The sequence below is a fragment of the Acinetobacter sp. 226-1 genome (genome assembly GCF_030329325.1).
Taxonomy (GTDB): Bacteria; Pseudomonadota; Gammaproteobacteria; order Pseudomonadales; family Moraxellaceae; genus Acinetobacter; species Acinetobacter sichuanensis.
Genome location: NZ_JACANU010000001.1, coordinates 263,381 through 315,722, shown reverse-complemented (window position 1 = coordinate 315,722; position 52,342 = coordinate 263,381). Strand labels below are relative to the sequence as shown.

Sequence of the window (52,342 nt, the reverse complement as noted above, 5' to 3'; positions counted from 1 at the left end):
TTAGAAACTTGGTAAACAACGGTTGAACCTGCTTCTTGTCCTGTTAAAGTTAAATCAAAGTTACGGTCTTGGCTGACAAAGTCATCCGCTTTAGCACCTGTATCTTCATAAGCAGCTAGGCTAATTACCCCTGCTTTTGGTGCAGTTGTATCTTCATCTGAAATGACAGTAACTTTTTGGATACTCGTTGTACTAACATTGCCTGCAACATCACTGACCACCGCTCTAAACTGATAACTCCCATCAGTTAAATTGCTTTGCTTCGCATCCGTATTTACCCATGTTTTACCGCCATCGTTGGAAACTTGGTAAATAATGGTTGAGCCTGCTTCTTGTCCAGTCAAAGTTAAGTCAAAGTTACGATCTTGACTAACGAAGTCATCCGTTGTCACACCTGTATCTTCATACGCAGCTAGGCTAATTACTCCTGCTTTTGGTGCTGTTGTATCGACTACTATCGTTTGTACTGCTGTTGTTGCGGTGTTACCTGCGGCATCACTCACCACTGCTCTAAACTGATAACTCCCATCAGTTAAATTGCTTTGCTTCGCATCCGTATTTGCCCATGTTTTACCACCATCTTTAGAAACTTGGTAAATAACGGTTGAGCCTGCTTCTTGTCCAGTCAAAGTTAAGTCAAAGTTACGATCTTGACTAACGAAGTCATCCGTTTTCACACCTGTATCTTCATACGCAGTTAGGCTAATTACTCCTGCTTTTGGTGCTGTTGTATCGACTACTATCGTTTGTACTGCTGTTGTTGCGGTGTTACCTGCGGCATCACTCACCACTGCTCTAAACTGATAACTCCCATCAGTTAAATTGCTTTGCTTCGCATCTGTATTTACCCATGTTTTACCACCATCTTTGGAAACTTGGTAAATAACAGTTGAGCCTGCTTCTTGCCCTGTTAAAGTTAAATCAAAATCCTTATCTTGACTAACGAAGTCAGTTGCTTTTATACCAGTATCGTGATAATCATTGAGACCAAAAGCCCCAGTTTTAGGTGGAGTAATATCTTTTTCATCATTTGATTTACTACTTCCACCACCACTACTCAAAGCAGCAATAACACCACCTAAACCAGCTGCACCTGCTATCGCCATTCCCCAAGTTGGAATACTAAAAGCACTTCCTGTACTCGTTACTGATGCTAAATCACTTAAAGAACTTAAGGCTAAATAATTAGTTTCTAAGCCTGTTGCTGTTTCTGCAACCTGCATATTCCACAATAAATCCCCTTGCTGTAATGCAAGCTGTGGATTTGGTTGTAAAAAAAAGTCTTGGATAACAATTTGGCTACCATCTTTTAAATGAATAACTAAATTTTGTCCGTCACGTGTCGTATTTGAAATTTGATCAGGTGAAATACCTAATTTAGTAATGGCATTATTTTGACTTAATTTTGTTGTAATCACATTTCCCTGCTGAGAAACTGCAAGGTTTTGCTCAATGCTTTGTCCATTTGCAATATTTACAGACTTGATATCAACCATTTTACTGCCCCTGAATAAATTAATTTTAAATATATTTTTGAAAATATTAGGTTAAACAACATATTAAAAAATGAGTTTTAATGACTGATTAGAAAATCTTTCGTCATCACATTCATTTAGACTTTGCATAAAGTCTGACTAAATCACTTGAAAATAAAAACAAATAAAGTACGGATCATTCACATACTTTATTTAATTTCACTTTGCCCATTAAATGATTGTATTCAGTCAATTAAAACTTGATATTCCCTATTTAGGGATGTTTTTTTATTTGTCTAAATGCTTATTTCTCTTAGAAAGTGAACCACTACACATAAAAAATGCAAAACTTAAGAAATCACACAATCCTACAACCATCAAAAAAAATGTCTAAACTTTCATCTTTATTTTTTTCTTGGTTTAATTTAAAAAAAAATACAAGATAAATATCTTATATTTTAATTATAAAATTAAAGCTTCTCAAAGCTCATTTTTTCTAAAAACTCATAAATAAAAGTGCTATAATACTGCGTTTATAAAATTCTCTTGGGTGACCCGATTTTGTGGTGCCTATTTCAAAATAGTTAGGACTAGCAATGACTGATAATGCAACGATCTTGCAGAATGTACCAGTAGGCAAAAAAGTGGGTATCGCTTTCTCTGGTGGTCTAGATACTTCAGCAGCTTTATTGTGGATGAAACAAAAAGGCGCAGAACCTTATGCATATACTGCAAACTTGGGTCAACCTGATGAAGATGACTATGATGCAATTCCACGTAAAGCAGAAGCTTATGGCGCAGTAAAAGCACGCTTGGTTGACTGCCGCTTACAACTTGCATTAGAAGGTATTGCTGCAATTCAATGTGGTGCATTCCATATCAGCACTGGTGGTGTTCCTTACTTCAACACAACCCCATTGGGTCGTGCAGTAACAGGTACAATGCTTGTAACTGCCATGAAAGAAGATGATGTGAACATCTGGGGTGACGGCTCAACATATAAAGGGAACGATATTGAACGTTTCTATCGTTATGGTTTGTTGACTAACCCTGCTCTTAAAATTTACAAACCTTGGTTAGACCAAACATTTATCGATGAGCTCGGTGGTCGTGCGGAAATGTCACAATTCCTCATCGACAATGGTTTTGACTATAAAATGTCAAAAGAAAAAGCATATTCAACAGATTCAAACATGTTGGGTGCTACTCATGAAGCGAAAGATCTTGAATACCTAAACGCTGGTATCAAAATCGTTGATCCAATCATGGGCGTTGCATTCTGGAAAGATGACGTAAAAATCGAAGCTGAAGAAGTATCTGTAACTTTCGAAGAAGGTTTCCCTGTTGCATTAAACGGCAAACGTATCGAAGATCCAGTCGAATTCATTCTTGAAGCAAACCGTATCGGTGGTCGTCATGGTTTAGGTATGTCTGACCAAATCGAAAACCGTATCATCGAAGCAAAATCTCGTGGTATCTACGAAGCTCCTGGTATGGCACTGCTTCACATCGCTTATGAGCGTTTAGTGACTGGTATTCACAACGAAGATACGATTGAACAATACCGTATTAACGGTTTACGTTTAGGTCGTTTGTTGTACCAAGGTCGTTGGTTCGATTCTCAATCTTTAATGCTACGTGAAACTGCACAACGTTGGGTGGCTAAAGCGATTACAGGTACGGTGACTTTAGAACTTCGTCGTGGTAATGATTACACGATTATGAACACTGAGTCTGAAAACCTCACTTATGAAGCTGAGCGTTTAACGATGGAAAAAGGTGATTCTGTATTTACTCCTATGGATCGTATTGGTCAGTTAACTATGCGTAACCTTGACATCACAGATACTCGTGCAAAATTAGGTATCTATACAGGTGCAGGTTTACTTGCAGTCGGTACAGGTTCTGCTGTTCCTCAGTTAAAAGACAAAAACAAATAATTTTTATTTGATATAAAAAAACCGCTCAAATTTGAGCGGTTTTTTTATCGTACACTTTTTTACTTTATGAAAAATGTTGCTTTATTCAGAATGACTTTCATGAATGGTTTGTTGCTCTTGCTGTTGTTTTTTTAATTCAATTCGGGCTGCTTGTTCCTGACGGATACGGTCATATTCTTTTTGATTTTCTGCATCATTCTTAATAGCGACAAATGCGATCACTATGAGTAATACTGGAATAATGATGCCTAAACTCAAAAGCATAAACAGCTTTTTCTTACTTTTTGGGACTGTTGAGTGCGTCTGAGTCATTCGCTACATTTCCTATATAAAATAGATGTATAAAATAAGTCAGCTACTATAACAAAAAAAATCTATTTAAGCTTGAGCGAAATACAAGAACAGAATTATCCAAAACAGTGCAAATATCGTTCATTCATGCACTTCATTTCATCAGTATCAGAGCAATATGCAGTGCTTTACGATTAAACCTCGATGCTTCAACTTTAAAAATAGATATGGCACTCATTTTGCTTAACAGTATTACATTTTAAAAAAATCGTAATATTGGGGCGACACGTTATGGCTTATGTTGCTAGTGAACTCAGTGCAAGCAAAAAACTATATTTAGGTTTTTGTTCTTTTTTGATTCCTATTTTATTGTGGTGTGCAGTTAGTTATTTACCTTTTATTTGGCATCCTCAAGTTCAGATTACAAACTCAGGAAATGCGACTTTTCTACAAGTAGGTAGCCGAGTAGACAAAGCTATTTTCTATAGTGAAGCCCAAAATGCAGTCAATCATGACCAAGCACCACCTCAAGGAAAATTAGTCAATCCTATTTATTTACCTGCACCACATGAAGTTGCGCTTGCTTTAGTAACTGCCTTTACTACAGCACCAGTACAAGCAGATGCACCTTGGTTTCATCAAAGCTTGTGGCATAGTATTAAAATTGTCTTTACTGCATTTTTTATTTCATCGCTTATTGGCATTCCATTGGGGATTTTATGTGGATTTTCTAAAACAATTTCCCAACTAACCGAACCTTTTGTCGAATTTTTTCGTTATCTACCTGCACCTGCTTTTGGGGCTTTGGCTGTGGCTATTTTAGGAATCAATGATGCACCTAAAATTGCCATTATTGTCATCGGTACACTTTTTCAACAAATTTTGATTATTGCCAATACCACACGTTTAGTTGATAAAAGTTTAATTGAAGCAGGTTTCACACTGGGTACGAACCCATTCAAAAGCTTATTTAATGTCGTAATTCCTGCTGCCCTACCTGATATCTATCGTGATTTACGCGTATTACTTGGTTGGGCTTGGACTTATTTAATCGTGTCAGAACTGATTGGTACGACCTCAGGCATTACATGGTTTATTACTCAACAAGCACGTTATCAAAATTTTGACAATGTTTATGCCGCCATTCTCATTATTGGGGTGATTGGTCTACTGTGCGATGTTGTACTCATGAAGTTAGGGCAACGTCTATTTAAATGGAAATTAGGAGCAAAATAATGAATCATCATCCTCAATACGCGACTGATTTTGATGCAAATGCTTATTTTAATGCAATTTATCAACGTCCTATCATTTTAGAAGCCAAAAAACTCAGCCAAATCTTTAAATATCAGCAACAGGAACGAACGGTATTAAAGCAAATTGATTTAAAAATTCATAAAAGAGAGTTCATTTGTATCATTGGTCCATCTGGTTGTGGAAAATCAACCTTGAGCCGAATAGTTGCAGGACTTGACCCCTATAGTAGTGGTGAAATTTTAGTGGATGGTACAAAAATTCATGGTCCTAGCCCCGAACGCGGTATGGTATTTCAAGGTTATACCTTGTTCCCATGGAAAACTGTCAAAGAAAATGTCATGTTTGGACCACTTATGAAAGGTTCGAGCAATCCTGTTGCCGAAGCTGCTGCACGAGAATGGATTAATATCATTGGCTTAGAAAAATATGAAAACCAATATCCACACCAACTTTCTGGAGGAATGAAGCAACGTGTCGCCATCGCACGAGCATTAGTCAATGAACCTAAAATTTTACTGATGGATGAGCCTTTTGGTGCACTTGATCCACATACACGCCAAAAAATGCAAAAACACCTTATGGACTTATGGCAAAACATTGATATTACAATTATTTTTGTAACACATGATATGGATGAAGCTATTTTATTAGCAGATCGTATTGTTGCATTAAAAGCCAATCCAGGTGAAATCAAAGAAATTATTGAAGTGAATTTACCACGTCCTCGTCATCCAGAATTAATGACAACAACTGAGTTTAAAAATTTACGTAAACGCGTAGACTTTCTGGTACATGCCCAAGAAGATGAAATTGATCCAGCTCTAGAAGATTTACCTAAAATTCCACGTATGACTCAGGTCAGTACACATAAATAAATTGCGTTAAATATTCAGTAGAACACCCCATGCAGGTTGTTTATCGACCTGCTTTTTTTCACAAACATCATAATCATTTGGAATAGATTACAAATTTCATGCATTGAAAGTACTTATTTTTTATTACTATTCCTCACTATAAATAAAGAAAAGATTAAAATATGAAGGTACAAAAACATGTCTAAAATCCAATTTTTAAAATATAGCCTTATCATTTATCTATTAGACATTTCTGTCTCTTTTGCTGCTATCGATACGGAACTTGAGCACGTCATCCAAACGGTGAGCTACGCTTTTAACGTCCAAGATGTTCAAACGATTCGACAATATATTCACCCACAATATGGTTATATTTATTGGAATAAAATTGGGGTACCAATCAATCAAAGTTTTTATACGCGTTCAGAATTTTCATTTCCTCAATACGAAGCGAATGGCTCAAATATGTGGTTTTATCAAGCACCTAAAGCCAATCAAAAACTGATCAAAAGCACACAGCTGCCCACAATGGACTGTACCTCTTGGAATAAATCAGGTTTATTTTATACCACAAATAACCATAAGCCATTTTCAGGGTTAAGTAAGAATAATCAAGATATTATTGAAATGTCTCAGCAAGAACTCAATCTAGAACTTAAAAAAATCTTACCCTTTGAAAAACAATTAGTTGAGTTACAGTATGTAGGCAAGAGTAAAGATATTGGTGATGATATGCATCTATTTTTCAGCAAAATTAATGGAAAATGGTATTTTTCTGCACTTGATAACGCAGGAAATTGTGATGCTTAAAAGTTAAAATTCTTTAGGTAAATATCATGCTGAGCTATATTTTTTTGATGATTTTGGCTTATTTTATAATCATGTGGTTATTTGCACTGATTTATGCCAATGAGAATAATTTTCCAACTACATTTTTGGGCAATACACTCTCTCCAATCAAGCAATTTTGTTTAGGGATTTTTTATTTTCCATTTCAACAATTAAAACGCATCATCAAAGCAATTATAAAATTTCTTATTGAAGTTCTCTTTGAAATGATTTTCATGGGAATTCTACAGTTGATTTGGTTTCTCATTCGAGGATTCTTTATGCTTATTTTTAGAATTTTTGATGCCTAAAGATGACTGCTTATTTAAATCTAACTTGAGCAAAGATTACATCAGAACAAAACCATCATGTTTAAAATCGCTATTCCTATTTTTCTATTATTATTGGCAAACACCATACGTGCTGAAATCAAAACGTTTCAGCCACAATTCCCTCAATTCTCAAATAATGAAAAAGCGAGAAAAATCAATAATCAACAATACTTTTTAGGGCATGCAACATTTCAAAACAATGTCAGTATTCCCTTTTATGGTGTCACCGCACTGAATCCTGTCGATGATGGTTATATTGCTCGAATTAAAAAATGTGATGCTCAGTCTTGTCATTTTAATTTTAACTTAGACGAAAATTTAGCTAAGCGACTCAAGCTTCTAAGTTTACCTGAACTTGGTGTCGTTCTTGTTCCTCGACATTGGCAAGACATCCAAACAGATGCTGGAGCAAATGGAACAGGTTCAAGTTTGCTCATGAGTCCAGATCATCAAGAAGCCATTACACTTTATGATTCTTCAGTTTGTGCAGGTTGTGGTTATCCTTCAGCAAGTTTATATTTCCCACAATTGCTTAAACAAAGTATTGAATATGAATATGGTGGTATGCAAGACTCTCATAAAAAGTTAACTTTGGTTTATCCCAATAAAAATACTGCATTTTTTAGTTATCAAATTGCAAAGCAAAAGACTAAAACGCATGGTGTCGCAAAATATAGCAATGATGGTGATTTTAATTTTCGCAATATTCATGTGACATTGAATCCAAATAACCAGCAATTAATGCGTCCGATTTTAAATTTTTATCATGCTACACATTAACAACTTGAAATCCCTTTAAAAATAAGTGAATAAAATTTAAGCTTCATTGACTCAATATCACTTTTTAATCTTATAAAAATGGCAAAATCATGTACTTTATTTGCAATTGATTGCTTACCAAATAGCATAGAATGGCATTTTGATAATCCTCAAATTGAGGCTTGGGCTGAATGGTTCTCTCATATTCCGCTATTATTTTCATATTTAATGGGAGATCTTGAGCATTTACCTGAGAAAGTTGCCAGCAATACCTATGTAGATACACAAAGTCTATCTACGTTGATTACGCCAATTTCTCAAGTCAAGCAACGCTGGAATTTTTTAAATTTACACTTTCAACAAGATATTCAAAATTTCCCTCTCGATATTGCTGAAAAATGGCAACATATTGATCAGACCATTCAAACGACACATAAAACATGGTTAATGTTGGACTGTACCCTGTTTAACGATGCTACTTTTGGCTCAAAGAAATTTTTAAAACAATTAGAGCAAATTTCGGAGCTGTCTAAACAGTTTAATTTAAATAATATTTTTGAGTTTAAACACTCAACTGCCAATCAAATCATACAACGCCCACAATTTGAGTTAGGTTGGTGGGATCGAAAATGTATTGCACGCATTTGGGATATTCAGGCTGACTTTGAAGATTTTTGGTGGAATGAAGATTTTTCTAAACAATGGGCACTCACTGAAACTCGCTTTTTCCAAGATGCGATTGATGCCTTTACCGTTTACCCTAAAAATAAAAAACTATCCTCTAGAAAGCTTACAGTAGATCATGCTTTTTCAGCCCTAGTTACGCCCTATGGTCGTGAAATTTTACCACTGAGTTTAGAAATTGAGATGGCATTTGTGCAAGGAGGGTTTATTGTTGCATCTAAAGCTGTAAAAGATTTATTACATCCGAGCGCTCTTTATGACTTGAATGGTAATGAAATTCTGCCATTTTCCAAAGGCTTCAATAACATTGAAGTTTATAGCAATGCATTAATCAGTCACAGTATTTTGAAAGAAGATGGAGAAATTATTCAACAATTACTACATTTCCCAAGCTTAAGCTTACTACAAGATAATCTTAAATTTATTGATTATGGTCGTTATGAAGATGGATTTATTCGTGCAGAAGGTTGTGATCAAAAACTCAATGTTTATACACCACAAGGCGATTTGGTTTTCCAACTGGATCATGCCATTTTAGGGAAAATCAACGCTAAGCATGGTCTAGCAACATTACGTCAATTTAAATCTGATGATCAGCGTGAAAATTATGGTGTGATCAATAAACATGGCGAAATGATCATTCCTTGTAAATATCAAAATATTGAACGTGGCTTTCAAGACTCGCCGCCTAAAATTTTTAAAGGTGGAAAAATTGTCGCCATTGACCATGATCTAAAAATTAATATTTTCAATAAAAAAGGGACATTGCTCATTCATAGCAACTACTATTCCCTGCCTTATTTGCATGTACAACACGATAAAATTTTATGTTTTGATGGTTTAAATAACGAAGCGCAATGTGGCTATTTTGATATTCATAGCTTTGAGTTTATTGTCACCGAAGAAATGACTCGCGCAGATTATTTTGCTGCCCTGCATGATGCATTACTAGGTCGCAGTACCGAGGCACAATTTGAAATTAAAATAAATGAATGGCTTGAGCAAGTGACAGCAAGCGCATGGTTGCATGACATATCATTGTTACTTTGTGAGCAAGACCAAGAACAAGCAACTGAACTGATTCATTCAACGAATGCTTTTATTATCGAAGAATTTGAAATCGCTCAAGAGGATGTTTTAGTCTATTGTGAAAGTCAAAATATCTATACCTTATATTGGCAATATTTAAACGTTGCGGCTCCAAAACTTTATCATTTTGATTATAAAGATACTGAAAGTTTATATCATTTGGCTGATTTTGATGAGTTTACTGGTTGGCAATGGTCGCGTATTGATGGTGATGAATCTATGCAAGATGGCATAGAGTCTTTGGCACATTATCTCAAACCACATCATAAAAGCCTGCTTTATATCAATACAGATCATGACAGTATTTGTTTTGCAGTCTTAGAAAATATTGAAGTCGAAAGCTTTGCTGCTCTGTTGCAAAATGCCTTAATTCATTGCTATGTTATTGATGCTTAGATAAAAAAAGAGAGCTTTTTGGGATGCTCTCTTTTTTGTTATGAAATCATTATTTTTCGTCTAAAACAGATTCAAAGGCTTTTAAACGCTTATGAATAGATAATAGTTCTATAATCGTTGGCCAAGATTTTATTAGATATTGAAATGACTTTATTACCTGACCGAAAACATTTAATGTTTGCATCATAATACCAAGCGTAATGGTTCCTGCTGCTATTGATGGTGCTAAAATAAAAACGCCAAATAAATTATCTAGTTGTAAATACCAAATACGAACTAAGTTAAAATATGCATAATGAAAGTAAAGTCGAAAATAGTTTAAACGGACTTTAGAAAAAAGCTCTTTTAATGTTAGCGGATCTGCACGATTTAGGTGATCTTCACCATAAACTAATTCTTTACGATAAGCTGCTTCGACTTTTTGATTATTAAACTCTAATCCAGGCAATTTAGCACCTACAACTATAAGCACAAATGTACCTAAAATAGCCCATCCTAAAGCTGCGATAACTAAAGCATGAGGAATTTCACCAATAATTGGGAGTTCTTTAACATGTGATGATAGCTGCAATAGGATTGGTAAAAATGCAATTAGCGTCATAATTGCTTCTATCAAAGTAACTCCAAGATCCTCAGTTGTTTTAGCAAAACGCATAGTATCTTCTTGAATACGTTGTGAAGCACCTTCCACATGGCGTAATTTATCCCAATGTGCTGTATAATATTCATTCATTGCAGTACGCCAACGGAAAATATAATGGCTAACAAAAAATAAATTAAAAACAGCTATAGTCACATAAATCATCGCAATATAAATAAATGTTAGCATTTCAAAATATAGTTGGTTTAAATCACCACCTCCACTAGAAACCATTTTCTGAATTAAATTGTAAAATGGGTTGTACCAAGCATTAATGACAACATCAACTTGCACCCCAAACCAAACATTAAACAAAATAAAAGCTGAGCCCCATACTGACCACGCTTGCCATTTATTATTCGATTTCCATTTCCAAAATGCCACAAATAGTGCAGTTGAAACAAAAAACCAGAGGTAAAACCAAAGAAACTGTGCTGACCAAAAACGTGTCACATTAATGGGTAACTCTGTTGTCGCATAAGCTTGAGGAAAACCAATGAACTCTCCCCAAGATTTACCACCGCTATACCACAGCACTAAGTTAATGATGAACCAAATCAGCAATGAACCAAAAAACCATTTTGGATTTGGAAAAAAAGATTTAAACATTGATGCTTGATATCCTTAATATTTTTTCTAAGTGACCTGATATTAATCCTAAAAGCTTAATTAAGAATAAGAAATCACAATAATTTTTATGTATTTTAGTAACTTGTCATTATATTTTTTTATTGCTTGGCTCTAACAAAATAGAAATTTGCTTATTTTATAAAATTTACGACTAAAGATGTGTCGATCTGCCTTAATTCTGTCAATCGGCTATGTTATGTTTCAATAGATAATTTTAACAAATGGATGAAAGAGGGCTAAATAATGTCTAAACAAATTTTAATGCTCGTTGGCGATTATGCTGAAGATTATGAAACAATGGTACCCTTCCAATTTTTAGTTGGCTTAGGCTATACAGTACATGCGGTTTGTCCTGACAAAAAGTCAGGTGATCACATTGCTACCGCAATTCATGACTTTGAGGGTGAACAAACCTACAGTGAAAAGCGTGGGCATAATTTTGCGATCAATTATAATTTTTCCGAGGTCAATACAGCAAATTATGTCGGCTTAGTGATTCCTGGTGGACGTGCCCCAGAATATCTACGTATGAATGAAAGAATCCTTGAAATTGTACGTGAATTTGATACTGCACAAAAACCAATTGCTGCGGTTTGTCATGGTGCTCAAATTCTTGCTGCGGCTGATATTCTTCAAGGTCGCTTATGCTCTGCTTACCCTGCTTGTGCTGCTGAAGTCAAACTTGCAGGCGGTCAATATGCGGAGATTGCTGTAACAGAAGCTGTAACGGATGGGCATTTAATCACCGCACCTGCATGGCCTGCACACCCTGCATGGATGGCACAATTCATTCAAGCTTTAGGTGCAACAGTTCATTTATAAGCTTTTAAATTCATGTAAAAATACACTGTTTTTATTTCATTATATCAAGACAGGTATTTTTACATTTTAGTATAAAATTCAATCAAAACATTCATTTATTCCACTTAAACGCTCAGTTTAAACTCATAAAAAATACAATAAATATGTCATAATTTATATGATATTTACTGCGAAATAATGAGTTAGGATTAAAGATGGAGATTGTTGAATTAATTCAACCTGTAACTTTAACGAAAGATCAATTACAACCCATTACGATAGAAGCGGGTATTTTATTAAAAGTGCTGATGGTCAATCCATCTTCTTACTTGGTAGCAGATGAATCTGGTTTTTCGTTTTTACTCCAGTTTAGTAATGAAAATATACAGTGGAAAAAACTTTAATATGCATGCAAAAATGGCTCTGATTTAAAACAGATCATCCATATTATTGTGATGTTTCACGTCATCTAAATCACAGATGAAAGCTTAAGTCGAGTTTCAATATACCATTCACCGCGCTGTAAACGGTCTGTATAAACTTTAGGAAGCATGATATTAAATCGCTGACTTTCCACATAAATATCATATTCACAAATTGTGCGTTGAGTCTGATCTTTTAAAGACCAAATTAACCATGTATTTGGCTCAAATGTATGTTCTACTTGCACATTCCATCTCGCTTCAATACGACCAATATGAAAATTTTCATCATATTCATTTATGTTTAATGGAAAATCTAAAGCTGTAGCATCATAACCTTGACTATCATGGATCAAAATACTTTGTGCGGCTGTAGGCCAAATACAATATCGTAGATAGTGCTGATCCATTACCCGTTCAATCAGATGTCGATCCCGAGCTAAAAATTGGTGTATATCTTGCTCAATATCAGGGAAAATACCTGAACAACCTGCAAACATTCCTGCTAATAATAACTCTACATGATCATAAGAATCATGCATACAGTGAAAATAACAATCTGAGTCAATCCATGCGTGAACCGCCGCACGCTCTTTATAAGATAAAAATGAGTCAGCATCACGAACTAAAAAACGTTTTACTTGTGGATCATGCATGACAAAAAAGCGCCAATATAAACCTGAAAGCTGTCTTTGCTGTTCATTCACATACATGATCTGTGCGCCTAATGCTTTTAATCGTTCTACAATTTTGCGCGGTACACTTTCATCAATATAAAAACGACATGTCCATTCAGGAAAAATTTCCTTTGCAAATTGAGTATTTAATACTGCCCCTTCACAATAACGTGGTAAATCACCATATAAAGAATAACTAATAATATTTTCAGAGGGTGCTTGTGGGTTAAATTTAGGAGGTGCAGTCTGAGGAAGGCTTAATTTTTTTTCATGTTGCACTGCATCTTTTTTTGCTTGATTCGCTAAACGCCCATAATGTTTTTGTTGTTTTCTGTCATTTAAAAAATAACATACTTCACTCATTGCATCATAAGTATTAATTTCTACAGCATGAGGATGATATTGTATCGCTTGTTGCAAATAATCATATGCAACCTGATAATTTTCTAAACGCATTTCTGTGATCGCTAAATCACAGAGCACATTTTGATGTGAAGGAACGACTTGAATCAGCTCTAAAAGTTGTTGATTAGCACTTAAATAATCACGATTTTTAAATGCCGTTTGAATATGCTGCGCTTTACTTGCTAAAAATTGATTAATTTGTTCTAAAGTCATTTCGTTATTTAACATATTACCACTTTTCACTTGATTCAATTTTTTCATATAAAAATAACTTTACAATACAAAGCTCTAACCACTATAGATTATATCTAATAAGCATAATCGTGTTTATATAATGCAAGTACTTGATACTGCTGACCATCAAACTTTAGGATCATTTTTTTGTTGTGATGACAAATAGCAGAGAGAAATCCACATATTATTTTTAAAATAATATTCATGTAAATCTCTCCTGCCCTGTTTTTATCAATGAACTTATTTCACTTTCATTTTCCGAATCATTTTATATAAAATTTTTGGTGAAATACGTGATACCAATACACCCAGTTTTTCTTTTCGTCCTCCAACTACAATAAACTCTTCCCCTTTTTGTAAAGCTTCTATCGTTTGTTGTGCAAACTCATCTGCATCTAAACCATTTTCAATGGCTTCATCCTGATGACCTTGGGGCTTACCTTCACCATTCAATGCATTAAAAGATACATTGGTTTTAACAAAACCTGGAAAAATCACTGAAACATTCACACCGTCTTTGGCAACTTCAGCACGTAAACTATTTGCCCACATATGGATCGCGGCTTTTGCTGCCGAATATGACGCACGATATTGTGTACCAAGCAAACCTGCAATACTTGATACATAGGCAATTCGACCTGATTTCTGTTTTAAGAATGTAGGCAATACGGTTTTCGTTAAAAAAACTTGTGAAAAATAGTCGATTTCCATAATGGTACGTTCTGTTTGCATAGTCGTATCTGCAATCAACGCACGTTGACTGAGACCTGCATTATTAATCAACCAATCAATTCGACCTTTTTCTTTGAGCACTTGTTCATAAGCATGACGAACTTGTGATTCATTGGTGATGTCCATTGCAACCGAAATATGACGATCTGGATTGAGCAAGCTGACACGAACATTTTCCAACTCGTCTAAACGGCGTGCACTCAGTACCACTTGCGCACCTTGTAAAGCACACTCTTTTGCCAAAGCCTTACCTAAACCTGATGAAGCTCCCGTAATCCAAACAACCTTCATGTCCATGAACTATCTTCCTAAATAATTGATTTTAAATATGCCATGAAAAATATTTCATGCAAAGTACCCAGAAATTAACTACGCACTAAAAAATGATTAAAATGTTTTGCATAATGCTGTGCTTTTTCTGCATCACCTGCTTTATAGTCATCTCCTACCTTTTCTAGGCGTTTATAACCTGTACTGGTAATCATATTAATGACACCATTTAAAGTTTTATCGACCACAAAATTAAATTTTAATAAGGTTTTTGGATCTCGAATAAACTCAGAAATACCCAAATCAATGATTTTAACTAAATTTTTTAAGGTGGCTGGTAATGCTTGAATATTCCCCTCTAAAACCTGCTGAATATTTTGACTCGCTTGCTCACCTAAATGACGGTCTAACACATAGTACATATAAATTTGTTCAGGATTAGATGGGTCAAATTTTTGTAAAATATGATTTGCCACGGGCTTTAAACGATCATTCCCAAAAAAGGAAATCGACCAAGGCATATATTTTCGTAATGCGCTTTCAATTTGCTCAAAAATCTGTTCGGCTTCTTTTAAACTTTTTTGTCCTTTGGCATCTAAGTCTTTTCCTCGTTTTTCTTCGATCAAACGTCCAAAAACCTGATCTAAAACCTGACAAGACATATCTGTAAAAATCGTGCCTAATTGTTTAGATAGATTTTCTTTATCCCCCTGATTTAAACGTTCAGTGACATTTTGCAGTGCTTGATAAGTTGAAGTGTCAATTGCTAAGTTAATTTTATAAGTCATACAAATCAGCCTTTTTGTTAATATTATGGGTCAATCAATGGTGACAAAATATTAGCAAAGCTTATCATTATATGCATTGTCTTTTCTTGATTCTTTTTACATTTTAAAAATATATTAAGCCACTGATTCATTTATTTTTTTAAAATATTTATTGCAATACTGACCAACCTTTTATCTTATTTTTTGACTTTAATGAATGTTGTGATGATTCTATTCATCAATAAAACTTTCTTGCTCAAACTTTGATACTCGCTCAGTGAAGCTTACTCCCCAACCAGCACGTTCTATACACTTGATGAGAATCCCCCACTTAGGAAATTTATTTGCTACAATGAATCTAATTTTTCACTCACTTTTGATCTGTTTTTACTATGACTGATTCAGCGCAAAATATTGCTACAACCTACGATCCGACCGAGATCGAGAAAAAATGGTACAAGACTTGGGAAGAGAATGGTTATTTCCAACCTTCTCGTAAAGGCGACTCATTCTGTATCATGATTCCGCCACCAAATGTCACAGGCAACTTGCACATGGGTCATGGTTTTAACAATGCCATCATGGATGCCTTGACACGTTATAACCGCATGTCTGGTAAAAATACCTTATGGCAACCGGGTACAGACCATGCCGGTATTGCAACGCAAATGGTGGTTGAACGTCAACTTGGCGCTCAAGACATTAGCCGTCATGACTTAGGTCGTGAAAAGTTCATTGAAAAAGTTTGGGAATGGAAAGAACAATCTGGCGGTAATATTACTCGTCAAATTCGTCGTCTGGGTTCATCAGTAGACTGGTCACGTGAACGCTTCACTATGGATGAAGGTTTATCTAATGCAGTCAAAGAAGTTTTCGTAAAACTACACGAAGACGGCTTGATCTACCGTGGTAAACGTTTGGTGAACTGGGATCCAAAACTACAAACTGCGCTTTCTGACTTAGAAGTTGAGTCTGATAAAGAAGAACAAGGTTCACTGTGGCACTTCAAATATTTCTTTGAAGATAAATCACTACGCACACACGATGGTAAAGATTACATCGTGGTGGCGACCACTCGTCCTGAAACATTACTTGGTGATACAGCAGTTGCTGTTGCACCTGATGATGAGCGTTATGCACACCTTGTGGGTAAAAACATTATCCTCCCTATTACAGGTCGTGCTGTTGCGATTGTTAAAGATGAATATGTCGATAAAGAGTTTGGTACAGGCTGTGTAAAAATCACCCCTGCACATGACTTCAATGACTATGAAGTGGGTAAGCGTAACGGACTCGCGATCATCAACATTTTCAACAAAAATGCTGAAGTATTGGCTGAGTTTGAATATATCGCCAAAGCGGGCGAACAAATTTCTAAAACCATTGCTGCGCCTGCGGAATATGTAGGTTTAGAACGTTTTGCTGCACGTAAAAAATTGGTTGAACAAGCTGAAGCCGAAGGTTGGTTAGATCAAATTCAACCTTATACGCTGAAACCACCTCGCGGTGACCGTTCAGGCGTGATCGTTGAGCCACTTTTGACAGACCAATGGTATGTGAAAATCGCACCACTTGCTGAGCCTGCGATTAAAGCGGTTAAAGACGGTGACATTAAGTTCGTGCCTGAGCAATACAGCAACATGTATATGGCTTGGATGAATAACATTCAAGACTGGTGTATTTCACGTCAATTGTGGTGGGGTCACCGTATCCCTGCTTGGTACGACGCTGAAGGCAATATCTATGTCGGTCGTAATGAAGAAGAAGTTCGTGCAAAACACAATCTTCCTGCTGATCTTGCACTGAGCCAAGATGAAGATGTACTTGATACATGGTTCTCTTCTGCGCTTTGGACATTCTCAACTTTAGGTTGGACAGGCGATGCTGAGAAAGATAAAGAAAACTATTTCTTAAATACTTTCCACCCGACTGATGTATTGGTGACAGGTTTTGACATCATCTTCTTCTGGGTTGCACGTATGATTATGTTTACGTTGCACTTCATGAAAAATGAAGATGGTACGCCACAAGTTCCGTTTAAAACGGTGTATGTGCATGGTCTGGTTCGTGATGGCGAAGGTCAGAAAATGTCGAAGTCTAAGGGTAACGTCCTTGACCCACTCGATTTGATTGACGGTGTTGATCTTGAAACTTTGGTACAAAAACGTACTACAGGTTTGATGAACCCGAAAACTGCGCCAAAAATTGAAAAAGCCACTCGTAAAGAATTCCCTGAAGGCATTCAAGCTTATGGTACAGATGCGGTTCGTTTCACTTTCTGTGCATTGGCAAATACAGGTCGTGATATCAAGTTCGATATGAAACGTGTTGAAGGTTACCGTAACTTTGCCAACAAAATTTGGAATGCAACCCGTTTCGTTCTGATGAATGTTGAAGGTCAAACCATTGGTCAAGAAGTTCGTCAAGATCTTTGGGAACTGCCTGAACAATGGATCGTAAGCCGTCTACAAAAAGCGGAACAAGCGGTTCAGCAAGCCTTTGCTACTTATCGTTTAGACTTGGCTGCACAAGCGATTTACGAGTTCATTTGGAATGAATACTGTGACTGGTATGTTGAGCTGACTAAACCTGTTCTGAATGATGAAAATGTGCCTGAAGAGCGTAAAGCGGAAGTTCGTCGTGTTCTTCTTGCCGTGATGGAAGCATCTTTACGTCTTGCTCACCCAATCATGCCGTTCTTGACTGAAGAAATTTGGCAGACGCTTGCACCAATGATTGGTCTGCAAGGCGAAAGCATCATGTTGGCACAATACCCTGTTGCCGATGAAGCGAAGATCAATGAACAAGCTGAAGCAGATATGCAATGGCTTCAAGGTTTGATTGGTGCTGTTCGTAACATCCGTGGTGAGATGGGCTTAGGTAATGCACGTTTGTTACCTGTACTTCTACAAAATACCACGGATGCTGAAAAAGCGCAGATTGCTCGTATTGAACCGTTGTTTAAAGCTTTGGCGAAAGTTGAAAGCATTACTTTCCTTGCGGATGCTGAGCAACCGCCATTGTCATCGTCTTCTGTCATTGGTCATGTATCTGTATTCGTTCCGATGAAAGGTTTGATTGACCCGAAAGCGGAACTTGGTCGTCTACAAAAAGACTTGGACAAGGTTCAAAAGCAACATGACCAAATTGCCACTAAACTTGGCAATGAAGGTTTTGTGGCGAAAGCACCTGCTGCTGTGGTTGAAGGTGAAAAAGTTAAACTTGCTGAGTTTGCAGATCAGTTAGCGAAGATTAAAGCGAATATGGAGCAAATTGCGGCGCTTTAATTTATTGCTAAATATTTAAAAAATAAGCTAAAATCCCTTCATAATTGAGGGGATTTTTTATGCGCTTTAAACCTAAAAAAAATAGATTAGTGCATTCAGGTGGAATAAATTGGAAATTAATCAAAGAAATTAATAATGGAGGAAATGGGCGAATTTGGACTGCATCCCAAGAATCAAATCCCTCTGAAGTATGTGTATTCAAATTTATCCCCCCTGCAACAGAAAGCAACAGTATTAATCCAACCAGATTAAAAAGAGAGTTTGAGGTCCATACTACTCTCTATAAATCTCAAGAAAAATATAGTGTATTGCCCATTTTTGATTATTCATTAAATGAAAATGATTACTCTTGGGTACGATTACCTTTAGCAAAAACATTCGATGAAGGTATTTCTGAAACAGCATTTTTACAAAAAATTCAGCTTCTTATTAAACTATGTCACGACATTCTATGCTTGCATACTAATAATTACTGCCATCGTGATATAAAGCCTAATAATCTTTTATTTCTAGATAATGTATTATATTTAGCCGATTTCGGTTTAGTGACAGACCCACAGGAAACTACAGGGATTACTCCTCATGGAACACGTATGGGGAACTACCAAACGATTGCCCCTGAAATGCGAAAAACAGGTAAAAACTTAGAAACAGAAGATTATAAAAAATCCGATATCTATTCTCTTGGCGTAACAATTTGGATGATTTTAACTCAAGATAAACATGGATTTGATGGTGAATACTCTATTTCTCAAAGAGAAAAGTTAGAACAAATTTTATCTAAAGAAAAAATTATTCTGACTGATATTCACACTATTATAGAAAGATGTACTAAAACCAACCCATCAGAACGAATAACTTTAGAAGAAATCACTCATATACTAAGTCAAGTCGAAGAATCACTGAAAAACTACTCCAAATACATAGATGGTAAATGGGAAGATGTATGCAACAAATTAAATCCTTATCAGGCTTCTAAAATTGAGCTTACAGATATACATGCTATATATAATTTTCTAAATATATTTTACAGCTTCGAACCTGATTTGCATCATGCATTTTTCCCGAATGGTGGTGGACTTGATATTCATGGTATTGAACTTATTGACGTAAAAGGACAAAAATTTATTATTATCAATATGAGTGGTTTTAAAACATGGATTAAGCCTAAAAGGTTAGTTTATCGAAATTTCTCAGCAGATATTAGAAATAACTATATATATTTAGAAACTGAAATAATACCCAACATTGAATATTACTCTCAGTCTGAAACTACTGAATACACAGTGATCAATAATGATTTCATTACTGATGCCAAGCATTGGGAGTATAATTTATTCGAAGAACAACCTCTGCCAGACTCATCATCAAGAATAACCGTTGTTCATAGAGGTAGTTTCTTATTTGTGAAAGATGACTGCCTTTATGGAAGACATAAATCCACGTATGATGGTCGTCATAGTAAAAAATTTTCCTGCTTTGAAGAATTTGATAATTATTTTTGTAAATATTTCTTGAATTATCGAAAAATCCCTCAAGCTAATACACTACCTTTCGAATTTAAATATGAAAGATTGAATATTTCCCCTAAAGTCGATCTTTTATACCTAACTATACAAGAAATTCGCACTATTATCAGTGGAGTAAAATTTGATGAATCAGATGATGAGTTTGGAATAATTGGAAGTTCTGATATTTTGGAACTTATGTTAAGACGAAAAGATTTAGAAAAAGAAAATCAAATATTTTTAGAAACTTATAGTATTGAAAACATCAGAGAGTTTTGGTGCCTATATAATTTAGGTAAACAATATGGATGGAAAATTGAAATGAGCGCTCAATTTTATCAACAATTTCATGAAAATTATTCCTCATATAATTGGAATAAGTTAACAGATAAAATTTCATCAAGAAGCACGAGTGCACTCATTGATTTTATTAACAGAGCATTAAGAAACCTTAAGCACACTGAGTTTTTGGATGATTTAAACACCCATACCATTTCAGAATAAATTTATTTCATACTACCCTCACCCCAACCCTCTCCCATAGGGAGAGGGAGCGTTATTTGATTTAAGACCTGCATGAGTTTCGCACTGGAGTTCCCTCTCCTTCTAGGAGATGAGCAGCACTGCTGCGCAAGGGAGAGGTGCTTTTTAATTCAGTACATATTGACCATAAATGCTCTAAAACCACATCCGTCCGACTCAACACATCATCGTTCCAATACCTTACAACTTTAAAACCCAAAGCCTCTAAAAACTTTGTCCGTTCCACATCATATTCTTTACCATCATCCGTATTGTGTTGGCTTCCATCCAACTCAACGACTAAACCAATTTCATGACAGTAAAAATCTACAATATAGCGTTTAATTACATGCTGACGGCGGAACTTCAAATTCATAAATTGCTTATTACGTAAAAGTTGCCACATTAAATGCTCTGCCTCGGTGGCATTTGTTCGCATGGTTCTGGCGAATTCAAGTAGTTGTGGGTCTATTTTCATTTTTAGATTTAAAATAATTTTTATTCAGATATAAAAAATGCCAGTCAATTTTTCAACTGACTGGCATTGCTATGAACGTTTAAAACTTATGCAGTTTCAACAGTTACATAACGACGGCCAAATTGACCTTTTACTTCGAACTTGATTACGCCATCAGCAGTAGCAAATAAAGTATGGTCACGACCCATACCTACGTTTGCACCAGCGTGGAACTCTGTACCACGTTGACGAACGATAATGTTACCAGCAGTCACAGCTTGACCACCGTACATTTTAACACCTAACATTTTAGGGTTTGAATCACGACCATTTCGTGTCGAACCACCGGCTTTTTTGTGAGCCATGTCTATTACTCCTCGTGATTAGCCTGCAATACTAGTAATTTTCAACTCGGTAAACCATTGACGGTGACCTTGTTGTTTACGGTAATGTTTACGACGACGCATTTTAACAATACGGATTTTGTCGTGACGACCATGACCAACCACTTCTGCAGTTACTTTTGCGCCAGCAACAACTGGAGCACCGATTTGAATGCTTTCGCCATTCACAACCATTAATACATCATCAAATGTAATAGTTGCGCCAGTTTCAGCTTTCAACAATTCAACTTTAAGGGTTTCACCCTCAACAACACGGTGCTGTTTACCACCGCTTTGGATTACTGCGTACATAATGTACTCCAACTTGCCCGTGTCGTCGTGCCGAAAAAGGAATATTCCGATCTTAAAACGAACGCCACTGGGGGTTATACAAGGGCAAAGATTTTAAGTGATAATGAATTAAACAACAAGCCATTTTAGTTAAATATTCTATTTGTTTATTCTTTATTCAGATATTTTATACAGTATTTTTTATTAATATTTGAAATAACTCTATTTTTTCTATTTTTACATAAATTAAAATAGATTTTTCAGTTAAATTCGCTACTATGTAGCTCAAAAGAATGACTTACAGAACAGCTCTAATTCCGTCAGTTTTTGGACAAATTAAGAACATATCATTAAGATTCAGTACGATGACTGTTTTCATAAGCAACATTCATTGATGTTAATTGTTACACTAGCAACTTAAAAATGCATTTGTATGAGGCTTCCTTCACATGACCATTGACTTTAAGCAAGATATTCTCGCGCCTGTTGCCACTGACTTTGCTGCAATGGATCAGTTTATTAATGAAGGGATTACGTCTAAAGTCGCACTCGTGATGGCTGTAAGTAAACATGTTGTTGAAGCTGGCGGTAAACGTATGCGCCCAATCATGTGCTTACTTGCAGCAAAGGCTTGCGGTGCAACAGATATGGAATCGTATCGTAAACTTGCTGCCATTATTGAAATGTTACATACAGCAACGTTGGTTCATGATGATGTTGTAGATGAATCTGGTTTACGCCGTGGTCGCCCGACTGCTAATGCAACATGGAATAACCAAACTGCGGTATTAGTGGGTGATTTCCTGATTTCTCGTGCCTTTGACCTTTTGGTTGACCTTGATAATATGGTTTTACTGAAAGATTTTTCTACAGGAACATGTGAAATCGCAGAAGGTGAAGTTTTACAACTTCAAGCACAGCATCAACCTGAAACCACAGAACAAACCTATCTTGATATTATTCATGGTAAGACTTCTCGCCTCTTTGAACTTGCAACCGAAGGTGCTGCAATTTTAGCGGGTAAACCTGAGTACCGTGAACCATTACGTTTATTTGCAGGTCATTTTGGTAATGCATTCCAGATTATTGACGATATTTTAGATTACACCTCTGATGCAGAAACATTAGGTAAAAATATCGGTGATGATTTGATGGAAGGTAAACCAACTTTGCCTTTAATCTCAGCTTTAAGAAATACAACAGGCGATGATCATGAAATTATTCGTAAAAGCATCGCAACAGGTGGTACTTCTGACTTAACACGTGTGATTGAAGTGGTTCACAGTTCAGGGGCTTTAGAATATTGCAGCCAACGCGCTACCGAAGAAACTCAAGCCGCAATACGTGCTTTAGAACATTTGCCTGACAGTATTTATCGCCAAGCCTTGTTCAATTTGGCACAACTTGCTTTACATAGAATTCAATAAACTTAAGCTACATTTTTGCCTATGCATATAAAATTCAATGATATCTTTCTAAAAATGCAGGAACAGTTTGAGTCTGCTCAAGCTATTCCTGACGAATCTCTCCTTATTGAGTTGGTCAATCGTATTCGACCAGCCCATAGTCAAAATGCTGAACTTACACAGCAACATGTACAAGCTTTTATTCAAGCCTTACTCATTACGCCTACTGCTGCTTTAAATGTTCAGGGCTATTTACTTAAAATTATTAATCAACATAAACAAGCAAGTTTATATGCAGATAGTGGCATTTTGTCACTTGATGGCTTTTGGAGTCAGCTTTCACAGCGTTTGGGTGCTTACTTCTTACCTTTATTGAAAGATGAAACAGATTTACGTGATTTGGTGGGCAATGTATTTCATCAACGTACAGATAAATACTGGCTCGAACATATTAAAGACGCGCAATGGAATCAGCTTTTCCATATTTTGACACAAGGTCATTTTCTAAAAGCTGAACTCAATGTCAAACGTGAATTGATCACAGCCATTACAGTATTGTCTTATCGAATCAGTGGGATTGGCTTATATCCTGAATTTATTAACGCTTATCCTGAACTCAGCGAATATGAATCACCTTTCTTAGTTCAAAACCGTGAAATTATTGAATTTATTGAGGCTTATAAAAAACAGCATCGAGATATCAATGAAATCGCGGTGCTTGCTCCGCCAGATGCTGACCAAGCTCTTGTCATGATTGAACAATGTCGTGATGTCGTACTTAAAATTCGTCGTGCAACCAAACGTATTGGTGTCAGTTTAAGTTTGACGTATTTATTATCTTTACTTGAGCAATGTCTTGATCGAGTAGAAATTTTACTCAATTTAATTGTTGAAGAAGATAAAGTACGTGCTGTTTCTTGCGGTGATTTGATCATTGATCTTGTGCATGCTCACTACAATGAAGCCAGTGTTCGACATTTGCTCAAAACCAATAGTGAGTTGATTGCGCTACAAGTCACAGAAAATGCCAGTAAAACGGGGGAGCATTATGTAAGTACCGATAAAAAAGGCTTTTTCGGTATGTATAAAGCGGCTGCGGGTGCAGGCGTTATTATTGCTACAATGGCAACGTTAAAGATATTAACAGCGCGTTTAACACTTGCCCCACTCATGCAAGCTTTTTTATTCAGCATGAATTATTCATTAGGTTTTATGTTTATTCATGTCTTGCATTTTACTGTTGCAACCAAACAACCTGCAATGACAGCAGCAGCACTTGCTTCAACGGTACAACATCGAAAAGGCTCTAAAACAGCGCAGATTGCAGAACTCGCTGCCTTAATTATCAATATTATTCGCACCCAGTTTATTGCGATCTTGGGCAATATTTCTATCGCGATTCCTACGGCAGCCTTGATTACTTATTTTTGGCAAATAGCGATGCATGAACCGTTACTCTCGCATGCCAAAGCCAATGTCGTTTTGCATAGTTTAAATCCTTTTACATCTTTGGCTGTGCCACATGCTGCAATCGCGGGTGTTTGTTTATTTTTATCTGGCTTAATCGCAGGCTATTTTGACAATATGGCAGTCTATCGTAAGGTCAGTCCACGCTTGAAAGTACATGTCAAATTGAAAAATTTAATGGGTCAAAACAGGCTAAATAAATTTGCAGACTATATGGAGCGAAATTTAGGTGCTTTAGCAGGTAATTTTCTGTTTGGTATTATGCTAGGTAGCATGGGAACCATTGGTTTTATATTAGGTTTACCTTTAGATATTCGCCATATCGCTTTTGCATCAGCCAACTTTATTCAAGGCTTAATGTGTGTCAATGGCTCACCTGATATTGGATTGATCGTCATTTCATTTTTAGGTGTTTTATTGATTGGTATGACGAACTTATTTGTCAGTTTTAGCCTGACGATTATTGTCGCACTCAAAGCAAGACAAGTTCGTTTTGAACAATGGAAACCTTTGGCAAAATTGGTATTTACTCATTTTTTTACAAGACCACTCGACTTTTTTTGGCCTCCAAAACAACCTTTGCAAGTAGAGGAACATTCCTCTTTAACGCATAAGAATGGTCATTAGTTAAATTGTTATCATTTTGTGCAAATGATTACAACTTGAAAAAAAAGAACTTACTATAAATTACTCATTTATAGTGACTTGAAAAAAAGTGTACTGGCTAGTACACTTCAGCACATTAATTAATCTCAACCATGTGATTAACCAAAGCAAGGTCATCTCATATGCCTTATATCTTTTTCTTCATTATTGGCTGTATTGGATTAAGTATAAGTTGTATTGGACTCAATATTTTGTATATACAACAACTTGATAGTTCTTCTATCATCTGGATGAGTTTACATCGTTCTGATTTTTTAAATCATATCGCTGTAAGTTTGTCTTATTTAGGTGGTTTACCTGCCATGTTGTTGGTTTGTGGGATATGGTGCTTACAACAAGCCTATGTCAAAAAATATGCAAATGTTGTGTTGATTAGTTTTAGCCTTTTAGGTGCTTCCGCTGTAGGTTGGATATTAAAATATTCTATTCAGCGTCCACGCCCTGAGGCTGCTTATCAAATGGTGCAAACCTATGGTGCATCATTTCCAAGTGCTCATAGCATATATGCCGCTGTACTTGCTTGTTTAGTCATTTTTATATTTTATCGGCATGCTAAAGCAAAAATTTTAATCATATTTGCTAGTTTGTGGTGCCTAAGTATGGGATTTTCGAGGGTATATGTAGGTGCTCATTTTCCAACTGATGTACTTGCGGGTTGGAGTATCGGGTTTATCTGGGTTTCTTTGATCTGGCTTTTGCTTTCGAAACAAATATTAAGTATGAACAAATTATTTTTAGATAAGAATCTAAACGAGGTGGAATAATGATGTCGGCAAAGCTTTGGGCGCCTGCTCTTACTGCTTGTGCTCTAGCAACAAGTCTTGCACTTGTGGGTTGTAGCAAAGATCCAAAAGATGCACAACAAGGTAGCGCTGCTGCTCAAAAAATGCCACCGACAGAAGTTGGTGTCATTGTTGCTCAACCACAAAGCGTTGAACAAACTGTAGAGCTCTCTGGGCGTACAGCAGCATACCAAATTTCTGAAGTTCGTCCACAAGCGAGTGGTGTAATTTTAAAACGTCTATTCTCAGAAGGTAGTTTTGTCCGTGAGGGTCAACCACTTTATGAGATTGATTCACGTATCAATCGTGCATCTGTTGAAAGTGCTCGTGCAAATTTAACACGTCAACAAGCAAATTTAGGGCGCCAAGAAGCAACCATCGCTCGTCAACAAGCCAATTTAGGCGTGTTACGTGTGAAAGAAGGTCGTTATCGTCAATTGGTTAGCTCAAATGCGATTTCTAAACAAGAATATGACGATGCTGTTGCACAAGTAAAATTAGCAGAAGCTGATCTAGCAGCAAGTAAAGCTGATTTTGCTGGTACACAAGCAGATATCAATGCAACACAAGCTGAACTGCGTAGTGCTGAAGTCAATCTTGGCTATTCTACTGTTCGTTCGCCTATTTCAGGTCAATCTGGACGTTCTAGTGTGACTGCTGGTGCTTTAGTGACTGCGAGTCAAGCAAATGCTCTCGTCACGATTCAACAGCTTGATCCAATTTATGTAGATATTAATCAATCAAGTGCTGAACTACTTCGTTTACGTCAACAACTTGCTCAAGGCAGTATTGACCGTAGTAATAATACGAAAGTTCGCTTAAAGCTTGAAGATGGCAGTATCTACCCTGTTGAAGGAAATCTTGCATTTTCTGATGCGAGTGTAAACCCTGATACAGGTTCTGTGACATTACGTGCTGTGTTCTCAAATCCAAATCACTTATTACTTCCTGGTATGTTTGCTAATGCGCAAATCGTACAAGGTGTGATTCCAAATGCCTATTTGATCCCTCAAGCTGCGATTACACGTACGCCTACAGGTCAAGCTATGGCTATGCTTGTCAATGCAAAAGGTCAAGTTGAATCTCGTCCTGTAACGACTTCTGGAATACAAGGTCAAAACTGGATTGTGACAGAAGGATTAAGCACAGGCGATAAAGTGATTGTTGATGGTATTGCTAAAGTCAAAGCTGAACAACAAGTTGTTGCTAAGCCTTATCAACCTCAAGCTGCTGCACCACAAGGAGCAAATCCTAAAGCGGGTCAACCAAAAGCAGATGAAAAAGCACAACCAGCTCAGCAAAATAATACAACTGAACAAAAAGCTACTTCAGCATAAGGGGTAGACTCAATGGCTCAATTTTTTATTCATCGCCCAATCTTTGCATGGGTGATTGCGTTAGTCATTATGTTGGCGGGTGTTCTCACGCTAACAAAAATGCCGATTGCGCAATACCCAACGATTGCGCCACCAACAGTCACAATTTCTGCGACTTATCCTGGTGCATCTGCTGCAACTGTTGAAAATACAGTGACACAGATCATTGAACAACAAATGAATGGTTTGGATGGTTTACGTTACATCTCATCTAATAGTGCGGGTAATGGTCAAGCCTCTATTTCTTTAAACTTTGAACAAGGTGTCGATCCTGATATCGCGCAAGTTCAAGTACAAAATAAATTGCAATCTGCAACTGCACTCTTACCTGAAGATGTACAACGTCAAGGTGTACGAGTAACGAAGTCTGGTGCAAGTTTCTTACAAGTTTTAGCGTTCTACTCTGAGTCAGATAGTCTGTCAGCAAACGATATTAAAGACTATGTAAACTCAAATATTTCTGAACCTTTAAGCCGCGTTGCGGGTGTAGGTGAAGTTCAAGTATTTGGTGGCTCTTATGCGATGCGTATTTGGCTTGATCCTGCAAAATTGACAAGTTTAGGCATTACACCGAGTGATGTTGCGGGAGCAATCCGTGCACAAAACTCACAAGTTGCTGTGGGTCAATTAGGTGGTGCGCCATCAATTCAAGGGCAAGTTCTCAATGCCACAGTCAACGCACAAAGCATGCTTACAACACCTGAGCAGTTCAAGAATATTTTCTTGAAAAATACGGCTGATGGTGCTCAAGTACGTTTAGGTGATGTTGCACGTGTTGAACTCGGTGCTGATAACTATCAATTTGACTCTAAGTTTGATGGTAAACCTGCAGGTGGTGTTGCAATTAAACTTGCTACAGGTGCGAATGCTTTAGATACAGCAAAAGCTGTTGAAGCACGCATGGTCGAGTTACGTAAAAACTATCCTGCGGGTATGAAAGATAAATTGGCATTTGATACAACGCCATTTATTAAATTATCCATTGAAAGTGTAGTACATACCTTAATTGAAGCCATTATTTTGGTTTTCTTGGTGATGTTCTTATTCTTACAAAACTGGCGTGCAACCATTATTCCAACAATGGCTGTACCTGTCGTTGTATTGGGTACATTTGCGGTTATTAATGTTTTTGGTTTCTCAATCAATACCTTGACCATGTTTGCCATGGTGCTTGCAATCGGTCTATTAGTCGATGATGCGATTGTTGTTGTTGAGAACGTTGAACGTGTCATGGTGGAAGATCATCTTGACCCTGTAGAAGCTACAGAACTTTCAATGAAACAGATCTCTGGTGCATTGATTGGTATCACATCTGTATTGACTGCTGTATTCGTTCCAATGGCATTCTTTGGTGGAACAACTGGGGTCATTTACCGTCAGTTCTCTATTACACTTGTAACTGCAATGATTTTATCCTTGATCGTTGCCCTTACCTTCACTCCTGCACTTTGTGCTACGATTTTAAAACAGCATGATCCACATAAAAAACCAAGCAATAACATCTTTGCGCGTTTCTTTAGATGGTTCAATGATGCCTTTGATCGTACTGCTGAAAAGTATAAAGGTGGTGTAAACTTCATGACACACCATAAAATATTCTCAGGAATTGTTTATGCAGGTGTGATTGCAGTATTAGTTGTATTGTTCAAAATGTTACCATCTTCGTTCCTTCCCGAAGAAGACCAAGGTGTGGTCATGACTTTGGTGCAATTGCCACCAAATGCAACTTTAGACCGTACTGACAAAGTGATCGATACGATGACTAAATACTTTATGGAAAATGAGAAAAAATCTGTAGAGTCTGTATTTAGTGTTTCAGGTTTCTCATTTACAGGTGTAGGTCAAAACGCTGGTTTAGCATTTATTCAGTTGAAAGATTGGAAAGATCGTACAACACCTGAACAACAAATTGGTGAAATCATTAAACGTGGTATGGCACTCAATATGATTGCCAAAGACGCGTCATATGTTATGCCTTTACAGTTACCAGCAATGCCTGAATTAGGTGTTACTGCAGGCTTTAACTTCCAGTTAAAAGCGGCTGGTGGTCAAAGCCATGAGCAACTTCTTGCAGCACGTAATGCTATCTTAGGAATGGCATCACAAGACAAACGCTTAACAGGTGTTCGTCCAAATGGTCAAGAAGATACACCTCAATATCAAATTAATATTGATCAAGCACAAGCTGGTGCAATGGGTGTAAGTATTGCAGACATTAACTCAACCATGAGCATGGCTTGGGGTGGTTCATACATTAACGACTTTATTGATCGTGGTCGTGTGAAAAAGGTTTATGTTCAAGGCGATGCAAATGCACGTATGATGCCTGAAGATTTAAACAAGTGGTATGTACGTAATAATAAAGGTGAAATGATTCCTTTCTCTAGTTTCGCAACTGGACAATGGACTTATGGTTCACCTCGTTTAGAGCGTTATAACGGTATCGCTTCAATGAACATTCAAGGTTCACCTGCTCCTGGTGTGAGTTCGGGTGATGCAATGCTAGCAATGGAAGAAATTGTTGCAAAACTTCCATCTATGGGCTTACAAGGCTTTGACTATGAATGGACAGGTTTATCGTTAGAAGAACGTGAGTCTGGCGACCAAGCACCATTCTTATATGCACTTTCATTACTCATTGTATTCTTATGTCTTGCTGCTCTTTATGAAAGTTGGTCAATTCCATTCTCAGTATTACTGGTTGTTCCACTTGGTATTGTGGGTGCGATGGGCTTAACTTGGTTAGGTATGGTGCTTTCAGGCGATCCAAATCTTTCAAATAACATCTATTTCCAAGTTGCAATTATTGCAGTCATCGGTTTATCTGCAAAAAATGCGATCTTGATTGTAGAATTTGCCAAAGAGTTACAAGAAAAAGGTGAAGAACTGTTTGAAGCAACACTTCATGCAGCAAAAATGCGTTTACGTCCAATTATCATGACAACTTTAGCATTTGGTTTTGGTGTACTTCCATTGGCTTTAGCAAGTGGTGCTGGTGCAGGTAGCCAACACTCTGTGGGTTATGGTGTATTGGGTGGGGTAATTAGCTCAACATTACTCGGTATTTTCTTTATTCCTGTATTCTTCGTATGGATCCGTAGTATCTTTAAATACAAACCTAAGAATCAAAATCTCCAGGAGCAAAAATCGTGATGCAAAATCTATGGTCTATTTCAGGTCGTGGCATTGCGGTATCTGCACTTGCGCTTGCTTTGACTGCATGTCAAAGCATGCGTGGCCCAGAACCCGTAGCACAAGCCAATATTCCGACTAATTATCTTGAAAGTGCATCGGGTACGTCTATTGCTGAACAAGGTTATAAAGAATTTTTTGCAGATCAACGCTTGCTCCAAGTCATTGATCTTGCATTAACCAATAACCGTGATTTACGTACAGCAACGCTAAATATTCAACGTGCACAACAACAGTATCAAATTACTGAAAACAACCAACTGCCAACGATTGGCGCAAGTGGTAGTGTATTACGCCAAGATCAAGGCGTTGGTGCACAAACACGTTATAATGTTGGCTTAGGTGTGACTGCATATGAATTAGACTTTTGGGGTCGTGTTCGTAGCTTAAAAGACAATGCCTTAGATAGTTATTTGGCAACAGCAAGTGCACGTGATGCAACGCAAATTTCTTTAATTGGTCAAGTGGCACAAGCTTGGCTTAATTATTCATTTGCGAATGCTCAATTGAAACTTGCAGATCAAACGCTAAAAGCACAACTTGACTCTTATAACCTCAACAAAAAACGTTTTGATGTAGGTATTGATAGTGAAGTTCCTGTACGTCAGGCACAAATTTCTGTAGAAACTGCGCGTAATGATGTGGCTAACTACAAAACGCAAATTGCTCAAGCGCAAAACTTGCTTAATTTGTTAGTAGGACAAACTGTTCCTGCAAACTTATTGCCAACTCAACGTGTTAATAAAATCACTAATAACTCTGCTTTAGCGGCTGGTTTACCAAGTGATTTATTAACACATCGTCCTGATGTACGCGCTGCTGAATATAAACTTTCAGCAATGGGTGCAAATATCGGTGCAGCAAAAGCACGTTTATTTCCAACCATTAGCCTAACAGGTTCGGCAGGTTATGCTTCTACTGATTTAAGTGACTTATTTAAATCGGGTGCATTTGTATGGTCTTTAGGTCCAAGTCTTGATATTCCACTTTGGGACTGGGGCACACGTAAAGCCAATGTAAAAATTTCAGAAACAGATCAAGAAATTGCTTTATCTGACTATGAAAAATCAATTCAAGTGGCTTTCCGTGAAGTAAACGATGCTCTAGCAACTCGTCAAAATATCGGCGAGCGTCTTGCAGCACAACGCCGTTTAGTTGATGCAACCAATACAACTTATAAGCTTTCAAATGCTCGCTTCCGTGCTGGTATTGATAGCTTCTTAACAGTATTAGATGCTCAACGCTCTTCATACTCATCGGAACAAGGTTTGTTATTGCTTGAACAAGCGAACTTAAATAACCAAGTTGAGTTATACAAAACCTTAGGTGGTGGTGTAAAAGCCAATACATCTGACCAAATTGTTGTACAGCCTTCTACTGCTGAGATTAAACAACAATCTGGACAAGCTAAATAATTTTTATATTTAAATCAGCTCACTTCGGTGAGCTTTTTTATGAAAAATACTCACCCTTTCAAATCAGAAAAATAAAATGTCTCATCATCAAACACAACTTCTATCTGATATATGTACTTTTTTTAGAGCGTTTTTCGATTTCATATCAAAGCTTAGATTTTGAAATCACTGAGTATATTAACCACTCTTTAGCACCTTTTTGGCGTGGTTCAACAAGTAAAATTGATTGGGAACTCTACTCGACTGCACCTGTTCAAAAAATAGAATTTCCGTTCTTTACCCCAATTGACGCTCAAATCACGCAACAACTTATAGAACAAGCCAATTTTCGTGTACTACAACACTCACAGATCATTTTATATTTTTCAGGTATGAGTTCATGCCTATTACTCGAAAGTAGTGAATTTCAAAATACTATTTTCTATTTTATGGATGAATTCTGTTATTTAGACACCTTCTTTATATTTTCAGCACAATCTATTTTAGAGCACCAGAAAATAAGTGATTTTTTAGAAATTCAACTATTTCAATACTTTTGTGGGCATATATAAATTTTTCAACATTTAGACTGATCTGGCATCATCCAAAATCATATTCTAGCTAAAGTCATAAATGCACAAAATGAAGTCTATTCACCAGTAACTTCTGCCATTTATGCATCATTTCTAGCAACCATGATCAAAAATCATGCACCATTTATCGAAGTTTTAATTGATACTTCCATTTTTATAAAACATAAAATGTGATATTCAATATTGTTTAAAAAATTATTCATTATTTTTCAACAACTTAGATTAATAACCATATTGCAAAAACGCACTATTATGGTGCATAAAATCCGACTTGGTGCAACGCTTTGCTTTATATCGAGTCTTGCCTTGTCTTCTCGATTTTTGATCAATTTTTCCCTTATCTTCGCCTCTTCACGACTCAAAATAGCTCGTTATACTTGAACCAAACTGTGACATATAGCACCAAATAAGTACCCTATGCAAAATATCGACCTTCTATTTCTTCTTCTCGGTGCAATTCTTGTACTTGCAATGCATGCAGGATTTGCTTTTTTAGAACTTGGCACGGTTCGCCATAAAAATCAGGTGAATGCGCTCAGTAAAATTTTGACTGATTTCTCTATTTCCGCAATCGCCTATTTTTTTGTAGGTTATTATATTGCTTATGGTCAGCATTTTTTCCATTCAGGTGCACAACTTTCTGCTGAGCATGGCTATAATCTCATGCGCTGTTTCTTTTTACTGACTTTTGCTGCTGCAATTCCTGCCATTATTTCAGGTGGAATCGCTGAACGCGCCAAAATGCGAACACAAGCCATTGCAACATTATTTTTAGTGGCTTTGGTTTATCCTTTTTTTGAAGGAATTGCTTGGAATGGTAATTTTGGATTACAAGAATGGCTAAAAAATACATTTGGTGCATCTTTTCATGACTTTGCAGGTTCTGTGGTCGTACATGCTGTAGGTGGTTGGATGGCATTAGCTGCTGTCATTTTATTGGGTGCTCGTCATGGTCGTTATAAGAAAGATGGTCGTGTCAGTGCACATCCACCTTCTTCTATTCCTTTTTTAGCACTTGGCTCTTGGATTTTAATCGTAGGCTGGTTTGGCTTTAATGTCATGAGCGCACAACGTTTAGATGCAATTTCAGGTTTAGTTGCCATCAACTCACTCATGGCAATGGTTGGCGGCACGATTTCTGCTAACTTTTTTGGTAAGGAAGACCCTGGGTTTTTACATAACGGTCCATTAGCAGGTTTAGTTGCAATTTGTGCAGGTTCAGATATTGTGCATCCTATCGGCGCATTGTTGATTGGTATGTGTGCAGGATTCTTTTTTGTCAAACTCTTTACTTATACACAAAATAAACTAAAAGTTGACGACGTACTTGGTGTATGGCCATTACATGGTGTATGTGGTGCTTTTGGTGGCATCGCTGTGGGCTTATTTGGGCAAAAATGGTTAGGTGGTTTAGGTGGCGTTGCAATGATGTCACAAATTTTAGGCACTATTTTTGCGATTATTATTGCTTTAGCTGGCGCATTTACTGTCTATGGTGTTTTAAAAGTTACAATGGGCATTCGCCTCAGCCAAGAAGATGAGTTTCGTGGTGCAGACCTTTCCATTCACAAAATTTCAGCAAACTCTGAAGATGCTATTTTCTAGCAATGACTTTCTATATTTAACAGCAACAATGATGTTGCTGTTTTTATTTATAAATAATCTAAAACCTGTTGTAATGAATCAATGCGATGAGGAATATGCTCAACATCTTGATGAAAACCATTTAACAATATTGCATTCAAACCCGCACCAGTTGCACCTGCATAATCATTGATAGGATGATCACCAATATATAAACTTTGTGCTGGCTGAACCTGTAAACGCTGACAAGTTTGCAAAAAAATTTCAGGTTTAGGCTTACTCACGCCAACCAATTCAGAACTGATAATTTCATCAAAATAATGACTAAATGCTAAACCTTCTAAAATTTTTAAACGTGTTGCATGACCGCCATTAGAAATCACAGCCAATTTATACTGTTGCCCTTGTAAATATTGCAATAATTCTACTGCACCTTGCATGGCAACTGCTGCTAAACCAAACTGTTGAAACCAATAATGTGTTAATTCTTCAAGAGGAGGTGTTTTTGACCAAAGTAATTCTTGAGTGAGTGCATAACCAACGGATGCGGCAATACTCGGATGAGTTAAAAACTCTTTTTTAGGATATCCTCCCTGATCAATCCGTCGAATAATATTTATAGTTTGCTCTAATAAGCTTACTGATGAAGTTACCTGCTCGACTAAACAAGAAGAATAATATTGTAAAAAATTTTGGGCATAACGCACTATGCTTTGATCTCTATGCGTTAAAGTATTATCTAAGTCAAAAATTACCGCTTGAATATTCATAATCATTCATCAAAATAAAACAGCATTTTCTATTCAAAATGCACAGATAGATTAATCCTCATTTAAGTTTAAACTGTTTAAATGATCAACTATATTTCCATCTATCTTTTACATTTAATTCGATATGCTTCTATCAAAATTTAATAAAATAGCATTAACCTATATATTTATTAGCCTAATCACTTTTGCAATATTATGGTTCTTTTTTCCTATTGGTGGTGCAATAGATCAATATCTTATTCATCCTTGGATGGATCAATCTGGACATTTTTTGTATCGTGATAATTACTATTTAGTACAATGGAACCATAAGTATTTAAAATATCTACTCATTATTGTTTATGTGAGTTTTCTATCTTTATGGCTTGCCTCTTTTAAATTAGAAAAACTAAAACCTTCTCGCTGGCTTTATGGTTATATGTTTTGGGTGAGTTTATTTTCAATGGCTGTGATTGGTCTATTAAAATCACAATCTCGCCATGCATGCCCATGGAATATGATTCAAACGACAAGCTCTGGATTTAATTGGGATTTTTCTGCAACACAAGGACATTGCTTTCCGGGGGGACATGCTTGTTCAGGTTTTGCCTTAATGACAGGGTATTTCGTTTATCGTTTGGCTTCAGCTCGACGTGCTTATATTTTTCTTGGTTTAGGGCTCATTTTAGGTTTTGTGATGGGTTGGGGACAAATGATGCGAGGTGCACATTTTCTCAGCCATAACCTTTGGACTGCTTGGGTTATTTTTGCGATCAATGCATTCTTATATCTTATTTTCTATAAAAAATTTAAAGCAGCATAATTTAATGATTACTAGGAAAAACCACCATTCTTTTAAATATCAGTAATTTGAAAAATATTATGATTAATTACCCTTATACTCAAAAGTTAGATCAAACGTCATGATAGGTAAAAAGGTTCAGTTTGAGCCCTTTTACCTCATCTCATAGAAAAATATCACTATCAAATTGTAAATACAAAATTGATCAATTTTTCATTACTTTTCAATCAACTGTGTAGGTAACTTTACTAAAACCTCAAGCCCACCCAACTCTTCACTGCGTAAAAGCTGTAACTCACCATGTAAATGCTGTACTGCTTTATCTACAATTGATAGACCCAAACCACTTCCAACTTCTAAGTGATGATGCACACGATAGAAACGTTTCAGCACTTTGTCATATAAGTCAGCGTCTATGCCTGCTCCACTGTCTTCTATCTTGATCCATGCAAAGCCATGTAGATCTTCAAAAACTGAGATGTTAATAATACCTGTATTAGGCGTATATTTAATTGCGTTATCAATTAAGTTAAAAATAATCGAATGAACACTTTGTTCAATACTATACATTTGCACAGTATCATTTCTTAAAAAACCTAAATCAATGTCCTTTTGCATGGCTAAGTTAACCAATTGCTCAACACAATTTAATGCCACATCATTTAACTGAAAATGAGTTGCGATGCGTTCATGTCTTAAAGATGAATCTTGTTTTGCAAGTGCTAAAAGTTGTGTAACTAAGTGCTGCATGCGGGCTAAACCTTTACTTAAATTTAATAAGTTAGGGTCTTCAGGAAACTGACTCATTAAAATTTTAGTTTGTAAATTTAAAGCTGTTATTGGTGTCCTGAGTTCGTGTGCCGCATCTGCTACAAATTGACGCTGTTCTTGTTGCGATAACGAAATTCGTTCAAATAAATGATTCATTTCATTGATCGTAGGGATTAATTCTTGAGGATAATCATTATTTTGAATAGAAGATAAAGAGTTCGGATCACGTCGTGATAATTCAGACTTAAACGTATCCAAAGGTCTTAAACTTCGGCGAATAATTAAAATCAAACCCAATAAAGCCAGTGGCATAATCACTAAGTAGGGCAAAAACATCGTCCCTGCTAATTCAAAAGCGAGGTGTTCTCTGACTTTAAATTGTTGGCTAATTTGAATCTGATATTGTTCAGTAGGCAGCACATAAGCGATCCATGTACCATGTTCAGTTTCTTGGGTATAAAATCCTGCTTTAGTTTTAGGTTCAATCAGATAATGATTTTCATGGGTTAAATCTTTACGTTCAGAATATGCCCAAACATCAACAAATAAGTCTTCTTCATGATAACGTTTTTGATGACTAAATTGACTTTCTAAAGGACGAACATTTTTCTCCAAACGTTCAGCCAAATACACCATTTGTGCATCTAAAATTTCAGTCGTTTCATGTAAAGAAATTTTATATGCAGTGAAAATAAGCACGCATCCTAAGATGACACTAAATAAAGAAACATAAGCGATTAAACGCTTTCGAAGGGAATAGTGCTGATTTTCTTTCATATACTAAGCTACGCTTTGCCCTAGTCGATATCCCAAACCACGAATTGTACGAATAAAATCTTTACCTAATTTTGAACGAATGTGATGTACATAAACTTCTATGGTATTACTATTAATTTCACTATCTAAAGCATATAACTTATCTTCTAAATTGGCTTTGGAAAATATTTTGTTTGGATGAGTCATCAATGGAATAAGAATTGCCCATTCACGTTTAGAAAGCTCTACAGCTTCGCCTTTGAATATGGCTAGATGCTGTTCCACATCTAAAACAAGATCACCATTTTTAAGAATTTCAGCATTTGCCTGTAAAGACTTAGTTTGGTTTGCACGTCTTAATAAGGCTTGAATACGTGCAATTAACTCGTCAAATTCGTACGGTTTAATCAGATAATCATCTGCTCCTTGGTTTAAACCATCCACACGATTTTGTAACTGATCACGCGCTGAAATAATTAATACAGGTGTTGTTACACGTTGACGGATTTGTTTTAGCACCTGCATGCCATCCATCAGAGGCAAACCCAAATCAAGTAAAATCAAATCAAATTGTTGCTGAGTTAACTGTTTGATGCCATCTAAACCGTTATTGACCCATTCCACTTCATATTGATGAAAACGCAACAATGTCAGCGTTGATTCAGCAATCATAAAATCATCTTCTATCATTAAGATTTTGGTCATGTTTGATTTCCTTTAGCTACGTACAGCGCATTGACTGAGCATATTGTTCTTTTGGTTAATCACTTGGGTTTTCACATCTAACAAACTTAAAACACTTGGAAATAAATTATCCTGACTTAGAGATTTATTTTTTTGTGCCGCTAAACACTCAATTTGTTGAGCATGAGATTTTTTCCAATCATCTGAAAACCAAAGAATCATAGGTACATGTGTTTGCTGTGTTGGTGCAATTGTATAGGGCGCGCCATGTAAATACATTCCATGTTCACCTGTCGACTCACCATGATCAGAGAGATACCAAAAACCAGTACGATATTGTGTTTGGATTTTCAATAATTCAATCACTTGATTCAATACATCATCAGTATACACAATCGTATTATCATAACTGTTCAATAATTCCTCACGTGTACATCCTTGAATCGCATTTGTATCACAAGTAGGCTTAAATTTTTGATATTGCGCTGATGCTCGTTTGTAATACGCAGGACCATGACTACCCATTTGATGCAATACAATTAAACGTGGTGTTTTATCATCTTTTGGAATTTCAGATAAATATTGTTTTAAACTATCAACCAAAATACCATCTAAACATTCCTCATCTTTACACCATTTTTGTTTTAAGTTTTCAGGAATTTTGTACTGCTCTACACGATTACATGTGCCCTTACACCCTGAATTATTATCAATCCACGTTACTTTATAACCCGCACGTTGCGCGATATCTAACATGCCTTCACGATGACTTGCCAATTGCTCATCATATTCTGTTCTTGGCATACCAGAGAACATACATGGGACAGAAACTGCTGTCGCTGTGCCACATGAGCTCACTTGGCTATAGTTTAAAATTCCTGTCTGTTTTGACAAATTTGGATTGGTATTTTTAGCATAACCATTTAAAGAAAAACTTTCAGCACGTGCCGTTTCACCCACAACTAACACCATAAGTTTAGGATGGCGTTGTGTTGAAGTATCTTCAACTAAATGAGCATCTTCACCATAATGAATCAAAGGTAAATTTTGTTTAGGTGCTCTTTTATGAAAATAAGAGCTGGTTGCAGCAAAGACATTTTGCGGAGAAATCATACCTTTTAAATCACGATGCTCACGGAAAATGGCTGCAAAATCGACATAATAAATAAACAAAAAGCAACCAATTACGGCGATAGATGCAAAAGTACTCGCCACTTTTTTTAAGATAACTTTAGACCATGATTCTGTACCGATCTGTATCCACAACACAAAAGCAATTGGCAAAACAACAAAAGCAAAAACCCATAATATAAAACGTAATGAGATCAAATCACGAACCTCTGCAGGATCCGTTTGCATCATATTTTGGACTTGATCAGGTGAAATCACCACGCCTAAAGAATTCACAAAATATGCACTAAATCCACCTACAAAAAGCAACACTATCGTGATGACTTTCTGCGTCCATTTCCATGCAAAAATTTGTAAAATTAAGTTATATAAAGCAACTAAAATACAGGCTGTTGCTGCTAAAAAAACATAAGATTTAAAGCCTTGATAAGGCGTTAACCGATGAATTTGTTGATAAAATGCAAAATTTAAACATACACCCAGCCACACAGCCATTAATAAACTAAATACTGTAAGAGAAACTGTTCTTTTTTTATCTGTAATTTTCTGAATAAAGCCTAACATCTCGGTCTGATCAACTCATAAAAGATGCTTTACTTTAAAAAATGAACCTTAAGAATCACTTAATTTAAACTGAATTGGCTTTAAGAAAACACTTTAATACCATGAAAAAAATCAATTTTTCTATATACCATTTTATTACATTGGTTTAATTTTCATCTTTTCTTGGGCTAAAAAAATACGATACCATAATATTAATGGTATAAAACTAACCAAACCGATCACCAAAATTACCACTAAATAATGGAAATAACCTAAAGCATCACCCAAAATACCACTTAGGCTATATAACAACCCACTCACCAATGCCATGATTGATACTTGAAATGTAAAGTCAGTCCCTGCATGGCTTTTACGACTATATTGCATTACTAAAGTTAAAACAACGACCAAGAGCATTGCAGAAAACATGTCTTCTAAGGCATTGATCAAATAAATCAAATGCGTATTGATCTGCTGCTGATATTCAAATTGATATGCCAAAGCGACATAACCGAAAAGACTCAATAACTTTAAAAGTGAAAAAATAATTAAAGCCTGACCACGAGAAAAATAGTGTAAAAATATACTCGCTATAGCAGCACCACCTAACGCAGCTACAGCACCAAGCATAGTGATATAAATACCTATTTGTGCATAAGATAGCCCCAAGTCAACCAATAAAGGTTTCGTTATGGGTCCCATTAAGCCATCTGTAATTTTTATACTGCAAAGCACAATCAACCAATACAACATCATTTTACTTTGAACAAAATAATGCAAATATACTTTTAGTTTGGGTAATACATCATGCGGAATGAGCTTGTCATTTTTGCTGGTTTTTTCAAAATTGACCTGATGAATAGGCTCTTTATAAAATAAAATAGGAAAAATATTCAGTAATACAATACCTGCCAAAACCCAAAATGTCGTTTGCCATGTCAAACGATCAAGTGCCCATAAAATTGCCCCACCACCAACAATAAAACCCAGTCGAGAACCTACAACCTGAAACATATTACCCCAGTGTTGTTGCTCTCCTTTTAAAATATTGACTGCCAAAGCATCTGTTGCAATATCTTGTGTGGCACCAATGCCATTCATGAATAACAAAGCAATAAAGAACCCAAACAAATACATTGGCTGATTGAGTGCTTGAATGGGTAAAAAAGACAAAATGATTAAGATCATCACAGTCAAAAGCTGGCTAGGTACAATCCAACTTCGATAATGCCCCCAAGCTGATCCCCCAAAACGGTCAACCCAAGGTGCCCATAAAACTTTGATTGCCCAAGGTGCCATCAATAAACCAAAGCCACCGATATGTGCTAATGACACGCCTTGCGCACGTAAAATCACAGGCAGTGCATGCGTCATAAAACCCACAGGTAAACCTTGTGCCCAATACAAAGAAAAGAGCAAAACATATAAATGTGATGCTTTTGCTATATTAAGATTGACCTTTTCATACACCTGAGCTGCGCTCCAACACGCTTATATTGACCAATTATTACAATTTATCCATGTAATCTTTTACTTGAAAGTTTAATATTTACAAATAGTTTTAGCTTGATGTAAAAACAATGACATTACATTTTCCAGAACTACCCGATCAAGTTCCCCAACGAGGAACTAAAAAAAGTAGAGCTTTATTTAGAAAACTATATCTTGCACAAGGTTGGCGCTTTGAGGGCGAATTTCCAAATTTACCTAAAGCGGTTGCGATTGTGTCACCACATACCTCAAACTTTGATGGTTTATATGCTTTTTTAGCCATGCTTGGCATTGGCTTGCGTGTCACTATTTTTGGAAAAGATAGCTTATTTAAGCCCCCTTTTGACCGTATTTTTAAATGGATTGGTGTCATTCCTGTACAACGTGACTCGCCGCATGGTCTCACTGAGCAAATCATCAAGGTGATACAACATACTGAAAAAATTTGGATAGCAATAGCACCTGAAGGCACACGTAACAAAGCTGAAAAAATAAAAAGTGGTTTTTACCACATCGCAGTAGGTGCGCACATTCCAATTGTGATGTTTGCTTTAGATTATGACCATAAAGTGATTCGTTGTTTAGGTGTATTACACCCAAGCGGAGATTATGAAGCCGATTTAGCATGTATTTTTCAGTATTATGAAGGTAATTTTTCACCTAAAAACCCTGAGCGTCTGGCAAAACCGTTACAAAAACTGTTTAAAAAGCGCTAGAAAATAACGGCGTAATCTGTTCAGATGATGCCCATATTTTGCCTCATTGATGAATAGACAAGTACCATGCAAGTGAAACATTTCGGTCTGATTGGTTTAATGGGTTTAGCCCTTGTTGGTTGTGATAAAACGACACAAACACCACCCAAAACCTCTACAACAATTCAAGCACGTGAACCTATCATTGCCCTTGCACTTGGCGGCGGTGGTGCTAAAGGTTTTGCGCATATTGGTGTGATTAAAGTGCTCGAATCACATGGAATTAAACCTAAAATTGTGACAGGTACAAGTGCAGGTAGCTTTGTCGGTAGTATTTATGCAAGCGGTAAAACACCTTATCAAATGCAACAAATTGCTCAACAACTTAAAGAGTCAGATCTTCGTGATTTAACCTTAAACAGACAAGGGATTGTATTAGGTGAAAAACTCCAAAACTATGTCAACAGTAACGTGAGTAATAAACCAATTGAAAAATTTCCAATCCGCTTTGCTGCGGTTGCAACACGTTTAGATAACGGCAAAAAAGCTGAGTTTATTAAAGGTAATGCAGGTCAAGCAGTACGTGCCTCTTGTAGTATTCCTAATGTTTTTGTACCTACGACCATTGGTAAAACTCAATATGTAGATGGTGGCTTAGTCAGCCCTATTCCTGTGCAAACAGCCAAAAATATGGGGGCTGATATCGTCATTGCTGTTGATATTTCCGCACGCCCTTCAGGCAGCCAACCGATCAATATGTGGGGTTTACTCGACCAAACCATCAATATTATGGGGCAACAAAGTATTAACTCTGAACTTTCACAAGCCAACATTGTGATTCAACCTAAAGTTGGGCATTTGGGTACTTTAGATTTAAAAGCTAGTAATCAAGCCATTTTAGAAGGTGAAAAAGCAGCACAATTGAAGATCACTGCTATTCAAGCTGCGATTAACAATTTCAAAAAATCTCCAGCAGCCTTTAAACCTGCACCCAAAGCAGCAATTTAATTTTGCTCAAGCTGAAAATTTGATGTAATACATCTACTCAAATAAACTGATTTTTTAATACTCAATCTAGTTTTGATCTGTTACATTGATATAGATGATCCGTCATCTATATCAATGATCACAATTCGAGTAGATGTATGAATTTTATTATAGAACCTTGGCACTGGTTAGTGTTGGGCGTTTTGCTCATGATTGCTGAGCTCATTTTACCTTCTTTTGCTGCTCTGTTATTTGGTATTGCAGCTATGCTTGTTGCCGTATTTTCTTGGCTTTTTCCATCCTTATCTTTTTCAACCCAAGTCATTCTTTGGATTATTTTTTCAATCACATGCACCGTACTTTGGTTTAAATTCATTAAACCGCTCTCCATTGATAAAACTAAAGCGGGTTTACCGCGTGAAGCCACAATTGGTCAAGTTGGCATGGTGATTCAAATCAACTTAGCACATGATCAAGTCAAAGTTCGTTTTCCTATGCCTGTTTTAGGTGCTGATGAATGGAACTGTCGAACACTTTCTCCTGTTGCTGTAGGTGATCGGGTTCGTGTCATTGATATTTTGGGTAATGATTTAGTCATTCAGCCCCATCAAAGCACATCATCTTTATAATGATTTTTAAAAATGAGGAATAAAAAATGTCAGTTGCTTCAATTATTGTATTAGCACTCTTAGTTTTTGTTGGTGTCACTATTTTTAAAGGTGTACGTATTGTTCCGCAAGGTTATAAATGGATTGTGCAGCGTTTAGGAAAATATGATAGTACTTTAAGTCCTGGGCTCAATTTTATCATTCCTTATGTGGATGAAGTTGCTTATAAAATTACCACCAAAGATATAGTCTTAGATATTCCCTCCCAAGAAGTGATTACACGTGACAATGCTGTACTTTTAATGAATGCTGTCGCCTATATTAATATTACCACTCCCGAAAAAGCAGTTTATGGTATTGAGAATTATACATGGGCGATTCAAAACCTTGTACAAACCTCTCTACGTTCTATCGTGGGAGAAATGGATTTAGATGATGCATTATCTTCACGTGACCATATTAAAGCAAAACTAAAAGCAGCGATTTCAGATGACATTTCCGACTGGGGTATTACCCTAAAAACTGTTGAAATCCAAGATATTCAGCCTTCACCAACCATGCAGTCAGCAATGGAAGCACAAGCCGCAGCCGAACGCCAACGTCGTGCTACAGTGACCAAAGCAGATGGTGAAAAACAAGCTGCTATTTTAGAAGCAGATGGTCGCTTAGAAGCGTCTCGTCGTGATGCAGAAGCCCAAGTGGTCTTAGCTGAAGCATCACAAAAAGCCATCGAAATGGTGACCAGTGCAGTTGGAGATAAAGAAATTCCTGTCGCATATTTATTGGGTGAACAATATGTGAAAGCCATGCAAGACATGGCAAAATCTAACAATGCCAAAACTGTTGTCTTGCCTGCTGATATCCTAAATACGATTCGTGGCGTTATGGGTCGAAATCAATAATTTATATAATTTTCAAATAAATAGGTCATTTTTAAATGACCTATTTTTATTTTGCACAATAAATAGTCAGCAAAAATTGTGAATTTATGCTTAAATTTCACGTTATTTTTGAAATTTAATCATTTCAATTGTTGTCCACCATACACTTGGATTGCGTATGAGCTCCCTAGACCCTACCTTAATTACCTTTATTTTTTATATAGTCGCCATGTTGGTTATTGGCTTAATGGCTTACCGAGCAACTCAAGATTTTTCTGACTATATTTTAGGTGGACGTCGTTTAGGAAGTTTCGTCACTGCCTTATCGGCAGGTGCATCTGATATGAGTGGCTGGTTACTCATGGGCTTACCAGGCGCGATTTACTTATTTGGTTTATCCAAAATCTGGATCGCTGTTGGTCTCATCATCGGTGCATGGCTCAACTGGCTGTTGGTGGCAGGTCGTTTACGTGTACATACTGAAATACAAAACAATGCATTAACCCTACCTGATTATTTTTCAAATCGCTTTGATGATCGTAAAAAAGTCTTACGTGTCATTTCAGCAATGGTCATTCTGATTTTCTTTGCAGTTTATTGTGCTTCTGGCATGGTAGCAGGCGCTCGTCTTTTCGAAGGTATGTTTGACATGTCATACAATAATGCCCTTTGGATTAGTGCGATTGCGACCATCAGTTATGTATTTATTGGTGGCTTCTTGGCAGTCAGTTGGACTGACACCATTCAAGCAACTTTGATGATTTTTGCTTTATTACTGACACCTATCGTCACCATTTTGAGCATTGGTGATTTATCACATGTCACTATGGCACTTGAAGCTGCTCGCCCACAAGCTCTAAATTTATTTACCAATTTAAGTACAGTCGCCGTATTGTCATCTTTGGCTTGGGGTTTAGGCTATTTTGGTCAACCACATATTCTTGTGCGCTTTATGGCAATTGACTCAGTAAAATCTATTCCAAATGCACGTCGTATTGGAATGAGTTGGATGATTCTCTGTTTAGGTGGTGCAGTTACAGCAGGCTTCTTTGGTATTGCATTCTTCTATTTAAATCCAGAATTAGCGAGCAATGTAACAGCAAATCATGAAACGATTTTTATAGAATTAACCAAGATTTTATTTAATCCATGGATTGCAGGTATTGTACTTGCTGCAATTTTGGCTGCTGTTATGAGTACATTAAGCTGTCAGTTGTTGGTCTGCTCAAGCACTTTGACTGAAGATTTTTATAAAGCTTTTATTCGTAAAAATGCCTCACAAAAAGAGTTGGTTTGGATCGGTCGATTAATGGTTTTACTGATCGCAATTTTAGCGATTGTACTGGCACATGATCCTGATTCAGAAGTTTTGGGCTTAGTTGCAAATGCTTGGGCAGGCTTTGGTGCAGCGTTTGGTCCACTGATTATTTTATCTTTGTTCTGGAAACGTATGACGTTGTCAGGTGCAATTGCGGGTATGGTCGTGGGTGCTGTGGTTGTGATTCTTTGGGTCACTGTTCCTCAACTCATTCAGACAGATCTTTATTCGATTATTCCGGGCTTTATGGCTTCTATGATTGCCATTATTGTAGTGAGTTTAGCGAGTAAAAAACCAAATACTGCAATTATTGAGCGTTTTGAAAAAGCAGATCAACTCTACCAAGAATCAAAATAAAAGCGTATTCTATAAGTTATTGAAAATAGGGTTCAAAAGAGCCCTATTTTTAATTCAAACAACTTAAATTTCTTAAAATATAATCATAAACATACGTTGGAAAATAAAATTGAAAAAACTTAAGCATTTATATCTTAGACCACAAGACCCCCCTTTTATTTGGCTTGCTTCTTTCGTTTTTATTGCAAAAAAAGAACAATGGACAAAGGGAGAAATTCAAAAAATTGTCCAGTCTGTTAAACACTTAGATGCTGCATCATGTTATCAAACATTGACCAGTTTTATAGAAAATCACAAATAAATCGAGTCTTAGAAAAAATAAAAGTTGAAATCTAAATCGGCTTTAGATTTCAACTTTTTTAAATTAAAACTCAGCTTTAACTTTTACGTGAAAGCAAAAATTGAGAAATTTGATTGAGTTCTAAGGCATTTTCACCAAAATAAGAAAGTGCTTCAAAAGCTTGATTATGCAGACTTTGAGCATAGATTTTTGCTTGTTCCAAACCCATTAATGCAGGATATGTTGATTTATCAACTTGTTCATCTTTACCTGCTGTTTTTCCTAAAGACTCAGTATCTGAAATGATGTCCAAAATGTCATCTTGCACCTGAAATGCAAGACCTATGCTTTGCCCAAATTGTCTTAATTGAGGAATTGCCTGATCTGTACCTTTAAAGATAGTAACGGCAGCCATCATAATTGCTGCCTGAATTAAAGCACCTGTCTTATTACGATGAATATTTTCTAGCTGAGCCTGATCTACATGCTTACCTTCAGCCTGTAAATCAAGGACTTGACCACAAACCATTTTTGAAGATGCTGTCGCTAAAATTTGCATTTGTTTTAATACAATTTCAGCCTCCACTGCTTGCATCTGATCAAATAATCGGCTTCCCAACACCTCAAAAGCCATTGATTGTAAAATATCACCCGCCAATAAAGCGGTATCTTCACTAAAAGCAGCATGACATGTCGGTTGTCCTCGACGTAATAAATCATTATCCATACAAGGCAAATCATCATGTGCCAACGAATAACAATGTATTAATTCAATCGCAATAGCCGCACGGCGCACTGCTGCAAAGTTAGGATTATTTTCCTGTAATTGTGAAGTTGCATAACATAGAGCAGGACGAACACGCTTCCCGCCTAACATTACAGCATGATGTACTGCCGACTTTAAGGGTTCAGGAAGAGAAAAAGCCTCTAATGCTGTTTGTAAATCCTGCTGAATACGCTGTTGCGCTTGCTTTAATACATCTGCATTCACATTAGAAATTGCGGTCACTTTTGCCTCGAAATTCAAATGGTGAGTCATTTAACTCAATATTTTAGCCTTGCTCATTCTACCCTGAAATGCCTGACTAGACATCTATTTCAAAACAATTCCTATTGTTATGTTTCTGCGCTTTTATCGTATAAAGATGAACGCATTCTTAGGCTTTAAATTGATCATTATCAAATCTATTTAGGTTATTTTAGTTAACCTATTTCACTTATGTACTTAAAACATGAATCGAGTTTTGACCTTGTGCTTTTGCCTGACGCACAGCAAGATCTAACTGTTGTAAAATATCATGATCTTGTTCAGCACTCAGATGATAAATGCCGATAGAAGCTGTTAAAATTTCATTTTTTAATGTATCTAGAGCAATATTTTCCTGCATAATTTTAATTTTTAAACGTTCTGCTAAAGTTAACACAGCCCACTGCGTCATTCCCTGTACAACAATCACAAAACTTGCTGAATTTAAACGAAATATATGTGCATAGTCTGCGTTTAACTCATCATTTAATAGTCGTCCAATTTCAGTTAAAATTTCATCACCGTAAGTGTAACTATGTACTTGATTAAACTTTTTAAAATGATCTAAATCAATTTTCATAAATGCATATAAAGTTTGCTTATTTTTTACAACTTTTTCTTGAATAAAACGATCAAAAGCCATTTTATTTGGCAAACCTGTAAGATCATCAATAAATAAATGATCATGTAACTTTTGATTATTTAAAATTAAAACTTTTTCACGGCGCTTTAAACGCGTGACATCCGCACAAATTAAAATCACTGCATTAATATTTTGTTCAATATCATGCAATACCTTAAAATAAGATAAATAAAAATGCCCTTTAGAATAAAACTCAAAATTTGCTTGTTCTTCACCATCTTGAAATTTTTCAATCGCTGCGATGAAATGCGAATAAATAATATTCGAAAAATTATTCAGCAATTTGCCACTTAAATATAATGCATCACTTTGGAAAATATCTGCAAATTGCTGATTTACACCAATTAAACGCGAATCCATTTCTAAAATTGCGATCGGTAAAGGTAATCTTGAAATAAACGAAACTAAATCAATTTTTTCTAGATTTTTTAAAGCTTGTATAAAATCAATATCAGACAAAATCTGATTAATCTGTGGTTGTTCGTGTTCCATACATTACCCCTTCAGTATGAGTATTCATCCAACTATTCTCTATTTATATTCAAATACATTAGACTTCGTTGCATGCCTATTGGTCTTCTATGATCTTGACTTAAAACACAAAAAAATGCGTAAGAAATAGCTTTAAATATCTTTCTGAAAAGTCATGTGATTTTGAATGCGGCTCATTATAATTTTTTATACTTTAAAAATATATCTAATTTAAGAAAAGATTAAAAAATAATCACCATCATTTTTTATATTAAAATGAAAAATCCCTAACTGCATCAACAATTAGAGATCTCATTCATGATAAATAACTGATGTTATGCAGTAACTCTAAAATTAAACTTTGGAGCTAGAAAAATGTGGATACGCGAAAACGTCATCCGCAACGTGTTTGAGGCAGGACTACTTTAGGTAGAAATGTTTCTGCGATGTATTTATCAATTTGCGGTGGTCGACGAGTTTTGCGGATAACAATGGTTTTGCCTACTTTTGCCGAAACAAAAGTAGGTCGAGCCTGAGCAAGTCAAAGTATACTTTGACGAAGTGCAAGACGCAGTGGCTAATCCCAAATTTTAACTTTAGATGTAAGACCCCATCGTGTAAATTTAGCTTTTGCTTTTTTCAACTATTTAATTTAAATCCAATGCGTAACATCAGTAAATAATTTAAAAGTGATTTTAAAATTTAGAAGCTATCAGCAGGGATACGCACCCAACCTTCCATGAGTACACGTGCACTACGACTCATGATCGCTTTTTTTACCACCCATTGACCATTTTCTTGTAATGCTTGTGCACCGACACGTAAAGTTCCTGATGGATGCCCAAAGCGTACAGCTTCACGCTCACCACCACCAGCAGCTAAATTCACTAAAGTATCAGGAATTGCTGCCGCAGTTCCAATCGCAACGGCTGCGGTTCCCATCATGGCATGATGTAGCTTACCCATAGATAAAGCACGAACCAAAAGATCGGTATCGGCTTCTGTAACAACCTTACCACTTGAAGAAGTATAAGTTTTTGGCTGAGCAACAAAAGCCACTTTAGGTGTATGCTGACGATTTGCAGCTTCACTTACATCCGAAATCAAGCCCATTTTTACTGCACCATATGCACGAATTTTCTCAAAACGTGCCAACGCTGCTGTATCACTATTTATTGCTTCTTGTAGCTCTGTACCTTGATAACCAATCTCTTCAGCATTTAAAAAGATTGTTGGAATGCCTGCATTGATCAAAGTAACTTGAAAAGTACCAACTTCAGGCACTTCCAAAGTATCTACAACATTTCCTGTTGGAAACATTGCACCACCCTCTTCACCATCATCCGCAGGGTCTAAAAATTCAATTTGAACTTCAGCAGCAGGAAAAGTGACGCCATCAAGTTCAAAATCTCCTGTTTCTTGCACTTGACCATTGCTTATAGGTACATGAGCAATAATCGTTTTTTGAATATTGGCTTGCCAAATACGCACAGTACAAATGCCATTTTCAGGAATACGTGATGCTTCGACTAAACCATTACTAATTGCAAAAGAGCCTACTGCTGCTGTCAAGTTGCCACAATTACCACTCCAATCGACAAATGCTTTATCAATTGAAACTTGTCCAAACAGATAATCCACATCATGTTCTGCTTGCTGACTTTTAGACAAAATCACTGTTTTACTGGTACTTGAAGTTGCGCCACCCATTCCATCAATTTGTTTTGCATACGGATCTGGGCTACCAATCACACGTAATAACAATTGATCACGTGCTTGACCTGCACTTTGTGCACGTTCAGGTAAATCATCAAGTTTAAAAAAAACACCTTTACTCGTACCACCACGCATGTAAGTTGCAGGTATTTTAATTTGCGGTGCAAAACTCATTGGTCTTATTCCTTCAGCTTATCGTTGTTGTTGCAAATATTGAATCGTAGTTCAATTTTATATTACTCTGTTTTTTCAATAAAAATCATTCATTACATGACTTAAGTCTAAAAATATAATAACCCAAAGAAAATAAATAAGAATTTTTCATATCAGCCCAAAAAAGTATTTCTTTGATTTTACATAAATTTTCACAATAATAATAAAGTATACATATTCTAAACAATCAGAGATGAACTGGGGATACTAGGATATCTCAAATCAATGAATTACAATCTGTTTTCTTCTCCATTGTTGGGCTGATCATTTTGAATAAAGAGTCAACTACCCTTCAGCGTGGCTTAAAGAACCGTCATATCCAACTCATCGCTATGGGTGGTGCAATTGGTACTGGCTTATTCTTAGGTTCCGCTCAAGTCATACAATCTGCTGGACCATCGATCATTTTAGGTTATGCCATTGGTGGTTTAATTGCATTTTTAATCATGCGCCAATTAGGTGAAATGATTGTACATGAACCTGTTGCGGGTTCTTTTAGCCATTTTGCCAATAAATATTGGGGTAAATTTGCAGGTTTCTTAGCAGGTTGGAATTATTGGATTTTATATATTTTGGTGGCAATGTCAGAGTTAACTGCTGCTGCAAAATATATTAACTATTGGTGGCCTCACATTCCTGCGTGGGTCACTGTTTTAGTCTTTTTCGTTGCGATTACTGCAATTAACTTAGCAAATGTTAAGTTTTATGGTGAATCAGAATTTTGGCTTTCTATTATTAAAGTTACAGCCATTATTGCAATGATTATTTTCGGTATTTATTTGATTTTTACCGCAGATCCAACAGCAGGCTATAGTTTTAGTAATCTTTGGGAACATGGTGGATTTTTTCCACATGGTTTTGAAGGCTTATTTTATATGCTTGCCTTTCTTATGTTTGCCTTTGGCGGTATCGAATTAATTGGTATGGCAGCAGCAGAAGCAAAAGATCCAGAAAAAACAATTCCTAAAGCAATTAACCAAATTATTCCACGTATTCTTATTTTCTATATTGGTTCAATCATTATTTTATTGTCGTTGGTGCCTTGGAATTTATTTGATGGTGGTAGTTTAGATAAAAGCCCATTTGTTATGGTCTTTACACTGATCGGCATCGGTTGGGCTGCAAACCTTGTTAATTTCATCATTTTATCTGCTGCACTTTCAGTTTATAACAGCGGAATGTATGCCAACAGTCGTATGCTTTACGGTTTAGCCTTACAAGGTAATGCGCCTAAGTTTTTATTGAAAGTGAATAAGCAAGGTGTACCAATTGCTGCAGTTTTGATGTCCGCTTTGTTAATTTTTGGTTGTGTGATTTTAAATTATAAAGCACCTGAAGAAGCACTTAGCCATTTAATTTATATTGTTGTAGGCGCACTGGTTTTAAACTGGGCAATGATCAGCTTAACGCACTTAAAGTTCAAACAAGCAATGCAACGTGAAGGAACAAAAACTAAATTTCCTGCACTTTGGGCACCAATTAGTAATTATCTGGTGCTGATTTTTATTGCAACTGTGCTTTACATTATGTGGACTCAAGGCTTTAAAGAGTCAGTTTTAATGATTCCTGTATGGATTGTACTGATGTTTGGGCTATATAAAATGTTAAATCGACAACAATAGAAAAATATTGGTACTGAATCAAAGTTTTGGAAAAATATATTGCTGTAATAATCAATCAAAAATACAGACAATACTCATATCAAAAGCTTGATAGACCGACTAAAAAGAGATATTGGATCATGACCAATATCTCTTTTTTTGATTAAAATATGACCTAATATTATGAAAAATATCATTTTTCTTATTATTTCAATTATTTTTAAAAA

42 protein-coding genes are annotated in these 52,342 nt (G+C 36.3%); 25 read left to right on the top strand and 17 right to left on the bottom strand.

The features are described from left to right. On the bottom strand, positions 1-1,496 hold a 1,496-nt coding region (locus HX124_RS01465), incomplete at its 3' end, for an Ig-like domain-containing protein (protein ID WP_286381727.1). 575 nt (positions 1,497-2,071) lie between these two features. Between HX124_RS01465 and argG the strand changes: the two genes are divergently transcribed. Further along, on the top strand, positions 2,072-3,415 hold the full coding sequence (argG, locus tag HX124_RS01460) for an argininosuccinate synthase (protein ID WP_286376221.1): 1,344 nt from the start codon (positions 2,072-2,074) through the stop codon (positions 3,413-3,415). 81 nt (positions 3,416-3,496) lie between these two features. On the opposite strand, the gene HX124_RS01455 is transcribed toward argG, so the two are convergent. Beyond that, complete coding sequence (locus tag HX124_RS01455) at positions 3,497-3,727, bottom strand: hypothetical protein (RefSeq protein WP_107007518.1); 231 nt, start codon at positions 3,725-3,727, stop codon at positions 3,497-3,499. Between the two features lie 270 nt (positions 3,728-3,997). Between HX124_RS01455 and HX124_RS01450 the strand changes: the two genes are divergently transcribed. From HX124_RS01450 to HX124_RS01430, 5 genes are all read left to right on the top strand, one after another. After that, positions 3,998-4,942 (top strand): ABC transporter permease, encoded by a 945-nt coding sequence (locus HX124_RS01450; RefSeq protein ID WP_286381726.1) that lies wholly within the window; start codon positions 3,998-4,000, stop codon positions 4,940-4,942. Further along, on the top strand, positions 4,942-5,838 hold the full coding sequence (locus tag HX124_RS01445) for an ABC transporter ATP-binding protein (protein WP_107007516.1): 897 nt from the start codon (positions 4,942-4,944) through the stop codon (positions 5,836-5,838). Before HX124_RS01450 ends, HX124_RS01445 begins: the two co-directional genes overlap by 1 nt. 177 nt (positions 5,839-6,015) lie before the next feature. Beyond that, positions 6,016-6,627, top strand: coding sequence for a hypothetical protein (locus tag HX124_RS01440; protein ID WP_286381725.1), 612 nt, complete (start codon positions 6,016-6,018; stop codon positions 6,625-6,627). A 386-nt stretch (positions 6,628-7,013) separates the two neighbouring features. Next, the gene (locus tag HX124_RS01435; protein WP_286381724.1) at positions 7,014-7,757 is read left to right on the top strand and encodes a DUF4850 domain-containing protein; all 744 of its coding nucleotides are present in this window, start codon (positions 7,014-7,016) and stop codon (positions 7,755-7,757) included. 78 nt (positions 7,758-7,835) lie between these two features. Then, positions 7,836-9,905: a WG repeat-containing protein gene (locus HX124_RS01430; RefSeq protein ID WP_286381723.1), complete on the top strand. Its 2,070-nt coding sequence runs from the start codon at positions 7,836-7,838 to the stop codon at positions 9,903-9,905. 49 nt (positions 9,906-9,954) lie between these two features. On the opposite strand, the gene sbmA is transcribed toward HX124_RS01430, so the two are convergent. Next, entirely contained in the window at positions 9,955-11,154 is a 1,200-nt protein-coding gene (sbmA, locus tag HX124_RS01425) for a peptide antibiotic transporter SbmA (RefSeq protein WP_286381722.1), read from the bottom strand. Between the two features lie 264 nt (positions 11,155-11,418). Here sbmA and HX124_RS01420 point away from each other — a divergent pair, with 264 nt between their 5' ends. Both HX124_RS01420 and HX124_RS01415 read left to right on the top strand, forming a co-directional pair. Next, positions 11,419-11,997, top strand: coding sequence for a DJ-1/PfpI family protein (locus tag HX124_RS01420; protein ID WP_107007510.1), 579 nt, complete (start codon positions 11,419-11,421; stop codon positions 11,995-11,997). Positions 11,998-12,191: 194 nt separating this feature from the next. Then, positions 12,192-12,380 carry a hypothetical protein gene (locus tag HX124_RS01415; protein ID WP_107007509.1) on the top strand — a complete coding sequence of 63 codons (189 nt, stop codon included), beginning with the start codon at positions 12,192-12,194 and terminating at the stop codon, positions 12,378-12,380. A 65-nt stretch (positions 12,381-12,445) separates the two neighbouring features. On the opposite strand, the gene HX124_RS01410 is transcribed toward HX124_RS01415, so the two are convergent. From HX124_RS01410 to HX124_RS01400, 3 genes are all read right to left on the bottom strand, one after another. After that, a complete protein-coding gene (locus tag HX124_RS01410) occupies positions 12,446-13,741 on the bottom strand; it encodes a nitroreductase family protein (RefSeq protein WP_286381721.1) in 1,296 nt (431 codons plus the stop codon). 213 nt (positions 13,742-13,954) lie between these two features. Then, positions 13,955-14,743 (bottom strand): SDR family NAD(P)-dependent oxidoreductase, encoded by a 789-nt coding sequence (locus HX124_RS01405; protein WP_286381720.1) that lies wholly within the window; start codon positions 14,741-14,743, stop codon positions 13,955-13,957. 68 nt (positions 14,744-14,811) lie between these two features. Beyond that, on the bottom strand, positions 14,812-15,504 hold the full coding sequence (locus HX124_RS01400; RefSeq protein ID WP_107007505.1) for a hypothetical protein: 693 nt from the start codon (positions 15,502-15,504) through the stop codon (positions 14,812-14,814). 371 nt (positions 15,505-15,875) lie between these two features. On the opposite strand from HX124_RS01400, the gene HX124_RS01395 reads away from it, so the two are divergent. After that, positions 15,876-18,770: a valine--tRNA ligase gene (locus HX124_RS01395; protein ID WP_286381719.1), complete on the top strand. Its 2,895-nt coding sequence runs from the start codon at positions 15,876-15,878 to the stop codon at positions 18,768-18,770. 59 nt (positions 18,771-18,829) lie between these two features. Next, complete coding sequence (locus HX124_RS01390; RefSeq protein WP_286381718.1) at positions 18,830-20,782, top strand: protein kinase domain-containing protein; 1,953 nt, start codon at positions 18,830-18,832, stop codon at positions 20,780-20,782. A gap of 61 nt (positions 20,783-20,843) precedes the next feature. Here HX124_RS01390 and HX124_RS01385 read toward each other — a convergent pair whose 3' ends face one another. From HX124_RS01385 to rplU, 3 genes are all read right to left on the bottom strand, one after another. Continuing rightward, positions 20,844-21,278, bottom strand: a complete 435-nt coding sequence (locus HX124_RS01385; RefSeq protein ID WP_286381717.1) for an endonuclease domain-containing protein — start codon at positions 21,276-21,278, stop codon at positions 20,844-20,846. An 86-nt stretch (positions 21,279-21,364) separates the two neighbouring features. After that, positions 21,365-21,622: a 50S ribosomal protein L27 gene (gene rpmA / locus HX124_RS01380; protein WP_092615635.1), complete on the bottom strand. Its 258-nt coding sequence runs from the start codon at positions 21,620-21,622 to the stop codon at positions 21,365-21,367. 18 nt (positions 21,623-21,640) lie between these two features. Beyond that, positions 21,641-21,952, bottom strand: coding sequence for a 50S ribosomal protein L21 (rplU, locus tag HX124_RS01375; RefSeq protein ID WP_107007500.1), 312 nt, complete (start codon positions 21,950-21,952; stop codon positions 21,641-21,643). A 428-nt stretch (positions 21,953-22,380) separates the two neighbouring features. Between rplU and sdsA the strand changes: the two genes are divergently transcribed. From sdsA to HX124_RS01340, 7 genes are all read left to right on the top strand, one after another. Further along, the gene (sdsA, locus tag HX124_RS01370) at positions 22,381-23,358 is read left to right on the top strand and encodes an All-trans-nonaprenyl-diphosphate synthase (RefSeq protein ID WP_286381716.1); all 978 of its coding nucleotides are present in this window, start codon (positions 22,381-22,383) and stop codon (positions 23,356-23,358) included. Positions 23,359-23,379: 21 nt separating this feature from the next. Further along, on the top strand, positions 23,380-25,431 hold the full coding sequence (locus HX124_RS01365; protein WP_286381715.1) for a site-specific recombinase: 2,052 nt from the start codon (positions 23,380-23,382) through the stop codon (positions 25,429-25,431). A gap of 161 nt (positions 25,432-25,592) precedes the next feature. Then, on the top strand, positions 25,593-26,234 hold the full coding sequence (locus HX124_RS01360; protein ID WP_286381714.1) for a phosphatase PAP2 family protein: 642 nt from the start codon (positions 25,593-25,595) through the stop codon (positions 26,232-26,234). Then, a complete protein-coding gene (locus HX124_RS01355) occupies positions 26,234-27,589 on the top strand; it encodes an efflux RND transporter periplasmic adaptor subunit (RefSeq protein ID WP_286376233.1) in 1,356 nt (451 codons plus the stop codon). The genes HX124_RS01360 and HX124_RS01355 overlap by 1 nt, the downstream gene beginning before the upstream one ends. Before the next feature lie 12 nt (positions 27,590-27,601). Continuing rightward, a complete protein-coding gene (locus HX124_RS01350; RefSeq protein WP_286381713.1) occupies positions 27,602-30,781 on the top strand; it encodes an efflux RND transporter permease subunit in 3,180 nt (1,059 codons plus the stop codon). Continuing rightward, a complete protein-coding gene (gene adeK / locus HX124_RS01345; RefSeq protein WP_107007494.1) occupies positions 30,781-32,235 on the top strand; it encodes a multidrug efflux RND transporter AdeIJK outer membrane channel subunit AdeK in 1,455 nt (484 codons plus the stop codon). Before HX124_RS01350 ends, adeK begins: the two co-directional genes overlap by 1 nt. Positions 32,236-33,224: 989 nt before the next feature. Continuing rightward, complete coding sequence (locus tag HX124_RS01340; protein ID WP_286376236.1) at positions 33,225-34,412, top strand: ammonium transporter; 1,188 nt, start codon at positions 33,225-33,227, stop codon at positions 34,410-34,412. A gap of 47 nt (positions 34,413-34,459) precedes the next feature. Here the strand turns inward: HX124_RS01340 and HX124_RS01335 are convergent, their stop codons facing one another. Then, positions 34,460-35,161, bottom strand: a complete 702-nt coding sequence (locus HX124_RS01335; protein WP_286381712.1) for an HAD family hydrolase — start codon at positions 35,159-35,161, stop codon at positions 34,460-34,462. A gap of 124 nt (positions 35,162-35,285) precedes the next feature. Between HX124_RS01335 and HX124_RS01330 the strand changes: the two genes are divergently transcribed. Beyond that, positions 35,286-35,963 (top strand): phosphatase PAP2 family protein, encoded by a 678-nt coding sequence (locus tag HX124_RS01330; RefSeq protein WP_107007490.1) that lies wholly within the window; start codon positions 35,286-35,288, stop codon positions 35,961-35,963. A gap of 195 nt (positions 35,964-36,158) precedes the next feature. Here the strand turns inward: HX124_RS01330 and HX124_RS01325 are convergent, their stop codons facing one another. The 4 genes from HX124_RS01325 to HX124_RS01310 all read right to left on the bottom strand — a co-directional run bounded on the left by HX124_RS01325 (position 36,159) and on the right by HX124_RS01310 (position 41,273). Further along, entirely contained in the window at positions 36,159-37,490 is a 1,332-nt protein-coding gene (locus HX124_RS01325) for an ATP-binding protein (protein WP_107007489.1), read from the bottom strand. Between the two features lie 3 nt (positions 37,491-37,493). After that, positions 37,494-38,174, bottom strand: a complete 681-nt coding sequence (locus HX124_RS01320; RefSeq protein WP_107007488.1) for a response regulator transcription factor — start codon at positions 38,172-38,174, stop codon at positions 37,494-37,496. 12 nt (positions 38,175-38,186) lie between these two features. Further along, positions 38,187-39,848 carry a phosphoethanolamine transferase gene (locus tag HX124_RS01315; protein WP_286381711.1) on the bottom strand — a complete coding sequence of 554 codons (1,662 nt, stop codon included), beginning with the start codon at positions 39,846-39,848 and terminating at the stop codon, positions 38,187-38,189. A gap of 135 nt (positions 39,849-39,983) precedes the next feature. Then, complete coding sequence (locus HX124_RS01310) at positions 39,984-41,273, bottom strand: MFS transporter (protein WP_286381945.1); 1,290 nt, start codon at positions 41,271-41,273, stop codon at positions 39,984-39,986. Positions 41,274-41,407: 134 nt separating this feature from the next. On the opposite strand from HX124_RS01310, the gene HX124_RS01305 reads away from it, so the two are divergent. From HX124_RS01305 to HX124_RS01280, 6 genes are all read left to right on the top strand, one after another. Then, positions 41,408-42,034 carry a lysophospholipid acyltransferase family protein gene (locus tag HX124_RS01305; RefSeq protein ID WP_286376242.1) on the top strand — a complete coding sequence of 209 codons (627 nt, stop codon included), beginning with the start codon at positions 41,408-41,410 and terminating at the stop codon, positions 42,032-42,034. 66 nt (positions 42,035-42,100) lie between these two features. Next, complete coding sequence (locus tag HX124_RS01300; RefSeq protein ID WP_107007485.1) at positions 42,101-43,021, top strand: patatin-like phospholipase family protein; 921 nt, start codon at positions 42,101-42,103, stop codon at positions 43,019-43,021. A 137-nt stretch (positions 43,022-43,158) separates the two neighbouring features. Further along, positions 43,159-43,629, top strand: a complete 471-nt coding sequence (locus tag HX124_RS01295) for an NfeD family protein (protein WP_107007484.1) — start codon at positions 43,159-43,161, stop codon at positions 43,627-43,629. A gap of 26 nt (positions 43,630-43,655) precedes the next feature. Further along, positions 43,656-44,510 carry an SPFH domain-containing protein gene (locus HX124_RS01290; protein WP_286381710.1) on the top strand — a complete coding sequence of 285 codons (855 nt, stop codon included), beginning with the start codon at positions 43,656-43,658 and terminating at the stop codon, positions 44,508-44,510. A gap of 157 nt (positions 44,511-44,667) precedes the next feature. Then, positions 44,668-46,164: a sodium/proline symporter PutP gene (gene putP / locus HX124_RS01285; RefSeq protein WP_286381709.1), complete on the top strand. Its 1,497-nt coding sequence runs from the start codon at positions 44,668-44,670 to the stop codon at positions 46,162-46,164. A 109-nt stretch (positions 46,165-46,273) separates the two neighbouring features. Beyond that, positions 46,274-46,465 carry a hypothetical protein gene (locus HX124_RS01280; RefSeq protein ID WP_286381708.1) on the top strand — a complete coding sequence of 64 codons (192 nt, stop codon included), beginning with the start codon at positions 46,274-46,276 and terminating at the stop codon, positions 46,463-46,465. Between the two features lie 76 nt (positions 46,466-46,541). On the opposite strand, the gene HX124_RS01275 is transcribed toward HX124_RS01280, so the two are convergent. The 3 genes from HX124_RS01275 to prpF all read right to left on the bottom strand — a co-directional run bounded on the left by HX124_RS01275 (position 46,542) and on the right by prpF (position 50,475). Next, positions 46,542-47,483: a polyprenyl synthetase family protein gene (locus tag HX124_RS01275; protein WP_502872796.1), complete on the bottom strand. Its 942-nt coding sequence runs from the start codon at positions 47,481-47,483 to the stop codon at positions 46,542-46,544. A gap of 178 nt (positions 47,484-47,661) precedes the next feature. Continuing rightward, positions 47,662-48,606 carry a GGDEF domain-containing protein gene (locus HX124_RS01270; RefSeq protein ID WP_286381706.1) on the bottom strand — a complete coding sequence of 315 codons (945 nt, stop codon included), beginning with the start codon at positions 48,604-48,606 and terminating at the stop codon, positions 47,662-47,664. 681 nt (positions 48,607-49,287) lie between these two features. Then, positions 49,288-50,475 carry a 2-methylaconitate cis-trans isomerase PrpF gene (gene prpF / locus HX124_RS01265; protein WP_107007480.1) on the bottom strand — a complete coding sequence of 396 codons (1,188 nt, stop codon included), beginning with the start codon at positions 50,473-50,475 and terminating at the stop codon, positions 49,288-49,290. A 308-nt stretch (positions 50,476-50,783) separates the two neighbouring features. Here prpF and HX124_RS01260 point away from each other — a divergent pair, with 308 nt between their 5' ends. Beyond that, positions 50,784-52,136 (top strand): amino acid permease, encoded by a 1,353-nt coding sequence (locus tag HX124_RS01260; protein WP_286381705.1) that lies wholly within the window; start codon positions 50,784-50,786, stop codon positions 52,134-52,136. The last annotated feature ends 206 nt before the right edge of the window (positions 52,137-52,342 follow it).

Excerpts from the sequence above, each read along its gene's own strand:
- argG (WP_286376221.1), top strand. The coding sequence starts at position 2,072 with ATGACTGATAATGCAACGATCTTGCAGAATGTACCAGTAGGCAAAAAA.
- HX124_RS01455 (WP_107007518.1), bottom strand. The coding sequence starts at position 3,727 with ATGACTCAGACGCACTCAACAGTCCCAAAAAGTAAGAAAAAGCTGTTT.
- HX124_RS01450 (WP_286381726.1), top strand. The coding sequence starts at position 3,998 with ATGGCTTATGTTGCTAGTGAACTCAGTGCAAGCAAAAAACTATATTTA.
- HX124_RS01445 (WP_107007516.1), top strand. The coding sequence starts at position 4,942 with ATGAATCATCATCCTCAATACGCGACTGATTTTGATGCAAATGCTTAT.
- HX124_RS01440 (WP_286381725.1), top strand. The coding sequence starts at position 6,016 with ATGTCTAAAATCCAATTTTTAAAATATAGCCTTATCATTTATCTATTA.
- HX124_RS01435 (WP_286381724.1), top strand. The coding sequence starts at position 7,014 with ATGTTTAAAATCGCTATTCCTATTTTTCTATTATTATTGGCAAACACC.
- HX124_RS01430 (WP_286381723.1), top strand. The coding sequence starts at position 7,836 with ATGGCAAAATCATGTACTTTATTTGCAATTGATTGCTTACCAAATAGC.
- sbmA (WP_286381722.1), bottom strand. The coding sequence starts at position 11,154 with ATGTTTAAATCTTTTTTTCCAAATCCAAAATGGTTTTTTGGTTCATTG.
- HX124_RS01420 (WP_107007510.1), top strand. The coding sequence starts at position 11,419 with ATGTCTAAACAAATTTTAATGCTCGTTGGCGATTATGCTGAAGATTAT.
- HX124_RS01415 (WP_107007509.1), top strand. The coding sequence starts at position 12,192 with ATGGAGATTGTTGAATTAATTCAACCTGTAACTTTAACGAAAGATCAA.
- HX124_RS01410 (WP_286381721.1), bottom strand. The coding sequence starts at position 13,741 with ATGAAAAAATTGAATCAAGTGAAAAGTGGTAATATGTTAAATAACGAA.
- HX124_RS01405 (WP_286381720.1), bottom strand. The coding sequence starts at position 14,743 with ATGGACATGAAGGTTGTTTGGATTACGGGAGCTTCATCAGGTTTAGGT.
- HX124_RS01400 (WP_107007505.1), bottom strand. The coding sequence starts at position 15,504 with ATGACTTATAAAATTAACTTAGCAATTGACACTTCAACTTATCAAGCA.
- HX124_RS01395 (WP_286381719.1), top strand. The coding sequence starts at position 15,876 with ATGACTGATTCAGCGCAAAATATTGCTACAACCTACGATCCGACCGAG.
- HX124_RS01390 (WP_286381718.1), top strand. The coding sequence starts at position 18,830 with ATGCGCTTTAAACCTAAAAAAAATAGATTAGTGCATTCAGGTGGAATA.
- HX124_RS01385 (WP_286381717.1), bottom strand. The coding sequence starts at position 21,278 with ATGAAAATAGACCCACAACTACTTGAATTCGCCAGAACCATGCGAACA.
- rpmA (WP_092615635.1), bottom strand. The coding sequence starts at position 21,622 with ATGGCTCACAAAAAAGCCGGTGGTTCGACACGAAATGGTCGTGATTCA.
- rplU (WP_107007500.1), bottom strand. The coding sequence starts at position 21,952 with ATGTACGCAGTAATCCAAAGCGGTGGTAAACAGCACCGTGTTGTTGAG.
- sdsA (WP_286381716.1), top strand. The coding sequence starts at position 22,381 with ATGACCATTGACTTTAAGCAAGATATTCTCGCGCCTGTTGCCACTGAC.
- HX124_RS01365 (WP_286381715.1), top strand. The coding sequence starts at position 23,380 with ATGCATATAAAATTCAATGATATCTTTCTAAAAATGCAGGAACAGTTT.
- HX124_RS01360 (WP_286381714.1), top strand. The coding sequence starts at position 25,593 with ATGCCTTATATCTTTTTCTTCATTATTGGCTGTATTGGATTAAGTATA.
- HX124_RS01355 (WP_286376233.1), top strand. The coding sequence starts at position 26,234 with ATGATGTCGGCAAAGCTTTGGGCGCCTGCTCTTACTGCTTGTGCTCTA.
- HX124_RS01350 (WP_286381713.1), top strand. The coding sequence starts at position 27,602 with ATGGCTCAATTTTTTATTCATCGCCCAATCTTTGCATGGGTGATTGCG.
- adeK (WP_107007494.1), top strand. The coding sequence starts at position 30,781 with ATGCAAAATCTATGGTCTATTTCAGGTCGTGGCATTGCGGTATCTGCA.
- HX124_RS01340 (WP_286376236.1), top strand. The coding sequence starts at position 33,225 with ATGCAAAATATCGACCTTCTATTTCTTCTTCTCGGTGCAATTCTTGTA.
- HX124_RS01335 (WP_286381712.1), bottom strand. The coding sequence starts at position 35,161 with ATGAATATTCAAGCGGTAATTTTTGACTTAGATAATACTTTAACGCAT.
- HX124_RS01330 (WP_107007490.1), top strand. The coding sequence starts at position 35,286 with ATGCTTCTATCAAAATTTAATAAAATAGCATTAACCTATATATTTATT.
- HX124_RS01325 (WP_107007489.1), bottom strand. The coding sequence starts at position 37,490 with ATGAAAGAAAATCAGCACTATTCCCTTCGAAAGCGTTTAATCGCTTAT.
- HX124_RS01320 (WP_107007488.1), bottom strand. The coding sequence starts at position 38,174 with ATGACCAAAATCTTAATGATAGAAGATGATTTTATGATTGCTGAATCA.
- HX124_RS01315 (WP_286381711.1), bottom strand. The coding sequence starts at position 39,848 with ATGTTAGGCTTTATTCAGAAAATTACAGATAAAAAAAGAACAGTTTCT.
- HX124_RS01305 (WP_286376242.1), top strand. The coding sequence starts at position 41,408 with ATGACATTACATTTTCCAGAACTACCCGATCAAGTTCCCCAACGAGGA.
- HX124_RS01300 (WP_107007485.1), top strand. The coding sequence starts at position 42,101 with ATGCAAGTGAAACATTTCGGTCTGATTGGTTTAATGGGTTTAGCCCTT.
- HX124_RS01295 (WP_107007484.1), top strand. The coding sequence starts at position 43,159 with ATGAATTTTATTATAGAACCTTGGCACTGGTTAGTGTTGGGCGTTTTG.
- HX124_RS01290 (WP_286381710.1), top strand. The coding sequence starts at position 43,656 with ATGTCAGTTGCTTCAATTATTGTATTAGCACTCTTAGTTTTTGTTGGT.
- putP (WP_286381709.1), top strand. The coding sequence starts at position 44,668 with ATGAGCTCCCTAGACCCTACCTTAATTACCTTTATTTTTTATATAGTC.
- HX124_RS01275 (WP_502872796.1), bottom strand. The coding sequence starts at position 47,483 with ATGACTCACCATTTGAATTTCGAGGCAAAAGTGACCGCAATTTCTAAT.
- HX124_RS01270 (WP_286381706.1), bottom strand. The coding sequence starts at position 48,606 with ATGGAACACGAACAACCACAGATTAATCAGATTTTGTCTGATATTGAT.
- prpF (WP_107007480.1), bottom strand. The coding sequence starts at position 50,475 with ATGAGTTTTGCACCGCAAATTAAAATACCTGCAACTTACATGCGTGGT.